This window comes from Vibrio nomapromontoriensis (genome assembly GCF_050337205.1).
GTDB classification, from domain to species: Bacteria; Pseudomonadota; Gammaproteobacteria; order Enterobacterales; family Vibrionaceae; genus Vibrio; species Vibrio nomapromontoriensis.
Map to the genome: position 1 here is coordinate 1 of NZ_JAKJSS010000009.1, position 57,671 is coordinate 57,671.

General features: G+C 44.4%; 51 protein-coding genes (1 of these 51 running past the window's edge). 29 read left to right on the forward strand and 22 right to left on the reverse strand.

Annotated features, from left to right (window positions below; translation table 11 throughout):
- Together L4D05_RS11070 and gltS are read right to left on the reverse strand one after the other, a co-directional pair.
- Positions 1-1,221 (reverse strand): cadherin-like domain-containing protein (locus L4D05_RS11070; RefSeq protein ID WP_428794011.1); only part of this gene is annotated, 1,221 nt, incomplete at its 3' end.
- A 249-nt stretch (positions 1,222-1,470) separates the two neighbouring features.
- Positions 1,471-2,697: a sodium/glutamate symporter gene (gene gltS, locus L4D05_RS11075; RefSeq protein ID WP_428794012.1), complete on the reverse strand. Its 1,227-nt coding sequence runs from the start codon at positions 2,695-2,697 to the stop codon at positions 1,471-1,473.
- Positions 2,698-3,043: 346 nt separating this feature from the next.
- Between gltS and L4D05_RS11080 the strand changes: the two genes are divergently transcribed.
- Positions 3,044-3,820, forward strand: coding sequence for a DUF4344 domain-containing metallopeptidase (locus tag L4D05_RS11080; protein WP_428794013.1), 777 nt, complete (start codon positions 3,044-3,046; stop codon positions 3,818-3,820).
- A 111-nt stretch (positions 3,821-3,931) separates the two neighbouring features.
- Here L4D05_RS11080 and L4D05_RS11085 read toward each other — a convergent pair whose 3' ends face one another.
- From L4D05_RS11085 to L4D05_RS11105, 5 genes are all read right to left on the reverse strand, one after another.
- Positions 3,932-4,807: an NAD(P)-dependent oxidoreductase gene (locus L4D05_RS11085; RefSeq protein WP_428794014.1), complete on the reverse strand. Its 876-nt coding sequence runs from the start codon at positions 4,805-4,807 to the stop codon at positions 3,932-3,934.
- A gap of 408 nt (positions 4,808-5,215) precedes the next feature.
- Complete coding sequence (locus L4D05_RS11090) at positions 5,216-5,932, reverse strand: YebC/PmpR family DNA-binding transcriptional regulator (protein WP_428752841.1); 717 nt, start codon at positions 5,930-5,932, stop codon at positions 5,216-5,218.
- Between the two features lie 84 nt (positions 5,933-6,016).
- The gene (locus L4D05_RS11095) at positions 6,017-6,226 is read right to left on the reverse strand and encodes a DUF3283 family protein (RefSeq protein WP_250617574.1); all 210 of its coding nucleotides are present in this window, start codon (positions 6,224-6,226) and stop codon (positions 6,017-6,019) included.
- 125 nt (positions 6,227-6,351) lie between these two features.
- Positions 6,352-6,552, reverse strand: coding sequence for a PA3496 family putative envelope integrity protein (locus L4D05_RS11100; RefSeq protein WP_428794015.1), 201 nt, complete (start codon positions 6,550-6,552; stop codon positions 6,352-6,354).
- Between the two features lie 472 nt (positions 6,553-7,024).
- The gene (locus L4D05_RS11105; RefSeq protein WP_428794016.1) at positions 7,025-8,995 is read right to left on the reverse strand and encodes a replication initiator protein RctB domain-containing protein; all 1,971 of its coding nucleotides are present in this window, start codon (positions 8,993-8,995) and stop codon (positions 7,025-7,027) included.
- Between the two features lie 1,243 nt (positions 8,996-10,238).
- On the opposite strand from L4D05_RS11105, the gene L4D05_RS11110 reads away from it, so the two are divergent.
- The 4 genes from L4D05_RS11110 to L4D05_RS11125 all read left to right on the forward strand — a co-directional run bounded on the left by L4D05_RS11110 (position 10,239) and on the right by L4D05_RS11125 (position 16,541).
- Positions 10,239-11,456, forward strand: coding sequence for a ParA family protein (locus tag L4D05_RS11110; RefSeq protein ID WP_265675684.1), 1,218 nt, complete (start codon positions 10,239-10,241; stop codon positions 11,454-11,456).
- 6 nt (positions 11,457-11,462) lie between these two features.
- Positions 11,463-12,434, forward strand: a complete 972-nt coding sequence (locus L4D05_RS11115) for a ParB/RepB/Spo0J family partition protein (protein WP_428752844.1) — start codon at positions 11,463-11,465, stop codon at positions 12,432-12,434.
- Positions 12,435-12,504: 70 nt separating this feature from the next.
- Entirely contained in the window at positions 12,505-14,550 is a 2,046-nt protein-coding gene (locus L4D05_RS11120) for a tRNA(Met) cytidine acetyltransferase TmcA domain-containing protein (RefSeq protein WP_428794017.1), read from the forward strand.
- 317 nt (positions 14,551-14,867) lie between these two features.
- Complete coding sequence (locus tag L4D05_RS11125) at positions 14,868-16,541, forward strand: flagellar assembly protein A (protein WP_428794018.1); 1,674 nt, start codon at positions 14,868-14,870, stop codon at positions 16,539-16,541.
- Here L4D05_RS11125 and soxR read toward each other — a convergent pair.
- The gene (soxR, locus tag L4D05_RS11130) at positions 16,538-16,981 is read right to left on the reverse strand and encodes a redox-sensitive transcriptional activator SoxR (protein ID WP_428752849.1); all 444 of its coding nucleotides are present in this window, start codon (positions 16,979-16,981) and stop codon (positions 16,538-16,540) included. The two genes, L4D05_RS11125 and soxR, sit on opposite strands and share 4 nt — an antisense overlap.
- Before the next feature lie 150 nt (positions 16,982-17,131).
- On the reverse strand, positions 17,132-17,512 hold the full coding sequence (locus L4D05_RS11135; protein ID WP_428794019.1) for a hypothetical protein: 381 nt from the start codon (positions 17,510-17,512) through the stop codon (positions 17,132-17,134).
- A 192-nt stretch (positions 17,513-17,704) separates the two neighbouring features.
- Between L4D05_RS11135 and lpdA the strand changes: the two genes are divergently transcribed.
- The 3 genes from lpdA to yegD all read left to right on the forward strand — a co-directional run bounded on the left by lpdA (position 17,705) and on the right by yegD (position 21,781).
- Positions 17,705-19,117 (forward strand): dihydrolipoyl dehydrogenase, encoded by a 1,413-nt coding sequence (gene lpdA, locus L4D05_RS11140; protein WP_428794020.1) that lies wholly within the window; start codon positions 17,705-17,707, stop codon positions 19,115-19,117.
- 237 nt (positions 19,118-19,354) lie between these two features.
- The gene (locus tag L4D05_RS11145; protein ID WP_428752853.1) at positions 19,355-20,098 is read left to right on the forward strand and encodes an acyl-CoA thioesterase; all 744 of its coding nucleotides are present in this window, start codon (positions 19,355-19,357) and stop codon (positions 20,096-20,098) included.
- 330 nt (positions 20,099-20,428) lie between these two features.
- Positions 20,429-21,781 (forward strand): molecular chaperone, encoded by a 1,353-nt coding sequence (yegD, locus tag L4D05_RS11150; protein WP_428794021.1) that lies wholly within the window; start codon positions 20,429-20,431, stop codon positions 21,779-21,781.
- Positions 21,782-22,299: 518 nt separating this feature from the next.
- On the opposite strand, the gene L4D05_RS11155 is transcribed toward yegD, so the two are convergent.
- Together L4D05_RS11155 and L4D05_RS11160 are read right to left on the reverse strand one after the other, a co-directional pair.
- Positions 22,300-23,004: a DUF445 domain-containing protein gene (locus tag L4D05_RS11155; RefSeq protein ID WP_428794022.1), complete on the reverse strand. Its 705-nt coding sequence runs from the start codon at positions 23,002-23,004 to the stop codon at positions 22,300-22,302.
- An 87-nt stretch (positions 23,005-23,091) separates the two neighbouring features.
- Positions 23,092-25,920 (reverse strand): hybrid sensor histidine kinase/response regulator, encoded by a 2,829-nt coding sequence (locus L4D05_RS11160; RefSeq protein WP_428794023.1) that lies wholly within the window; start codon positions 25,918-25,920, stop codon positions 23,092-23,094.
- A gap of 118 nt (positions 25,921-26,038) precedes the next feature.
- Between L4D05_RS11160 and L4D05_RS11165 the strand changes: the two genes are divergently transcribed.
- The gene (locus L4D05_RS11165; protein ID WP_428752985.1) at positions 26,039-26,500 is read left to right on the forward strand and encodes a hypothetical protein; all 462 of its coding nucleotides are present in this window, start codon (positions 26,039-26,041) and stop codon (positions 26,498-26,500) included.
- A 2-nt stretch (positions 26,501-26,502) separates the two neighbouring features.
- Positions 26,503-27,573 (forward strand): sulfate ABC transporter permease, encoded by a 1,071-nt coding sequence (locus L4D05_RS11170; RefSeq protein WP_428794024.1) that lies wholly within the window; start codon positions 26,503-26,505, stop codon positions 27,571-27,573.
- A 113-nt stretch (positions 27,574-27,686) separates the two neighbouring features.
- On the opposite strand, the gene L4D05_RS11175 is transcribed toward L4D05_RS11170, so the two are convergent.
- Complete coding sequence (locus L4D05_RS11175) at positions 27,687-28,607, reverse strand: polyprenyl-phosphate transporter (protein WP_428794025.1); 921 nt, start codon at positions 28,605-28,607, stop codon at positions 27,687-27,689.
- A 383-nt stretch (positions 28,608-28,990) separates the two neighbouring features.
- On the opposite strand from L4D05_RS11175, the gene phnF reads away from it, so the two are divergent.
- From phnF to L4D05_RS11230, 11 genes are read left to right on the forward strand one after another with little or no spacing between them, the layout of a single operon-like run.
- Positions 28,991-29,686, forward strand: a complete 696-nt coding sequence (gene phnF, locus L4D05_RS11180; RefSeq protein WP_428794286.1) for a phosphonate metabolism transcriptional regulator PhnF — start codon at positions 28,991-28,993, stop codon at positions 29,684-29,686.
- Entirely contained in the window at positions 29,687-30,133 is a 447-nt protein-coding gene (phnG, locus tag L4D05_RS11185; RefSeq protein ID WP_428794026.1) for a phosphonate C-P lyase system protein PhnG, read from the forward strand.
- Positions 30,134-30,192: 59 nt separating this feature from the next.
- Positions 30,193-30,807, forward strand: a complete 615-nt coding sequence (phnH, locus tag L4D05_RS11190) for a phosphonate C-P lyase system protein PhnH (RefSeq protein WP_428794027.1) — start codon at positions 30,193-30,195, stop codon at positions 30,805-30,807.
- The gene (locus L4D05_RS11195; protein ID WP_428794028.1) at positions 30,798-31,883 is read left to right on the forward strand and encodes a carbon-phosphorus lyase complex subunit; all 1,086 of its coding nucleotides are present in this window, start codon (positions 30,798-30,800) and stop codon (positions 31,881-31,883) included. The genes phnH and L4D05_RS11195 overlap by 10 nt, the downstream gene beginning before the upstream one ends.
- The gene (locus L4D05_RS11200; RefSeq protein WP_428794029.1) at positions 31,880-32,791 is read left to right on the forward strand and encodes an alpha-D-ribose 1-methylphosphonate 5-phosphate C-P-lyase PhnJ; all 912 of its coding nucleotides are present in this window, start codon (positions 31,880-31,882) and stop codon (positions 32,789-32,791) included. Before L4D05_RS11195 ends, L4D05_RS11200 begins: the two co-directional genes overlap by 4 nt.
- On the forward strand, positions 32,788-33,651 hold the full coding sequence (gene phnK / locus L4D05_RS11205) for a phosphonate C-P lyase system protein PhnK (protein WP_428794030.1): 864 nt from the start codon (positions 32,788-32,790) through the stop codon (positions 33,649-33,651). The genes L4D05_RS11200 and phnK overlap by 4 nt, the downstream gene beginning before the upstream one ends.
- 11 nt (positions 33,652-33,662) lie before the next feature.
- On the forward strand, positions 33,663-34,433 hold the full coding sequence (phnL, locus tag L4D05_RS11210; RefSeq protein WP_428794031.1) for a phosphonate C-P lyase system protein PhnL: 771 nt from the start codon (positions 33,663-33,665) through the stop codon (positions 34,431-34,433).
- Between the two features lie 13 nt (positions 34,434-34,446).
- Positions 34,447-35,580, forward strand: a complete 1,134-nt coding sequence (gene phnM / locus L4D05_RS11215) for an alpha-D-ribose 1-methylphosphonate 5-triphosphate diphosphatase (RefSeq protein WP_428752870.1) — start codon at positions 34,447-34,449, stop codon at positions 35,578-35,580.
- Positions 35,581-35,583: 3 nt separating this feature from the next.
- Positions 35,584-36,258: a ribose 1,5-bisphosphokinase gene (gene phnN, locus L4D05_RS11220; protein WP_428794032.1), complete on the forward strand. Its 675-nt coding sequence runs from the start codon at positions 35,584-35,586 to the stop codon at positions 36,256-36,258.
- Positions 36,255-37,022 (forward strand): phosphonate metabolism protein PhnP, encoded by a 768-nt coding sequence (gene phnP, locus L4D05_RS11225; RefSeq protein ID WP_428794033.1) that lies wholly within the window; start codon positions 36,255-36,257, stop codon positions 37,020-37,022. The genes phnN and phnP overlap by 4 nt, the downstream gene beginning before the upstream one ends.
- Positions 37,019-37,663, forward strand: coding sequence for a DapH/DapD/GlmU-related protein (locus L4D05_RS11230; RefSeq protein ID WP_428794034.1), 645 nt, complete (start codon positions 37,019-37,021; stop codon positions 37,661-37,663). The genes phnP and L4D05_RS11230 overlap by 4 nt, the downstream gene beginning before the upstream one ends.
- 75 nt (positions 37,664-37,738) lie before the next feature.
- On the opposite strand, the gene L4D05_RS11235 is transcribed toward L4D05_RS11230, so the two are convergent.
- The 4 genes from L4D05_RS11235 to L4D05_RS11250 all read right to left on the reverse strand — a co-directional run bounded on the left by L4D05_RS11235 (position 37,739) and on the right by L4D05_RS11250 (position 43,575).
- Positions 37,739-38,032 carry a YMGG-like glycine zipper-containing protein gene (locus L4D05_RS11235; protein WP_428752878.1) on the reverse strand — a complete coding sequence of 98 codons (294 nt, stop codon included), beginning with the start codon at positions 38,030-38,032 and terminating at the stop codon, positions 37,739-37,741.
- A gap of 236 nt (positions 38,033-38,268) precedes the next feature.
- On the reverse strand, positions 38,269-41,424 hold the full coding sequence (locus L4D05_RS11240) for an efflux RND transporter permease subunit (RefSeq protein WP_428794035.1): 3,156 nt from the start codon (positions 41,422-41,424) through the stop codon (positions 38,269-38,271).
- A gap of 4 nt (positions 41,425-41,428) precedes the next feature.
- A complete protein-coding gene (locus L4D05_RS11245) occupies positions 41,429-42,535 on the reverse strand; it encodes an efflux RND transporter periplasmic adaptor subunit (RefSeq protein ID WP_428794036.1) in 1,107 nt (368 codons plus the stop codon).
- Positions 42,536-42,687: 152 nt separating this feature from the next.
- Complete coding sequence (locus L4D05_RS11250) at positions 42,688-43,575, reverse strand: LysR family transcriptional regulator (RefSeq protein ID WP_428752882.1); 888 nt, start codon at positions 43,573-43,575, stop codon at positions 42,688-42,690.
- A gap of 121 nt (positions 43,576-43,696) precedes the next feature.
- Between L4D05_RS11250 and L4D05_RS11255 the strand changes: the two genes are divergently transcribed.
- Positions 43,697-44,926 carry a serine hydrolase domain-containing protein gene (locus L4D05_RS11255; RefSeq protein ID WP_428794037.1) on the forward strand — a complete coding sequence of 410 codons (1,230 nt, stop codon included), beginning with the start codon at positions 43,697-43,699 and terminating at the stop codon, positions 44,924-44,926.
- Positions 44,927-45,084: 158 nt separating this feature from the next.
- On the opposite strand, the gene L4D05_RS11260 is transcribed toward L4D05_RS11255, so the two are convergent.
- Positions 45,085-45,714 (reverse strand): hypothetical protein, encoded by a 630-nt coding sequence (locus tag L4D05_RS11260; RefSeq protein ID WP_428794038.1) that lies wholly within the window; start codon positions 45,712-45,714, stop codon positions 45,085-45,087.
- Between the two features lie 453 nt (positions 45,715-46,167).
- Between L4D05_RS11260 and L4D05_RS11265 the strand changes: the two genes are divergently transcribed.
- Positions 46,168-49,017, forward strand: a complete 2,850-nt coding sequence (locus L4D05_RS11265; RefSeq protein ID WP_428794039.1) for a hypothetical protein — start codon at positions 46,168-46,170, stop codon at positions 49,015-49,017.
- Positions 49,018-49,079: 62 nt separating this feature from the next.
- On the opposite strand, the gene L4D05_RS11270 is transcribed toward L4D05_RS11265, so the two are convergent.
- Complete coding sequence (locus L4D05_RS11270; protein ID WP_428794040.1) at positions 49,080-49,991, reverse strand: LysR family transcriptional regulator; 912 nt, start codon at positions 49,989-49,991, stop codon at positions 49,080-49,082.
- 189 nt (positions 49,992-50,180) lie between these two features.
- On the opposite strand from L4D05_RS11270, the gene L4D05_RS11275 reads away from it, so the two are divergent.
- Positions 50,181-50,843, forward strand: a complete 663-nt coding sequence (locus L4D05_RS11275) for an NAD(P)H-binding protein (RefSeq protein WP_428752889.1) — start codon at positions 50,181-50,183, stop codon at positions 50,841-50,843.
- 71 nt (positions 50,844-50,914) lie between these two features.
- On the opposite strand, the gene L4D05_RS11280 is transcribed toward L4D05_RS11275, so the two are convergent.
- On the reverse strand, positions 50,915-51,541 hold the full coding sequence (locus L4D05_RS11280; protein ID WP_428752890.1) for a LysE family translocator: 627 nt from the start codon (positions 51,539-51,541) through the stop codon (positions 50,915-50,917).
- Between the two features lie 158 nt (positions 51,542-51,699).
- Between L4D05_RS11280 and L4D05_RS11285 the strand changes: the two genes are divergently transcribed.
- The gene (locus tag L4D05_RS11285) at positions 51,700-52,035 is read left to right on the forward strand and encodes a S41 family peptidase (protein WP_428752891.1); all 336 of its coding nucleotides are present in this window, start codon (positions 51,700-51,702) and stop codon (positions 52,033-52,035) included.
- A gap of 187 nt (positions 52,036-52,222) precedes the next feature.
- Here the strand turns inward: L4D05_RS11285 and L4D05_RS11290 are convergent, their stop codons facing one another.
- Genes L4D05_RS11290 through L4D05_RS11300 form a run of 3 tightly spaced genes read right to left on the reverse strand, consistent with a single transcriptional unit; the run spans position 52,223 to position 54,278 of the window.
- On the reverse strand, positions 52,223-53,053 hold the full coding sequence (locus L4D05_RS11290) for a hypothetical protein (protein WP_428794041.1): 831 nt from the start codon (positions 53,051-53,053) through the stop codon (positions 52,223-52,225).
- On the reverse strand, positions 53,053-53,910 hold the full coding sequence (locus L4D05_RS11295; protein WP_428794042.1) for an ABC transporter ATP-binding protein: 858 nt from the start codon (positions 53,908-53,910) through the stop codon (positions 53,053-53,055). The genes L4D05_RS11290 and L4D05_RS11295 overlap by 1 nt, the downstream gene beginning before the upstream one ends.
- The gene (locus tag L4D05_RS11300) at positions 53,907-54,278 is read right to left on the reverse strand and encodes a GntR family transcriptional regulator (RefSeq protein ID WP_428752896.1); all 372 of its coding nucleotides are present in this window, start codon (positions 54,276-54,278) and stop codon (positions 53,907-53,909) included. Before L4D05_RS11300 ends, L4D05_RS11295 begins: the two co-directional genes overlap by 4 nt.
- Before the next feature lie 328 nt (positions 54,279-54,606).
- On the opposite strand from L4D05_RS11300, the gene L4D05_RS11305 reads away from it, so the two are divergent.
- The 4 genes in view from L4D05_RS11305 to L4D05_RS11320 are tightly spaced (each overlapping or abutting the next) and all read left to right on the forward strand, a layout consistent with a single transcriptional unit that may run on beyond the window.
- The gene (locus tag L4D05_RS11305) at positions 54,607-55,485 is read left to right on the forward strand and encodes an N-acetylneuraminate lyase (RefSeq protein WP_428794043.1); all 879 of its coding nucleotides are present in this window, start codon (positions 54,607-54,609) and stop codon (positions 55,483-55,485) included.
- Positions 55,479-56,408, forward strand: a complete 930-nt coding sequence (locus L4D05_RS11310; protein WP_428794044.1) for an ROK family protein — start codon at positions 55,479-55,481, stop codon at positions 56,406-56,408. The genes L4D05_RS11305 and L4D05_RS11310 overlap by 7 nt, the downstream gene beginning before the upstream one ends.
- A complete protein-coding gene (locus tag L4D05_RS11315; RefSeq protein ID WP_428794045.1) occupies positions 56,408-57,628 on the forward strand; it encodes an enolase C-terminal domain-like protein in 1,221 nt (406 codons plus the stop codon). Before L4D05_RS11310 ends, L4D05_RS11315 begins: the two co-directional genes overlap by 1 nt.
- Positions 57,625-57,671, forward strand: partial view of an NAD(P)-dependent oxidoreductase gene (locus tag L4D05_RS11320; RefSeq protein ID WP_428794046.1) — the 5' end (the start) only. The gene runs 874 nt beyond the window's last position; 47 of the gene's 921 nt are visible here — the first part of the coding sequence; its start codon is at positions 57,625-57,627; its stop codon lies beyond the right edge, outside the window. The genes L4D05_RS11315 and L4D05_RS11320 overlap by 4 nt, the downstream gene beginning before the upstream one ends.

Sequence of the window (57,671 nt, forward strand, 5' to 3'; positions counted from 1 at the left end):
TTTATCAGCAGGCACGTCACTTTGTAGGGCGTATGAGGCGATGGTGCCGTCAATGTCGGAGGCTTCAGGCACRCTGCGAGAGATGGATGTATCTTCGTCGGTCATTTCATCCGCAGGCAGCGCCACGGGCTTGTCGTTAATCCCCGTCACTGTAATAGTGATGGTTTGTGGCTCRCTSGCYAAMCCTTCATYATCCAAGGCAATGTAGGTRAASGTGACGTCTTCGGAATCGCCATTGCTSARGCYYTGGAARTCKTCRCCCGGATCGAAAYTGTATGAGCCATCSGMGTTAAACGTCAGGCTGCCTTTATCRGCAGGCACGTCGTCTTGCAGGGCGTAAGAGGCAATGGTGCCATCCACATCAGTGGCGTCAGGCAGAGTGGCAGACAATACCGAGTCTTCATCCGTTTCAACATCATCATCAAAAGCTACTGGCGCATCATTGACTTCATTGATAGTGATTTCAACATCGGCAGACTGGAGCGAATTAGGCGCATCACGACCGTCATCAACGCTATAACCTAGGCTCCCTGCCTCTTCGCCTTCGTTGTAATCTAACGGGGCATCATATTGCAGGTTAGCGAGTTCATTTAACGTTAGCTCATCGCCAACAGACACCTTAGAACCATCCCCTAACGTAACGGTTCCCAAAGCAGGAATGTTAGTAATCCGGATAGTAAGCACATCGTTATTAGCATCGGTTGGTAACGTGATCGCTAGAAGATTATCTTGAGATTCTTCATCAAAGGTTCGAGAGTTGTTGAATACCACAGGAGCAGAATTAGCTAAGAATTGGAGCAGAGTGAGCGATTGTGTATTAGATAAGCCCTGTGCTTCTAGCCCCGACGTATCAAACTGAGTTTGAGCAATAGTTTGCGTGTCATCGCGGATAATATTCCCCGATAAGGTAGGGCTAGAACTGCTCGCTTCACCTGCCGCAGGGGCTTGTTCTTCAGATTGAGTAGGGTCGGCACCCTCCTCAACTTGAGCAATTATCTGTTCGACATCCAGATCAGCAACATCAATTTCTTGTGCTGTGTTGTCTTCAGAAACAAATTGGACACTAAGATCATCACCAATTTCAGCGTTATCTAAGACATCGATAATCACATCCCCGGGACGTGGCGTGGCACCGTCTGGTAACAAAGCTAATTTACCAGCGCTGTCGAGTACTAACGTACCTGACACTTGCACTAACCCAATAAGAGACAATACACTCATGATTCACTCCTTGTATTGCTTCTTTGCTCACAGAAGCAATATCGTATTTCTACCTAGTCAGCTCTAGTTATAATAATTGTTTGAAATAAAAATAAAGCGACGCTAAGCCAAAAAGGGCTTTAACGTTTCCTTTACATTTAAATACCAGACCAAGTGTGTATTGGAAACCTTTCTATTGATTTTTTTAACATTGTCTCAAAAACGAAAAAAGTCTCGCAAATGCGAGACTTTTTAAATAGTGGATTGATATTAGCCGATTAAAGTAATGAACCCTTGAATTATTATGAGGTTAACAATATCAATAAAAAATGCACCTACAATAGGAACCACCATAAAGGCTTGAGGAGAAGGGCCAAATCGATTAACGATGGATCCCATGTTCATTACCGCCGTTGGCGTTGCCCCTAATCCGAAACCACAGTGCCCACCCGCTATCACCGCACCATCGTAATTGCCACCCATGACTTTGAATGTTACGTAGTAGGCGAAAAAGCCAAGAATGACCGATTGTACTCCCAGTATAATCAAGAACGGTATTGCCAAATCGAAAATATTCCAAAGCTGTAAACTCATTAAAGCCATGGCTAAAAATAGTGATAAGGACACAGTACCGAGTATATCAACTGTTTCTGCATCGACCTTATAAGCTTTTGATACTTCGCAAATATTAGTAATAAAAACACCGACAAAGAGTGCGTAAACAAAGTCAGGGATCATCAACCACGACACTTCAAAGCTATTTACCCACGCATGCAAATACTTAGCACCAGTCACACATAACAATAGTATGAATAGCACTTCAACTACTTTCTTTGCCGTAACACGGTCCCGCTCGTACTCATTGTAGGTAACCAACTCCGGGAAGCGTTCATGAGTATCGTTACCACTGCCATATTCAGATTCAAAATTGTTTTTATCAATTAATCGCTGAGCAACCGGACTGCCGATAATACCACCAATGATCAAGCCAAACGTCGCTGATGCCATTGCGATTTCAAGTGTGTTACTGATACCATAAGTTTCGGTAAAGGTTTGAGCCCAAGCAGCCCCCGTCCCGTGCCCCCCAGATAAGGTAATAGAACCTGCTATCAGTCCCATCAAAGGCTCTAGCCCGAGTGCTGTCGCCATTCCAACACCGACACTGTTTTGCACGATAATATAAGCTGACGCCACCGCTAAAAATAAGAATACCTTCGCCCCCCCTTTTAGCAGCTGCTTATAATTAGCAGCAAGACCCACCGTACTAAAGAACATCAACATAAATGTCTTCTGCAATGGCAAAGAAAACTCTAAGTTAGTCCCGTTAAAATGCAAAACTGTGATGATAAAGGCCACAATTAAGCCACCAACTATGGGTTCTGGAATGTTGTATTTTTTTAGTGTCGGGAACTTACTATTGATAATATGCCCAAGAAAAAGAACACTAATTGCGATCAAAAAGGATTCCAACGTTCCAACAGAGATAGTGTTGCTCATATAACCTCTCTATATGTTTATCGCTCATCTTCCTTAATGAGGTTAGATTAAATTGTATGCGTGTAGTAAGAATTTAGGATAGATAACGACAATAACAACGTCACCCAACAACCTTGTTCGGTTTATCCTACTCTCTTTAATGGGAATGTAACTTGAACTCAAGGTATTGATGCACAAAGCAGCTTTGAGCAAATACGCATCAGCTTATACCGAAAATGGCGTCTATACTGAGCGAGACAATATAGTCAAAAAAGATAACTACACAGCGCGAATGTTAAGGTGGCGGATTATAGCACATGACATACCTGACACCTAATCGCCCTATATATAAGGATAATAGTTGACCATGAAACCCCTTATACTAGCCGGATTGCTGTCCGCTAATTATGCCATTAGCAGCAATGCAGCCATTAACTTTGAATTTGAAACTGCGACGACGAGCGATGACATCCATGCTCAAAAGGTCCTTAAAGAAAGTGAGTTAAATACGCTTGTTTCTGAACTATCCGACAACTATTTTCGTTTCGAGCAACCACTGACCATCATATATGGCAGTGATGACGGACCATTGTATGACCCTCAAAAACACTCGGTGCTCATCCCCTACCAGTTTTACACCGATTCACTCAACTATTTCATCAAGCATGATTATGAAAAAAAATTTGGCAAGCCCCCTGAGCAAGGTGCCATCGATACTATGCTACACACATTACTTCACGAGGCTGGTCATGCTTATGTCGCTGACCAACGTATTCCAATCCTTGGCAAGGAAGAGGATGCCGTCGACAATTTTGCGGCTGTTCTGATGATTAATTACGTTGAGGGCGGCAGTGATGCTGTTGTCAGCGCCGCTGACATGTTCTCATTTGAGTCAGAAGAGCGTCCCGAATATTACGAGGTATCTGAATATATCGGTGAACACAGCTTTGATTTGCAGCGTTACTTTAGTGCACTATGCCTTGTTTATGGAAGTGACCCAGAGCGTTACTCGTCACTACTTGATGAAATAGAGGAGGATTACCGCGACGAAAGAAAAGATGTTTGCCTACAAACATTCACACAAGTTGATGAAAATTGGCGACACGTGTTGAATATAGAGAATTCTGAAAGCGATAATGAATAGCTACTCAATATTGAAAAGATGCTAGACCTCTTGCGTAGCATCTTTTCAAGTAAGCTCTATGTCTACTATTGTCTGTTACGATCGATAGCGTTGAGATTTACATTGTAAAGTCTAGCTTTCAGCATCACTTCGGACAGCCTTGAGCAGCACAGAGGTATCTGAACGTCCTTCTCCTTGAGCCGATAGTGTTTGGTAACGCTCTATCGATTGTTGAGTCAATGGTAGCGTTATCCCCTGACGCTGAGCTTCATCAAGGCAAAAGCCCAAGTCTTTTATCATCCAGTCTATCGCGAAGCCAAAATCAAACTTATCTTCTGCCATTGTGTTTGCGCGATTTTCCATCTGCCAGGATCCCGCGGCACCATTTTTAAGACAGTCGACTAAGGCAGGTATGTCAAGACCACTCTTTTGAGCCAACAGTAGCCCTTCCGATAAACCAGTTAATACCCCAGCGATACAAACTTGATTAACCATTTTTGCCCGCTGCCCCTGCCCTACGCTTCCCATCAGAACCGACGAGCGACCATACGCATTAAACACAGGTTGAAGCTTGGAAAAAACCGCCTCGCTGCCGCCACACATGATGGTCAAAACGCCATTTTCAGCGCCGGCTTGCCCTCCGGAGACTGGCGCATCAATAAACTCTATACCGTGTTCGTTAGCCGCTAACCCTAACTCTTCAGCCAATAGTGCTGACGTCGTGGTGTGATCAATGAGAATGGCACCACGCTTCATATTAGCAAGTGCGCCATTCGCTGCTGTGGTCATTTGACGAACATCGTCGTCATTGCCCACGCATACCGCAACGACATCGGCATCCTTAACACAGTCCGCTACCGTTTCTGCATAACAGCCATCGTATTCCTCTGCCCAACGCTGCGCCTTTTCAATCGTACGGTTGTAGACTGTGACTTCAAAACCGGATTTGACTAAGTGCCCCGCCATTGGGTATCCCATCACGCCAAGACCAATAAAACTCACCTTCATTGCTATCTCCTTTATTTTTATCGAATCCACTACCGTAGTAAGCTAATGAGACGTCTTTCCATAAGCTCAGCGTGAATTACTTTTCATTAGTAGGTCTTTGTACACGAAAAATCGCCAACAATCACTACAAGCCCTCTCATAGCGCACATGAAGAAAGCTTGATCGCGCCAATGTCACAATTAAATTGGAATTATGTCATACCAATTGGGAAGAATGATCAAGGCGAGATGATCCAAGACCTTCACAGCCATGATCATCGTTCCATAGCCGTACAAGAGTCCATTATAAAAAAGTAGGATAAACAGAAAGATAGGCATAAAAAAGCCCGCTAGTGCGGGCTATTACAAATATATGCTTAGATAGCGTCATAGTATAAGCGAGTAACGCTTATACTGTTTACCTAAGTTATTACGCTTCAGCGTTATGATAAACCTGTTGAACGTCATCACAATCATCAAGCATATCTAGGAACTTCTGGAATTTTTCATCATCTTCCGCCGGTACCGCAGTGTGCGTTTGTGGAACGAAAGTGATCTCTTCTACATCAAGCACCAGCTCAGGGTACTCTGCAGTAAGCGCTGTTTTGGCTTTAAAAAACTCAGTGTTAGGCGCAAAGACAGTGATAACGCCATCTTCTAACTCGATGTCAGCGACATCAACGTCAGCCATCATTAGCGCTTCAAGTACTGCTTCTTCGTCTTCACCTTTAAACTGGAATACAGCTTGGTGTTCAAACATATGAGCTACAGCACCAGGGCCGCCAATTTTAGCACCGGTTTTAACAAAACACTGGCGAACATCTTGGAAAGTACGATTACCGTTATCTGTTAAACAGTCAACAATAACGCTTACACCACCAGGTCCAAATCCTTCATAGCGTGCTGCATGGTAATCTTCACCGCCGCCGCCATTCGCTTTATCTAATGCTTTTTCAATAACGTGCGCTGGAACTTGGTCTTTTTTCGCTTTTGCAATCAGGTGCTTAAGCGCTAAGTTCATGTCTGGGTCGCTACCGCCATTTTTAGCACTAACGTAAATTTCTTTACCGTATTTGGAATAAACTTTAATTTTTGCGCCTGCAGTTTTTGCCATTGAGGCTTTGCGCACTTCAAAACTTCTTCCCATCGGGATGTTCTCTCTTATTCAATTTAATGCGAGGATTTTATCAAATCACGGAGGCAAATCAATTGTGATGGGTCATGTAAACAATCACAACACACCCATCATCTTCTTGTATTTGGCCACACATTGCTCAAACCACGCTTTTTCAGCTTCATCACGGATATTTTCAAGCTGAGTTCTGATGGCATCAGGACCCACTTTTGCCTCTTTAAGCTGCCAAACGACATAAGAGGCCTGCTTATCCAGCTCAACTTTGTTTTTCTCTGCTGGAGGCAGTAACGATAAGTTGTAAGACATAGCAATTCGTTGATTAGTTCAAGTGATCGCAGAATATAGCACCGATGAAGCCTAGAACTCAAATCAAGTCGCTAAAAATACGAAAGGGTGGCATATGCCACCCTCTTAATTTGACGCTCTCGCGATCAATGAATCAAACCGAGTTCTCTCGCTTCTTCAAGAGTCAATCCACTCTCTTTGATTTCTCTCAACGCTTCAATGCGTCTTCTCGCCTCTGCTGATTTTGCTTGCTTCGCTGGGCGCTGTTCTTCCATGTACTCTTCAGAGTGATCCCATTTTGTCGTGATAGACGTCATATCTTCATGGTCGATAGAATTAATGGACATTGTTTCCTCCAGATAAACCATGTCTAGGACACCTAATCTGTAGCAAAGGATAATTTTGTTGTTAAGGGAAATAAGTTCAGAGTGTGACTCAATCAATACTTCTGAAGAGAAGTTAAAAAATGTCAGAAATTAGCTTTGAAATTGATAACATTGCCACGTACATTCTGAGGATTACACTGTCAAAAACTGACGTGATCCAGATCCCTATTTTTCATATCTAGCAAGGCCATTTCTTTTCCCTACCTTTGTACTCACATGGAGCTTCAAACAGGCAAAAAAAAAGCGAGTTCAAAAGAACTCGCCAAAAATATATCAGAATGAATGTAACAATATGAGCCAATCTACATGTTTAGATAGAGAGGACAAAAGGTTGTCTATTCGGAATAAATAATAACCATCTTATCGTTTAACATTGTCAATGCTTTGTCAGCGTTATGTCTGTATCTCAACAATTTTTCCCGTCAACAGACACCTAGATTGAGACTTCATCCAAAACCCGAAAAACCGCTTCATCAACTTGGCCTTGGTAGACACTTTTACATACTTTTTTTCGCACTGCCAACGCCGAAATTAGACGTTCTATCGACAGATGCTTGTTCTCCTGCCGAGAGTTATATAACTCTACCACTTGGCTCAAGGTTTCATACGGAATCACGTTATTGTCGACACGCAGCCAATCAAGCTTCTCCATGAGCTCATAGCACTCTTGTTTGATTGAAGCCAGTGAATGTCCAGTCATTGCAGACAACGCCGTTATACTGCGTTCTAGAGCCTCTGGTGAGGTATATTTAGATAATACGATGGTAATCTCATCAGCATTGATCTCGACAAGATGCTTACGTTGCTTAACTCGTCGACCTAAATTCCCTTTCGGCGATGGTGCTTTACGTTGAATAGGTTCAAACTCACCATCAATAATGGATGAAAGCTCATCAAGCTGCTTGCGGCTCACTAATTCATGTCGCAAAGGGTTAGGCAACGTTGGTGCCATATTACGTTTCCCAGCGTTTGTCGTACGAGCTCGAGAGTAACGCAATACCTCTTCCACGTCGCAGCGAATATCGACCTGAAAATCTGGCAATTTAGCTAAAGGATCCAAACAGGTTAATGTCAGGTGATAACCCCATAGATTCACGTCAAACTCGTTATCAGATTGAGGATCTTCTCCTAATCGTCTTAATTCTCGAAGAAGATCCATAGAAAAACGTCGCCACTCAATGTTGCGAGCTAACTTTTGATTCAACTCGGAAAGCAATAACGAATCCGTATGACGACGTGCCATACGACTTCGGAAATACGAATAAAGTTGGAACACCAAGGTATGTTGTTTCAAGATTTCCGGTGGAAATAGGAAAAAGTAATCTCGAGTCAGTAGTTCTTCATAAAATGACGGTTCCCAAACCAAAATGTACAAGTTCGGTTTGATTTTAATTTCGCCGTCAGCCCCTTCACGAGGCGCTTCTTCAGAAGCGGTAATTGTTCTGGCAATAAAGCGGAAGCGATCACTTTTAAACCCTTCAGGCATGTTTTCGCTTAGCCAACGTCCCGTTAGCTCGTGAAGTTGGAAATCAGTAAATTCGATGCGATCGATACTGTCACGAATAGAATCACGAGCAGGGCCGCTGTCTTTTTTGCCTCTCAATGACAAGATGTCAGTAATATAGAGTGGTGTCTTGTTTGGAACATGCTTGGCATCAAGCTGATATTCTTCATGATGATGATCATGGTATTGAACGGTAAGCGTAAATAACGCAAACAGTGTCATCAGATCATCGACGGTCATAATATTTTTAGAAGATCGTGTTTCAATTACCGCTCGAGTGCCAGAGATCGATACCATCGATTTTTGGTAGCTTTTCCTCGTTCTCGGTGGAGCTAGCGCTTGATCAATGATACCGGCCCAATTTGTCGGCGATACAATGAATTGATCGGCCTCATCACGCATTGCTGGTGGCGTGTATAACCCATGTTCATTTAACAAACGTTTATTAACTTGAGTCTGAGCCAGCGCTTTAGATTTCTTTTGCTTTTCTGATTGCTTAACGGATTCTGTGATTAGGCTAGTGGCGCCTAATACTGAGACGAGTTGGTTTGGGTTGATAAACCGATGTAACATTGTTTTCCCCGCTAAACCTTCTTCGAATTTAACCGGGAGTTGAGAAAACAAACCAATATTAACGGCCGCGCGAAGTCGCTGTTGTATGGCGGCTCGTGTGAGTTTGCCGTCGGTCGCGATAATAAGTTCGGTTGTTGATACGTAACCATCTTTTGAACTGAATCCACGTAAAGAAATGAGATTAAGCAGCTCAAGGATACTTTTTGTTACTCCCTTGAAGTGCTGGTATTGCTCAATCCAATCTACGGATGCTTCAGTAATTTCGAAGAGGTGTCCCCCTTTATGATCTCTTGGGAGCTTGATCAGTACTTTATTATTATCACTCATGATTAGATCTATATCACACTATCCGTAATTCCGATATTGTTCCAAAGAATAAAGAAAAACAGATCATAAATAAAGGATTATTTTTATCGATCTGTTTTTATGATCTATCTGTTAATACTGATCTAATATGATTAAGTGATCTAATGATCTGGGCTAAAATCATCCCGTAAGGTGTTGATTTTATGATGTTATTTTTAAAGTCGCTCGGACGCATGATCATGCTTCCCCCGAAACTATGATCATTAAATATAGAAAGCATGATCAATAGGAAAAGAAACGATGATCATGTACGGAGCGAAAAGATGATCAACTCTTATGAGGAACAATGATCAAGTAACAAAATTAACTTACCCACAGGTTATTCATTTTCATATCTAAAAATTTTCGATTTATCCTACTGATTCATTGGTTTACTAATGGAAGCATGATCAAGATGAGGGATAACAGCCATTTTTTGTATGGTTTTTCATCAATAGTATCCTCTGCGTGATTTTCGAGTACTCAATTTAGCCGTGTTCGCGATATTATGAGGCATCAGCTCATTTTGGGAACCATGATCAAGTGATACAGAATGCTTCTTTTGTATTTCAATATTGTTAATAATAGACGCTGATTGCTTATATCCCTTATTCCACCTAGCATCTACCGTAGTTTGTTATAAAAATATCATGCTTCCGTGTCTTTGAACACTTGATCATTCTTCCTTGTTTTCGATCTTATTCTACGTTCAGTTAAATTAGCTGAATCGGTGGCTTGTCCCTTGATCATGCTTCAGAACAATTCGTTTTGTTGTGTCCAAATAAACTATCTACCTTGATCATGTTTCCATTCTGTTGTTGCCGCCTCTTCATTCATTGTTCTGTAGCCCCAAGCAAGACTGACTTGATTTGGTTTTTTTCTATAGGATTGAACGTATTTTTAGAAAATGGGGTATTGTAGAGTTAATTCTGTCGCTTCTAACTCAAAATGTCATCCGCCGTAATTTAGCGCTCAATCATAATCGTTCCGGACATATTCTTGTTTACATTGTAAATAAGTGACGCTGTAACACTTTAAAAGTTTACATATTCCATCAGCTAGTTGGTGACTATTTTTGTTCAATTAATCGTCATTAATCACAAATTGACAATACATTGTCAAAATAAGTGCAATTATACTCATTAAATGTATGGACAGCTTTTTTGTGAGAATGTACGATAATGCTGTACGTTATTTGATTAGGTTACTTGACTGGAACTTAGGTATGAAAAGAGAACAAACTATAGATAATCTTTGTCGCCTCGCAGAGCTCACTCAGCAGGTGCAAGCCGATCGTATTGAAATAGTATTAGAAGAACGAAGTGAAGAACATTTTCCTCCTATGTCTAAGGCTATGATGGAGACGCGCTCAGGCTTAACGCGTCGCAAACTTGATGATGCGATTAGTAAGTTAGAAGCTGACGGCCATCAATTTACTAAGAATAATGCCAATCATTATTCAATCTCGCTGCAAGAAGCCCATATGTTGATGGACGCTGCAGCGGTACCTAAATTCCATCAGCGGAAAAATAATCAAGATAATAAACCTTGGATTATTAACGTACAGAACCAAAAAGGTGGGACAGGGAAGTCGATGAGTGCGGTTCATTTGGCTGCGTGTCTAGCACTGAACTTAGAAAAGCGTTATCGCATTTGCTTGATAGATTTAGATCCACAAGGTTCATTACGACTGTTCTTGAATCCTCAAATTAGCTCTTCAGATCATGATAATATTTACTCAGCAGTGGATGTTATGTTGGAAAATGTCCCTGAAGGGACGGAAATCGATTTAGAGTTCCTGCGTCGTAATGTTTTGCTACCGACGCAATATCCTAATCTGAAAACTATTTCAGCGTTTCCTGAAGATGCGATGTTTAACGCAGAAGCATGGCAAAATCTGTCACAAAATCAGTCTCTTGATATCGTTAAGCTGCTAAAAGAGCAACTAACAGATAAGATTGCTGAAGACTTTGACATCATTATGATAGATACAGGTCCTCACGTTGACCCATTAGTTTGGAATGCAATGTACGCTTCTAATGCGTTACTTATTCCATGTGCGGCAAAACGTCTAGACTGGGCGTCGACAGTTAACTTTTTCCAACACCTTCCAACAGTATATGAGATGTTCCCTGACGATTGGAAAGGGCTTGAATTTGTCCGTCTGATGCCAACTATTTTTGAAGACGATAATAAGAAACAAGTATCGGTTTTAACTGAAATGAACTACTTGCTTGGCGATCAGGTTATGATGGCGACGATTCCACGCAGCCGAGCATTTGAAACGTGTGCCGATACTTACAGTACGGTTTTTGATCTCACTGCCGGTGATTTTGAAGGCGGTAAAAAAACATTGGCTACCGCGCAAGATGCGGTGCAGAAAAGTGCACTAGAATTAGAAAGAGTGTTACATAGCAACTGGGCATCATTGAACCAAGGGTAATAGAAGATGGCAATTAAAACTTCTGATCTGAATGCAAAACTATTTGGAAAAGCCAATAAACGACGCGCTTCTACGCCTCAAGAGGCGCAAAGCGCTGCGAAAGAACAAGCACAAGTTATCGAACTCGCAGTTGCTGGTGAAGATCTTGTGTCATTTGAATTAATTCGTATCCCAGCCGATCAAATTGAAAAAACAACCTTTGTTTTCCAAGAAAACGCTCGTGAACAATCATTTCTAAATGAGCACGCGTTGTCGGATGTACTGGCGACATTACGTGACAAAGGGCAGCAATATCCGGCAGTTGGACGTCGACAAGAGGATGGTAGTATTGAAGTCCTCGACGGTAGCCGTCGTCGAATGTCTTGTATTATCGCTAATCAGGAATTCTTGATTTATGTCGCTAACAATATTAATGCTGATCATGCTAAGTTCTTATCGGATGTAGCGAATGCCCATAAACCGCTGTCGCTATACGAGAAGGGCAAAGAAATGTTAGCTAAGCTCGACAGTGGCGAAGCAGAAGACCAAAAAGCATTGGCAAAAATGTTTCAATGTAGTGAGGCGTTAGTCAGTGGTGCGCTTAAGGCCGCCGATTTACCTCTAGAGTTGCTTCAAGCTTACCCTAATGTTAGTGATTTAGGGCGACCAACCATTGTTAAGCTGCATAAGCAGTTTAATGAGCTTGGCGATGATAACCAGTTTAAACTGATTGCTCGTTGTGGCGAAACGGATGGTTTTATCTGGCAGCAAAGCAGCGCTCATGGTGTTGCCCGAATCACTAAAGAAGTGTCAGAAACCCTAGAGACTTGGATGCACGAGCTTGTGCCACCAAAGCGCACCAAAGTGACCAAGACAGAGTTAGTTAAAGGGCGAGCGAGTTATACCCGCAAAGGACCTAACCTAGCGCTTAATTTGAAGAAGGTTGATGACCAAACAATGGACGAGATATTGGCGTTCATTAAATCCAAAATTCAATAACAGATACCCCGCAGAAGCGGGGTATTTTTTTATGCTAATATAGACGTAGCCTTTTTTACTGTACAACGCTATGTCACATATAACCTCTAAGCAATATCAATCCATCAAGCCTATCCTTTATGCCGCAAAAAAACATTTTACTCGTGGCGTATTCCTACTCGAGGGAAACTCGGACTGGGTTCAATCCTTTATTTCTGAATTTATGGTCGATGCCGAGAACTTGCCGGTTTGCCAATTAGGTGGCGACGCTTTCTTTGGTACTCACTATTATTCCTCCAAACAAGGCCGCCAGCTTCTAGGTGTCGAAAGTCGCTCCATTGTCGTCTCATTGGATGATGGGTTCGATGCAAACAGCTTTAACGCCGCCGTTGGCAGCTTAGTGGGTGGTGGGTGTTTAATTTTAGTTTGTCGTACTATCTCAGGGCTCGACCCTTGGCTTCAGTCCTATCTTTCATGTCTTCCTATCTTGCCTGAAGGGCAGGAGAGTGTTTGTAATACTAACCAGTGGCTAAGCAACACGCAGGCGTTAAGTATTACCGAAGGTGAAGTGTGTTATGAGCAGCAATGCCATGCCATAACGCTTATAGAAAAAGTGTTAAGAGGACATAGAAAAAGACCATTGGTTCTAACGGCTAACCGTGGTCGCGGGAAAAGCAGCGCGTTGGGATTGGCGGCCAAACGACTTTTGGAAAAAGCACCGCTGACAATTATCGTTGTCGCACCAAGCAAACAAGCAGTTGTACCTATTTTTGAACATGCTGGCGTATCGCACTGGCATCAAGGTTCTTCACTTATGTTTGTTGCGCCAGATGAATTACTAGAAAAGCGACCGAAGTGTGATTTACTTTTTGTTGATGAAGCCGCAGCAATACCTGTGTCTATGCTCAAATCGATTATTGGAAACTATCATCGTGTCGTACTGACGACCACGATTCATGGCTATGAAGGTTGTGGAAGAGGTTTTAGCCTTAAATTTGTGCCTTGGCTTTTGGATGCTAGACCTGGAACTCAGGTTTACCAAATGGATCAACCGATACGATGGGCAATGAACGACCCTTTAGAGGCGTGGTGTGCGTCCACATTTATGCTTGACTGTGAGCTAGCCGACGTAGATTCAGCGTTACTCGACAAGCAGCTCGAACATTCGAGCTTATCGATGACTACGTTTACGAGTAAAGGCCAATTAAGGCAAAGCCCTTTATTACCACAGGCATTTGCATTATTGGTTAACGCTCATTATCAAACGTCGCCTAACGATCTCATGTTACTTCTTCAGGACGATAATGTTGAGCTGCATATCATCACGATTGATCAGCGCGTTGTCGCGAGTATGCTTGTTCATTACGAAGGCGCACTATCAATTGAAACCGTAGATTCGATCATGCTTGGGCTGTCACGCCCCAAAGGACATTTGATACCGTGTGATTTGAGTAACCATTTAGGGCTTTCCGAACCTGGGACACAACGATGTGCACGCATCATGCGAATCGCTGTTCACCCAATGCTTCACTCTAAAGGTATTGGTCGAGAACTGTTATCTCGTTACGCAAATAATATCCCCAGACCTGTAGATTATCTTGCAACATCGTTTGGGCTAACACTTCCTTTATTGGATTTCTGGCTAGACAGTGATTATTTGCCCGTGAGACTTGGCGCCTCCAAAGACCAATCTAGCGGCACATACAGCATTGGGTTGGTGCGCCCAATGCTTCCTGTTTCTGATGTGTGGGTAAAGCAGGCTCGTGATACTTTTAGAATGATGATGCCATCTCAACTGGTGGGCGCGAATCGAGAACTTGAACCGAAGTTAGCATGGGCGCTGTTTAGTGAAAGTTGTCAGTCACATTCAGAGGCGTCTGTACCAAAGTTGCTAGACTTTTACGCAAGAGGGGGGAACGCTCTTGAAACTTGTCGCTGGGCTTTACCAGAATTTTTGCGTACCTTGGCTAGTCGTCACATTCAGGTGGATAGCTTGCTGTTAATTGGTGTCGGGCTATTACACTGGACATGGAAAGAGTGTTGTTTGCATCTTAACTACGCGGGTAGAAAGCAAGCCGAAGCCGAGTTAAGGAAAGATATTCAGCACTATATTCAATGTTTACAGTGTAAATCCTAGATTCTGATTATCGCTACAATTTACACTGTAAAACAGAACTATGATGTTTACAGTGTAAATTGGTCTGCGTCATCCAGTTTTACACTGTAAATTATAACCGTCCTTAGAATTCCAGTTCAATGTATTGATTATAGACCTTGATTTAACTAAACGACGGCTTGTAAAAATCAACTGACACAACGTGACCGCAGATCGAGTTTTAGGAAGTTTTTATAGTCTCAAGATTGAGACTGAACTAAGATAAAACTATATTCGTTGAAGCGCGATCACACTTTGTTTGAAAAGCGTAGGCGGTTAATAAGGAAGTTATACCTGTCATGTGGAAAAGTGTTCTCCAATTGTCTAGTAACAAACAAGAGGTCGTGGCTGTATTGCCGCAAGAATACGAACAGGGGCTGAGTTTGGAAAAGCTTCTACTTGAAAATGCGTTGTCCGAACTCGACGTAAAGTCGCTCTATATTGATGAAGCATCAGTTAATCAATTTATTGCCTTTGCACAACAAGCAAAACGAGAGGCTTTTCATGGCGTCAAACTTGCCTATATAAAAGATGCTTCGGTATCTGTCACGTTAAGTGAGCAAGATATGTTGGCGAGTATGACAGTAGAAGGCGCCTATGGTGGTGAACCGCTGACCGGAGCGGAAGTCATAAAAACGCTTGCTGATGCAAAAGTGCTAAAGGGAATTAATAAACTAGCGCTAAAGAAAGTCTTATTGCTTAGCCGCCAATTAGAGGCCGGTAAAACCTACGTTCAACCCGTCGCTGTTGGCAAGCGACCTGTTGAAGGTAAAGACAGTCAGTTCACCCCACTTATTCTCGATCCTAAATCTCGTGTATTGAAGCCTCAACGCCTAGGCGAATCTGATAAGGTTGATATGCGCGATCTTGGTGAAATGGTGACAGTGGGAGAGGGGGAAAAGCTGATGAGGCGTATTCCTGCCATATCTGGACAAAATGGCTATACCGTAACGGGTAGTATCATTCCTCCTAGAACAGTCAAAGATACCTTGCTGAAGGTGGGTAAAGGTACTGCTATTTCAAAAGAAGATCCCAACATACTCATCTCTACTATTTCCGGGATGCCGATTCTCAAGGCGAATGGCGTTGATGTTGATGAAGCACTTTGTCTATCAAAGGTAGATATTTCCACTGGTCATATTCGCTTTGAAGGTAGTGTGGTTATCTCAGGCAATGTTGAGGCGCAAATGGAAATTGTGGCCTCGGGCTCGATTACTGTTGGTGGTTTTGTTGAATCAGCAAAGCTTGAAGCAAAAGGTGATGTTATTGTTTCAAAAGGTATCATTGGCCACAACGTCGATGATGGTGATGATAAAACGTGTGTCATCCAATCAGGAGGCGACATTGTGGCTAATTATGCACAGTTTTCTGAGTTGACCGCAAAAGGTGATATAAAATTGGCTGTTCATAGTCTCAATAATGACTTACGTTGCGTTGGTGATTTGTTGGTGCAAGGCAACAATAAAAAGCAGGGCACGTTGAGTGGCGGGCAGGCACTAGTGGGTGGGAAGGTGGTTTGCAATCACCTCGGTGTTGAAGGTGACACGGCAACATATATTGAAGCCTTCTCTAATCACAAGGTGTATGTTGAAAAAATTGAATCGTTACAAGATGAATATACCGCGCTACAAGAAGCTAAGATGGCGGCGATTCGTCGAGAAATCGAATTAAAGAAAATCCCAAAATCCACGCGCACAGAAGAGCAGAATCAAGAGCTTGCCGATTTAAATAGCACCAATACTGATGCGATTGATAGTCTAAACGCTAAAAAGGCGGCGCTCGAAGAAGAGTTGTTTGCAAAGTTAGAAATTAATACCGCAGAGTCGTTAGTGCAAACTCATACTCGTGTCACCGTTGCCATCGGCGGCGAAAAGGTGACAACGAAAAATACTCACGGACCGGCCATTTTTCATCTAAAAAACAATGTCATGCATTTTGTACCAAAGCTGAAAGAAGAGGATTTAGCGGTCTAGTTTGAGGTTTTAGATTTCGTCCAAAGGACGGGGCCTGCACCCTGACTCGCGAGCTCGTCTTCAGGGTTACGTAACTTACATTTAGTCAACGACAAGCAGCCACACCCGATGCACTCTCCCAATTCATCTCTCAATCTAGACATTAATGAAATTTTTGCATCTAAGCTTTGTTGCCACTCCATCGCCATATTCTGCCACTCATTTTGGGTGGGAGCGCGATGGATGGGAAGCGAACTCATTGCCTGTTTTATTTCTTCCAATGTCATTCCCAGCTGTTGACCGGTTTTAATGACGGCAATACGCCTTAATACTGATCCATCATAACGGCGTTGGTTCCCTGCATTTCTGTGGCAGGCTATTAGCCCTTTTTGTTCATAAAAATGAATCGCAGAAACGGCAATATCTGCACGCTTCGCGACTTGACCTACCGATAATTCCATTATCGCTTCCTTTCCATAGTTGTGACTGTCAATAACTAGTATACGTGGTGAGAGTGGACGAAAGAAACGGATCAGATGAATTGACGTCTATTTTTGTGTATGCAGACAGCTGTTATGTGGATAGGGGCCTGCAGCGTGAAGGGTGCGCCATTATTTGGGCTTCACCGGCTCGGCTGGCAACGGCGTTGGATGTGGAGTATTGGATTCTTTACCCGGTGTAACTGTGGTGTTTGAAAGGGAACGTATAAAGCGGCTCATATACAGTTCTTTAACGATGCTTTCGCACTGCTCATTGGAGAGTTGCCTACGCCATACTTCAGAGTCGACAGAGACGGCGGTTTGGTTCGTCGCTCGATAACCGTTAGCGACTTCGCAAAGCTCGATTGTGTCCATGTTATTAGGGTAGGTATTAACAGATGAAGATCGCAGACCAAGCTGATTCATTTGATGTGAAGAGCATGCCGTTAATGATAATGCCGCAATTGACGAGACAGCCAAGGAAACAAAGGAGGTTTTAAAGCGTGTAGGCACAACGGAACTCGTCTAATTAATACAAAGTGGCGAAGATATTATCAGGTGAATAGTCGAAATAAAATATTGAACCAATCTGAAGTCACTATACGGGAAAAATTGACACTACTCAGACATTTAGAGTGTTTATACTGCTGAAAGTAGACACAAATTAGTTCGTGGTCATTACAACGTATTGGTAGGAGAAAGTTGATGTCAGAATCTATTCATGTGGATGTGGCGGTTTTGGGGGGAGGCCCTGGTGGTTATACCGCGGCTTTTCGAGCGGCGGACTTAGGGCTTTCGGTGTGCCTCATTGAGAGTAGCGAAACCTTAGGGGGAGTTTGCGTTAATGAAGGATGCATTCCCTCTAAAACGCTTCTTCATGCCACGTCCATGTTGACAGAGGCGCAGCATGCCCAGTCCATGGGGGTGTCATTTGGAGAGATACAGGTAGATATTGACGCAATGCGAGCACACAAGGCCGCAACCGTTGAAGCGTTGACGAGCGGGATAGCAAAATTAGCAAAAGCGAGAGGAATACAAAGAGTTAAAGGGATTGGTGTGTTTAAAACTAAACACTCAATGCAAGTGACGGGAGAAAGCGACACGAGTGTAGTGACCTACGACCATGCCATTATTGCCACAGGTTCTAAACCTGTTGAAATACCCGGTATGCCAAAGCATCAACGAATATGGGACTCGACAGATGCCCTTGATTTAACATCGATACCAAAACGTTTATTGATTATTGGTGGCGGAATTATTGGTTTGGAAATGGCGCAAGTCTATGCGTCCCTAGGTTCTAAAATCACCATCGTGGAAGCCGAGGAGCAAATAATACCTGCAGCAGACAAAGATGTGATTCAGCCATTGCAGAAAAATATTAAAAAACGTTATGACATACTCACGCGCACCAAAGTCGTTGATATGGTCGTTGAGGATGACGGTGTCGTTGTCACTATGGAGGGGAAAAAGGCTCTAGAACCTCAGATGTTTGATGCAGTGCTGGTAGCGGTTGGGCGACGTCCTAACACTATGGCAATTAATCTAGATGTGCTGGAGATCTCCTTGCATGAAGACCAGCGAATTCCAGTCGATGACACAATGCAAACGTTACAACCAGGGATCTATGCGATCGGCGATATTGTGGCGGGCCCAATGTTAGCGCATAAAGCCACACATGAAGGCAAAGTTGCCGCTGAAGCTATCGCTGGAATCAAAATGGCAGCCAAGCCAGCGTTAATTCCTTCGGTCGCTTACACGTCCCCTGAAGTGGCGTGGGTTGGTTTGACAGAAAAAGAAGCGAAAGAGCAAGAGGTAGAATACGATATTGGTAAAGTACCTTGGTTAGTGAGCGGTCGAGCACAAAGCGTAGGTGCCGCTAACGGCATGACGAAAGCGCTGTTTGATAAGAAGACTGGCGCATTGCTTGGTGCGAGCATTTGTGGAGAGAATGCAGGTGAGTTAATCCATGAAGCAGTAATCGCAATGACGTTAGGTGGTCGAGCGAAGGATATCGCTCATGCGGTCCATGCGCATCCAACCTTATCGGAAACGTTCGCATTTGCCGCAGAACTTGTTGAAGGCACGATGACAGACATGTTGCCACCCCGTAAGCGTTAGTAGATCGGCTATTTATGATTGGCGCTGTGCCTTCATTTCGTATTGACTCTATCTAATATCAATTATAGATGATTGAACGTAAATTTTGACGCAGCTGCCATATCAGCAAGATAGTATTTGAACTACCTAATCAGACCAGTTACTGTCACAAATAACAAAGCATTAACATTTGGTGGCAGTATGCATTTTGACGAATTATTAAAACACGCGGCTCAGTGTTCCTTAAATGATGGATCAATGACGATCCCCACTTCTTGGGGGCAGGGAAGAACCGTATTTGGTGGCGCTTCAGCCGCGATCTTATACGCCGCCATGCGATCAAAGTTAAAAATAGATCGCGCCCTTCGGTCGCTCAACACCAATTTCGTTGGTCCTTTGTTAGTTGATGTACCATTTCACTTTCAATTCGAAGTACTACGCGAGGGAAAAAATGTCTCGCAGATTTGCGCAAGGCTGATTCAAAATGACCAAGTGGTGGTCTTTCAACAGGCATGTTTTGGCGTTGATCGTGACTCTCTGATTACAGTTAAGAATTCAGACAACCATATAATGCCGGAACCCAGTGAATTATCGCTCTTTCCCGATGTTGCAAAAGGTGCTCCTAACTATACCGCACATATAGATTTAGCATTGGCTCGGGGTCATCTACCATTTACGGCAAGTAAGGACTCACATTCCTATGGATGGATGCGCTTTAAGCATGCACCGCAAGAAATAACCGATGCCCATTTGATCTGCTTGGTTGATGCGTGGCCGCCAGGTGTGTTGCAGATGATGGCGCAGCCTGCTCCAGCCAGCACCATGATGTGGAACCTCGAATTTATTCATCCTCATCAATCCGTTGGCGTTGAAGATTGGTTTGCTTATCAGTCCCATACTCGCCAAGCTGCGCAGGGGTATGCTCATGCAGAGGCTAATGTGTGGAATCATGTTGGGCAACTCGTTGCTATCAGTCGACAAAGCATAGCGGTATTTGACTGATTACTTATCTGTCGTTCAATCGTGTAAATTTATAATACGAGCGGCTAATCATGAGTTTACACTGTAAACATGCGATGACTCAGCCCTTCATCTATGACAACGGCATTGAGTGTTGAGCTATCCGTATGAGGCGACTCACTATCGGGTATGCTCCTAACGTTTATAAAAACAGTCCACATAAAGAAATATTAATCTCGCCCTATTGTGTTGAAGTTCACATAGAGGTTGGTATCCTTGCTCGCTGATTTTTACCTTCAAAATCTCCCCTTGCATTACGTTAAAAGCCACGCGTGTAGTGTTTCCCATTTTATAATTTAGAGGTATATATTTATGGCTATCGGTTTTGACTATGGAACGGCAAACTGCTCCGTTGCCCATATTATCAATGGTTCAGTACAGCAAATACCTTTAGTTGGAGATGACTGTTATATCTCATCGACCCTCTGTGCCCCTACAGCCGAAACGGTATCAGAGTATTTGTTTCGTTGCTTAAATATACGCCCTGCAAATGAGGTTGGAGATGCTGTGCTGCGTCGTGCTATTCAAATGAATCGAGACGAAGGAATCGAAGTTATCCCTTCAGATGTTTTATTTGGGCAGCAAGCACTGGATCTTTATTTAGAGGATCCCAAAGATGTCTATTACATTAAATCGCCGAAGTCTTTCTTAGGAACCATTGGATTGCGCGATATGCAGCTGTCATTTTTTGAAGACTTGGTTTGCGCAATGATGGCTAATGTAAAGCATCGTGCAGAAGCAAGCCTTCAGCAAGACCTCACACAAACGGTTATTGGTCGCCCAGTGAACTTCTTGGGGCGTGGTGGAGATGCATCCAATGACCAAGCCGAAGCGATATTATTGCGCGCGGCTAATCGAGCTGGCTTTAAGGATGTTGCGTTTCAGCTTGAGCCGGTAGCGGCTGGATTGGATTATGAGTCGACACTGTCTGAAGACAAGAATGTTTTAGTGGTTGATATCGGCGGTGGAACAACGGATTGCTCATTTATTAAAATGGGGCCGAGTTGGGCAGGGAAATTAGATAGAACGGGTTCTCTTATCGCTCATACAGGCCAGCGAGTCGGTGGTAATGACTTAGATATCTATATCGCCTTTCGCCGCTTGATGAGTGCTTTTGGTATGGGGACGAAGCGCCATTCAGGGCTTGATATACCCGTTACTCAGTTCTGGAACCCAATCGCTATTAACGATGTTCAAGCGCAAAGAAAGTTCTATGCCCAGGAAAACATGAAAGAACTAAAAATGCTGTTGAAAGAAGCAAAAGAGTCAGACAAAGTGGCTCGCCTGGTGAAGCTGCATCAAGATACTCTTGGATATGCAGTCATTAGAGAAGCAGAAAAGGCTAAGATTGCACTTGGAGAAGCAGATCAGTATCGCGCTTTCATTCAGCTCATTTCTGAACAGGTAGATATTGATATTACTCGAGATGAGATGGAGAGTGCGATTGATAACCCGAAGCAAAAAATAAAGGCGTTGGTGGAAGAAGCGGTGAAACAGGCGGGAATACAGCCTGACGTTGTGTTTATGACTGGTGGTTCCGCGCGATCCTCGGTATTGCGTCAGGCTGTAAACGAGGTTTTGCCGAATACCCCCTTAGTTGCTGGAAACTATTTTGGTTCAGTAACGGCTGGTCTAGCGCGATGGGCTGATATTTGTTTTAAATAAAGAAGTCGGTCTGCGAATCTTCTTGTATATTTTCCGACACTTACTGTCACTCTCCAGTAATAATAGCCGGATAGAACGAGATTATTATAGTGTCTGGGAAATGGGCAAAATGTAGGAAAGTAATAATTATCGTAAGAATAACTGTCGGAGTTTTCTGATATTAAAATGGAGAGGAATACCTCTTTAGTATTAATTGAATCGGCGTGCTAGGGGAGAAAGTTACTGGCTGTCAATTCGACGTAATTATATGATTTTTCGGTAGTTAGAGGAATGTGACACAGTTCGAATAGTTTAATATATAACCGGAATAAATGTGCTGATACTCTTGCGATAGGTCACGTTATGCGCATAGAATGAAAGCGACTCTCTTAAGCCGAGGGTCACCTAGCCAACTGACGTTGTTAGTGAATGACTATTGTTCACAGTATTATGAGCCAATCACGATTTGTTGTGATTGGCTTTTTTTATTGCCGACTATATAGAATACGCAAATATCGTTAGTGAATTAGCGGTTCTAGTTACATCACTAGAGACGAAATAATACCGATAACGCCACCAAATATTCCTCCCCAAACTACCAACCAGCCTAGATGTTGCTTAATTAGGTTTTGTACGATCTCTTTGACGATTTGTGGGGTTAGCTCATTGAGTCTCTGTTCAATGATGGAATCAATATTGTCTTTCACTTCGTCCATCATTGAAGGTGATTCAAATTGTTCAACAAGTGCTTGTTTGACTGAGTCACTTTGAGCGATATCTGCCATTGCTGCTTTCATTTTTTCGACAAACGGCGCTTTTAACGGTTGTAGAGCCTCCGTACCGCCAAACATAGCCAACATACCTCCGAATTGTGACTGCTCAATGACGTCAACAAGAGAATCGAACGTTGGGTTGAAATCCACTTTTTCGATAACGGGTTCTAAATCAAGAGAGAGCCCCGTTCCCACTTCCTGTTTAAGAAATTTATCAATGTTACTGTCTGTAAAGAACTGGTCCATCATGAGGTTTTTGATCGCGACTTTAAAATCTTCAAAGCGTGCCGGGATAACACCAGAACCATAAATACCCGGTATTTTTTCAAATAGCATATGAATCGCTAACCAGTTGGTTACTGCGCCAGAAAAAGCAAACAGGCCAGCATAGAGAAGAATTGAGTTGTCGAGTTGGTAGCCTGCACCAAGTAACCCCAATGCGACGAGGTTGGTAATCATACTTTTATTCATAATTTTCGCTTAAGTAGACGATTAGGATAGTTGGCAGGGATTTTAAGAAAAAATGACGACGATAAACAGTAACTTCTTGCCGTTAGGTTAAGATTCGAGTGAGCCTTGCGATGCAAGACTGGCGGATTGACGAATATTTTTAATCTTTTCAAGCAATACTGATTTATTAAATGGTTTGGAAACATAGTCATCCATGCCACTTTCGCTGCAGCGACGTATGTCTTCATCGAGCACACTTGCAGTCAGGGCGATGATGGGCGTTCTAGGTATATTGTATTGGCGTTCATAGGCTCTAAATTCAGCAGAAGCGGTAAAGCCATCTTTAATCGGCATCATACAATCCATCAATACGGTGTGATACTGGTTAGTTTGATCGCAAAGGTAGTCTAAAGCCTCTTGACCATTATTCGCTACATCGACCTCATACCCAGATTTCTTCAACAATAATGAGGCGACTTTTTGATTCACTTGGTTATCTTCAACTAGCAAAATAGGCAGTGATACTGAGGTCTCTTCAGTTTGAAAAAGTGGCAGGTGAACGGGCTCCTTGGGTAAGGAAGCGACAGGATCAACTTGAAATGCATTGTGGGATTGATTTGTACTCGTTTCTTGCTGTTTCAGTCTTAAAGCATCATGTTGAGTGTGAGCATTTACTAGGGTATCTATTAGTCGTGTACCTAGTAATGGGAAAGTAATAAGACCAGATAGCAGTGCTTCGTATTCTGATTTTGGTGCCGATTGACGCTGCACAAGAATTAACGGGCTATCAGGATAGGTGATCGCCATTTGCTGGAGATCGTCAATGGCATCTCTATCACTCGATAGACAGTAGATAATGGTCGCCCCATCAAGATCTTGAGGCGGCATGTGTTCAATCGACGTGAACTGAAGCGTAACTGGTAAGGAAAAGTGTGCCATCTCTAGAGTCAATTGCTCCAGCAGATTTTGCTGATTGCTAATAATACAAAACTGTTGGACAAGTAGCTTGTTTTGAGCCGGAGGTACTTGTTGTACAACGGCTGAATCAATCTCAAAATGAAACGTACTGCCTTGATTTTTTTCTGACTCTATCTCTATTTTACCACCCATGAGTTCGACAAGCTGAGACGAAATCGCGAGTCCTAAACCCGTACCGCCAAATTGCCGAGTGACGGTACTATCTTCTTGGGTAAAAGGCTTAAAAATGGCGTCTTGCTTGTCTTTGTCAATTCCGATACCGGAATCACTCACCGCTATCATTAATCGGCACGTTTCATTTTCAATAGGTGTAACGTTAATGGTCATTTTTACAAAACCAGTCTGCGTAAATTTGACAGCATTTGACATAAGATTCATGAAAATTTGGCGCAGTCGATGATCATCAATTAACAGCATGTGAGGGAAGTTAGCTGAAAATTCTATATGAAGATCAAGATCTTTCTCATTGGCTTTAGCAAGTACGATTGCAAGCGTGTCATAAGCGATCTCGCGGAGGTTTGAACGGTGCAAGGAGATCAGCAAATTTCCAGATTCAATTTTTGAGATATCCAGAATGTCATTAATCAGAATAAGCAGCGTTTGAGAAGAGGTTTCAATGGTATTGAGGTAGTCTCGCTGAATTGGATTGAGATTAGAATCAGACAAGATACCAGACATGCCAATTATACCGTTAAGTGGGGTTCGAATCTCATGGGACATATTGGCGAGAAAAGAGCTTTTTGCTACGTTTGCTCGCTCGGCTTCTTCTTTGGCCGCAATCATCCGCTGTTCATTTTCTTGGCGTTCTCTAATGAGAGTATTCATCTTGTGACCAAAATGGCTAAACTCATCGTGACCGGTGGTAGAGGCGGTGATATGAGGGCTACTAGAGCTCTCGAGCTGCTCAAATGTGTCGAGTGTGCTGTTCAAAAAGAAAATGATGCGCCGAGTAATATTGATGCTGAGGATGAACAGCGTAACAATCAGTATCAAAGTGATTGCTAAGCCAATCCAAAGTCGCTGTTTTAGGTTACTTAGACGTTTAACCATTTCGTTAGATAATTGCTCATTAATCTGATTGGTGACTTGGTTAATCAATACTAGTCTTTGGTCAAGAGTCCGTGCCCCCAGCCCTTTGTCGTTTTCTGATAGGGTGTCAAATTCAGAGTTCATAACACGATCTCTAAAATTAATACTATCGATAAAAGAGTTATCGGCGAACGTTTTTAACAGCAAATTGATTTGTAGTGGGTCAGCATTGATGGAAATGAAGCGGTCTATGAGATATTGCTGCCTCTCAAACAGTGTATTTAAGGTATGACGTTGCTCGTGTCGGTCGTAAAAGTTGACATCATGGTCGCCGTGTAAATCGAAATGAATAAGCCAATTCTCTTCCGTCGCCCACATTTTTATCCAATTGAGCAGGAACAGGGCATTTAAATGTGACTCCAGCGCACTTGAACTAGTATCGACCGAGATGCCTTCGATCTTACTGGTTATGCCCTTTAGTTGTTCGATATTCCAAGCACTCCACTCCTGCAATTCTTCAGAACTTGCAACTAAAGCCAGCGCATTGGATGAGGCTAAAATCTCATCCAATGCATTAGTTATATTGGTTGGGGTAGAGGTGGCGTAAATTTTATCGATTTCATGGCGCATAGTTTGAATGCTGGTCGTGAATTCTTGAACTTTTTTGTCATTGTTTTCATCAACAGAAAGGTGGTGATGAGATTCTGAAAATCGATTATGTAATGAGTTGAGCCTTAAATAATGTACGTCATGTAGCACGGTAGAAAGTGCCCCAAGAAACGCGACCTTATCGCTAAGTCGCGCCATTTGTTGCAGTTGAACATTAGTTTTTGATGTCTCCCAAACGGAAATACAAACGATGACAAAAAGGGGTAAGACAGCGAGTAAAATGATACGAGCTTTGATCGACATCTTATTTAACAAATCCATTTCACCGATCCTTGATAATAACCTTGAACACATAAACTAATGAACTAATCTATGAGTAGTCTAGGATAGGAATCCGTGAGAGTGTAATGAAATGGAACAAACCGACAACATTGTGAAAATGGTTAAACAGTGTTTAATCAGCTGTTTAGCAGTAGTGGGCTTGGCTGTACTAATTGGCTTATCTTCGGACAGCCGTGCATTTGCTGCTAATGAATATGCGGTGTTTACACTAAATACAAATTTTGAAGAATTATCTCGCAGTAAAGCGAGAATGGTTTACCGCGGTAAGGCTAAATCTCTGCAGGGAAAACGTATAGAAATCTCGGATTGGCCAGAGAACTCTTCTGAGCGTTCTGAATTTTATGAATACCTATTAGGTAAAGATATCGCACAAATGAATGCTTATTGGGCAAGCTTGTCTTTTTCTGGCAAAGCAAGACCGCCAAAGGAAATTGGAGACGCTTCGGTTACTGCACTTATTCATTGGTTGAAAGAGAAGCCGAATAGAATTGGGTATGCGCCATTAGATGCCTTACCTCAAGATGCTAAAATTCTATACGTTGTCAGCGGGGAGAAATAACCATGAATAACAAATTGCTCGTCTTAGCCATTTCTGCCATGAGTGCACCTTCTCTTGCTGCTATCGACCTTTCAGATAACTTTTCTATTAGCGGATTTGGCTCAACCTCTTGGGCGAAATCTGACAATGCAACACCGTTAATGGTGAATCGAAATATCAATGATGAAAATTGCTATGACTGCGACACGACGTTTGGTGTACAGCTAGATTATTATCGCGAAGCATTTAAAGCCTCTGTGCAAGTGGTTAAGCGTCCGCAAGACCACTGGAGTGAGCCACAGTTAGAGTGGGCATACCTAGGGTATTCAGTGGGAGATTTCGAATTTCGTGGTGGGCGGTTGCGTTTACCCTTGTTCTTAGCATCCGAATACTATTACGTAGGCCACGCCTATACAACGGCTAGGCCTCCAGAAGAGGTATACAACAGTATTCTTGGTATCACCGCTTATAACGGTGCTAGCGTTATTTGGAATGTTGATATATCGGATGAAATGCAATTATCGCTCTCGCCATTCGTTGGTTTTAAAGACAACAATGATGTGGATTTGAATCAAGCGATGTCGATGGAGTTTGAAACTAAGAATATGTGGGGGGCGAATGCCGTTCTAACGGGAGAGAATTATCGGATTAACTTTGCTTATCTTGATTCTACTTTTGATCAAACGGTCACGCTCTCAGGTTTCACTTTACCAACTCAGAAAGATGAGAGCATAAAATTATACTCTCTCGGCGGGGAGTATGACTTTGGTAGTTTGAAACTGACGGCTGAAGGGCAGCAAAATGACTTTGGCTCATCATGGTACAGCAGTGCCGCGTATCGGATTCAGAAATTTACCCCTTATGTTGTCTATGGGCAAACTCATCGTAAAAGTTCAGACACCAACCCGTTTGAAGGCAAGAGTGGTGATAGCTGGACATTAGGGTTGCGTTACGATGTGCTGTATAACGTGTCAGTGAATGCAGAGTGGCAGAAATTTGAGAGTTTTGGCAGCCAAAGTGGTCCATTTGTCTCTTCTCCCGGAAAGGATACCGACGCAAATCTCTACACTGTAATGGTTAACTTTGTGTTCTAGCCCTTGATGTTGTCTCAGTAAATCATCGAGTGCTGAACGTTTAAACGAGCAAGCAAAAAAAAGCCCCGACATGAATATTGTCGGGGCTTTGGTGTATTTAGAGCCTAGCTCGATTATTTCTCACCATGCTCAGCTATTTTTTCCAGCCCTAAGACTAAGGCAATACCAACAAACATCATGACAACGGCAATAGCCAGTTGAGAGGGGTGGCCAGAGACAGACTCAAAGTTAAATGGCGATAGATTCTCTTGGATAAGTGGAACCTGTTCACCGGAAGAATTGGTTCTCCAAGAAATGGTTTCTTTCCACGGCCAAAGCTTTGGTAGCGTACCCAACATTAAGCCAGTTAGGAAAACCAAGGCGAAATCACGGAAGCGTTTGAGTAACCAAGAAAGGACGTGAGAGAAGCTTAGTAGGCCAATCAAACACCCGGTTGCGAAGATTGCCATTACGTCAATCTGTAGCCCTTTAACTGCCGCAAGTACGGGTGTGTACATGCCAAGCAGCAATAGAATAAAGCTGCCAGAGATGCCAGGTAGGATCATGGCACAGATAGCAATCGCACCCGCAAAGAAGATATTGATGTTAGTCGGATCCATTTGAGATGGTTGCAACACCGTAATGCAATACGCAAAGGCGACACCAAGCAGTAAACAAACGAAACGTGAGAATGTTCTTTGTTCAACTTGCTTGAGCATGTGGTAAACCGAAACCAGAATTAAACCAAAAAAGAATGACCAAACTGGAATTGGGTGGGTTTCTAATGCCCAAGAGATGAACTTTGCAAGTGTAAGAATCGACGTGAGAATCCCGCCAAATAACGCGATCAAAAAGAAACCATTGATGTGATTGAACGCTGCTTTAAATCCGTCGCGTCGCCAGATGCCAAATAGGCTTGGGTTCACACGTCGAATGCTTTCTAGCAGCATGTCATAAATACCGGTAATAAAGGCCACAGTACCGCCCGAAACGCCAGGGACAACATCAGCTGCGCCCATAGCCATTCCTTTAAGAAAGGTCGTCAAATAATTCATATTATCTTTAAGGTTAGAAAAGTTGTCGCAAAGTATATATGGATGTGAGCGTGTATGCACCTAGAGAGTGATCTCATCTTACTGAGCGAAATAACATCAAACTATTGTGAACTTTCATACTAGATAAGCTGTAGTAAACCGACTAACCAATACAAAATTAATTAAAAATATCAGATGGTTAAGCTTGTCTATACAAGTTGTTGCCGCCCTTCTTTTGTTACGAATCAGACATATAAACGACACGTAATGTTCATGTTTTGCCGTCAGAGTATACCTAACCCGATAGGGAGGATGTGGTTGCTTAGTGCATTCATATGACATTCGTTTAGGCCACGTAGGGGCCTATGTACTGAAACTTATCTAGATAAGTAACAAGGAAAATGATGCCCGTTTATTTGGATATTGCCTCGGTGCTAGAGCAGGAAGTGAGAGCGTCCTTTCAGCCCGGTGATTACCTTCCAGCCGAATCGCAGTTAGCGCAAAGGTTTGCCGTTAATCGCCACACCTTACGCCGTGCGGTTGATGAATTAGTGAATATCGGCATGGTTCAGCGTCATCAAGGAAAGGGCAGTATGGTTGTTCGCCAGCCAAGTCAGTATCACATTCATTCTTCCGCCTACTTCACCAAGAATTTCATTGAACAAGGCGCACAGCCTCGTTGCGAAGTCCTATCTTCTCGAGTGATGTCAGCCCCATTAACGGTTGCTACCAACCTCAATATTGAAGAAGGGCAGCGCATTATCCATATACGCACATTACGTAAAACCGCGGATATGCCACGAACCATCATTGATCATTACTTATCAAATGCAGATTGGTGGCCGATTTTGAAGAATTTCAAAAGTGGATCGCTCCATCAGTTTATCAAACGCGGTTTTGCGGTCGAATTAGAGCGCAAAGAAACCAATGTAGGTGCAAGAGCACCAACCAATGAAGATTGCCGCTTACTGCAGATACCAGCAAGCACGCCAATCTTAAAAATTAAAACGAAAAACGTCATAAAAGGTACGAGCATTATTGCGGAGTTTTCAAGCTCCAATTGCCGTGCCGACGCCACAGAAATAGTAATGGAGCATTAAATGACTGCGGTGACCGAAAGATCAAAGTGGATGTCAGTATTAGCACAAAGTCGATTTGATGACTTACAGCATCATTGGAAAGCATTACAGCTGGAGGCTGAATATCAGATTGTTCGTCAGCCTGAGATTGGATTGACACAGATTCGAGCCAGGATGGGGGGGACGGGACGTCAGTTCAATATGGGGGACGCCACAATAACCAGAGCGGTGGTAAAGCTTGCCAGTGGTGAACTGGGCTACAGCTATATCCGTGGTCGAAACAAAGCGCACGCTGAAGTGGCCGCAGTGCTTGATGGGCTTTTACAAACTCAGCCATCACAAGCTCTATTGCTCAGTAAAGTGATTGAGCCATTAGCTGCTATTAAGCAAGAGCAGGAGCAGTTAAGGGCGGCTGAAGTGGCTGCAACGAAGGTGGACTTTTTTACCTTGGTTCGTGGCGAAGATTAACACTTTTCAAAGACCATCATTACGCATTGGTGAATTCATCAACCCAACAGGTAACACTCATGACAACAATTACACCAGCGTTTCAAGACGCTGTTCATGACAGCCTATACTGTTTTAGGCTGCTACTCAAAGCCATGTCCGAGCCCGGGAAACGCGTCACGTTAGATAAGAGCCATGGCTTTGGTGATATGCAGGCCGCAACGGCACAAATTCTCTTGAGCTTAGCGGACAATGCGACTTCTGTATGGCTATCTCCAGCACTTCAGAGCGATGAAGCGGTACTCGATAATGTGCGTTTTCATAGCGGTGCGCCAGTTGTAGCTGCGCAAAATGAAGCGGACTTTGCAGTAATAGCAGAAAGGGATCTTATATCGTGCAGCAGTCAGTGGTTAGCGTTTAATCAGGGCAATGAGGAGTACCCTGATCAGGCAACGACTGTGATTGTGGAACTTGATTCATTAACCTCTGGTCAGCGTATTTCTTTATCGGGTCCGGGTATCGAGACGCGATGTGACGCTTATATTGGTGACGTGCCAAGCGAGTTTCTGACTTTCCTGATGTCACGCCAAGAGTTGACAGACTTTCCACTCGGTATCGATTTGATTCTAGTCCACCAGCAAGATGTGCTGTGTTTGCCACGCACGACTAACGTTGAGGTGTCTTCATGTATGTAGCAGTAAAGGGCGGCGAGAAAGCGATTCAACGCGCCCACCAACTTCAGGCTAAAAAGCGTCGTGGCTGTTTGGAGCTTCCTGAGTTAAGTGTGGCTCAGGTGAGTGAGCAACTATCAGGCTCGGTAGACCGCGTGATGACCGAGGGCGGTATTTACGATCGCGAACTTGCTGCCTTAGCTATAAAGCAGGCCAATGGTGATTTGGTTGAAGCCATCTTCTTGCTCCGAGCGTATCGTACAACATTGCCACGTCTCGCGGTATCAGAGCCCGTTAATACTAGTGATATGCGAATCGAACGCCGTATTTCAGCCACTTATAAAGACTTACCTGGTGGTCAAATTTTAGGCCCAACCTATGACTACACGCATCGACTATTGGATTTTAGTTTGCTTGCGGAGGGAGAGGCGCCTCGGTTGGACACTGAACCGTGCGCGGACAGTGAACCTTGCCCGCAGGTGTTAGGGATCCTAGAGCATCTCGACATGATGAAAGTTGAACGTGATAACGAACAAGTGCCAGAAGACATTACGATGGCACCAGTCAATTACCCCTGTGATCGTTCTGCGCGACTGCAAAACTTAGTGCGAGGCGATGAAGGGTTCTTACTAGCGCTTAGTTATTCAACGCAACGTGGTTATGGTCGTAATCACCCATTTGCCGGTGAAATCCGTACAGGGATGACCGTGCTATCACTTAACCCAGAAGAGCTGGGGTTTACGGTTGATATTGGTGAGATTGAATTAACAGAATGTCAGATGATCAATGGTTTTGTTGGTAGCAAAACAGATAAAGCGAAGCTCACTCGGGGCTATGGGCTGACATTTGGCGCGACCGAACGCAAAGCGATGTCGATGGCGCTGGTGGACCGCTCACTTCAAGCGCCGGAATATGATGAAGAAGTGGCAAGTCCAGCACAAGATGAAGAATTTGTTTTGTCTCATTCCGACAACGTAGAGGCTGCGGGTTTTGTCTCTCATCTTAAATTGCCCCATTACGTCGACTTCCAAGCGGAACTAGAGCTGCTTCGTAAGATGCACAAAGAACATGATGCTTTAATGCAGGAGAATCAGTCATGAGCGAAATACAGACAATGTCATCTGCAACGGTTGGTCATGCTCAAGGGGTGACAGGCTATAACTATGGCTATCTTGATGAGCAGACGAAGCGAATGATTCGCCGTGCGCTACTAAAAGCCGTTGCGGTGCCAGGTTACCAAGTGCCGTTTGGTGGTCGAGAAATGCCAATGCCTTATGGTTGGGGCACGGGGGGCGTACAAATCACCGCTGCGATCATTGGTGAGGTTGACACATTGAAAGTGATTGACCAAGGCGCCGATGACACCACGAATGCGGTTTCAATTCGAGAATTTTTTAAATCGGTTGCGGATGCGAAGACCACGGAAAGCACCCGTGAAGCATCCATCATCCAAACTAGACACCGTATTCCAGAAGTGGCCTTGCAAGCTGATCAAATTTTAGTTTATCAAGTGCCGATCCCTGAACCGCTGCGATTTATTGAGCCCCGAGAAACGGAAACACGGAAAATGCATGCCCTACAAGAGTATGGCGTGATGCACGTAAAGCTGTATGAAGACATTGCACGTTTTGGTCATATTGCTACCGCGTATGCGTATCCCGTTCGAGTGAATGATCGCTACATTATGGACCCGTCGCCCATTCCAAAGTTTGATAACCCCAAAATGGACAACATGCCTGCGCTACAACTATTTGGTGCAGGACGTGAAAAGCGTATTTATGCCATTCCGCCTTTTACTAAGGTGCGAAGCCTCGATTTTGAAGATCACCCGTTCGAGGTTCAAAAGTGGGATGACCCTTGCGCCATTTGTGGTTCAACGCACACATTCCTTGATGAAGTGGTATTGGATGACAAAGGCAATCACATGTTTGTTTGTTCCGATACGGATTATTGCCGCGACCAAGTGGCTAAGAATGACAAGATACAACTACAAGAAGGTGTGGCATGAAGAACGCATTGAACAACCAGTCAGAGTGTACGTTGACCGATGAAAATGTGGCCCATAAATACACTGCCGACGCCGAAGCACCGCTGTTGTCGGTTCGACATTTAACTAAATTGTACGCACCCGGCAAAGGCTTTAGTGATGTCTCATTTGATATCTACCCAGGAGAAGTACTTGGCATTGTCGGTGAATCTGGGTCCGGTAAGAGTACGTTATTGAAATCATTATCTGGGCGTCAAACGCCGGATAGTGGCTCGGTTTTGTATGTAAGAGGCAAAGGTGAAGATCAGGTGACCCAACTTGAAGACCTATACGCCATGGCAGAAAGCCAGCGACGTCATTTACTTCGCACGGAGTGGGGAGTTGTTCATCAGCATCCAATGGATGGACTACGCGCACGTGTTTCGGCAGGAGGAAATATTGGCGAGCGTTTAATGGCGGTGGGAGAGCGGCACTATGGCAATATTCGTCAAGCATCGAGCAAATGGTTAACGGATGTTGAGATCCCGCTTGATCGTATCGATGACATGCCAACCACTTTTTCGGGAGGGATGCAGCAAAGATTGCAGATTGCTCGCAACCTTGTTACGCACCCTAAGCTGATCTTTATGGATGAACCTACTGGAGGGTTGGATGTTTCTGTCCAAGCGAAGTTATTAGATCTACTTCGTCGACTAGTCACTGAGCTTGATCTAGCGGTTGTGATCGTCACACATGATCTGGCGGTGGCGAGGTTACTTGCTCATCGTCTGATGGTGATGCGCCGCAGTGAAGTGGTGGAAAGCGGGCTCACTGATCAAGTGCTGGATGATCCTCAGCATCCCTACACTCAACTTCTTGTTTCATCTGTGTTGCAAAACTAAGGAACCTCATAATGAATGTTAAATTAGCCCATGTTCGATTACAGGTATCGAATGTCAGCAAAACTTTTGTTTTACATAATCAAGAGAGTGCTGAGCTACCGGTTCTTTCTAATGCCTGTTTCTCGGTCTCCGATGGAGAGTGTGTAGTACTAAATGGTCGCTCTGGTTCAGGAAAATCGACATTACTGCGTGCCTTGTACGGTAATTATTTGGTCGATAGTGGTGATATTGAAGTTGAGCATCAGGGGCGCTGGCTTAATCTAGCGACGGCGACACCAAGAGAAATCCTTAATGTCCGTAAACAGACTATCGGCTGGGTGAGTCAGTTCCTTCGTGTGATTCCACGCATCAGTGCTTTAGAGGTGGTGATGCAGCCAATGATTGAAATGGGGGGTTGTCGTGAACAAGCACAGGCTAAAGCTCAATCCTTGTTAACGCGATTAAACGTCCCCGCACATCTTTGGAACCTTGCGCCAGCAACGTTCTCTGGCGGTGAGCAACAACGCGTCAATATTGCCCGTGGCTTCATTGTTGATTATCCCATTTTGCTATTGGATGAACCGACGGCCTCACTGGATGCGACAAACAGTGCAGTGGTGGTAAATCTTATCAAAGAAGCCAAGGCTCGCGGGGCGGCTGTGGTGGGAATATTCCACGATGAGCAGACTCGAGATGAAGTTGCTGATCGCCTTTATGATGTTAAAAAAGGGGCGCCTCAGCCGACATCAGAGACCGCTTTGTCATCTATGTCACCGTCATCATCCATTTCCGCGTGCGCGTAACGGAGAACAACGCATGATTATCACCAATGTAAATCTAGTATTAGAAAATGAAGTAGTGCAGGGCTCTCTAGAAATGAGAGATGGCAAAATTGCCAGTATGTCGGATTCTCCTAGCCAAATTTCTGGTGCTTACGATGGAGAAGGCGGTTATTTGATGCCCGGCTTCATTGAGCTCCATACCGATAATTTAGAAAAATACTTCACCCCTCGGCCCAAGGTCGACTGGCCACCATTTTCTGCGATGAGTGCACATGATACGCAATTGATTGGCTCTGGTATCACTACTGTATTGGATGCGGTGGCGCTTGGTGACTTTCGAGAGGAGAAGCGCCAAGCAAACCTCGATTTATTCATTAATACGGTCATTGAAAGCCAAAAGCGTGGATTGACTCGAGCTGAGCACCGTTTGCATCTTCGCTGTGAAGTCCCTCATGAGACAACGGTTGAGATGTTTGAGCGCTTTATTGATTTGCCAGAGGTTCAATTGGTGTCATTAATGGACCATGCTCCTGGGCAGCGACAATTTGTCAATGTTGAGAAATACCGCACTTACTATCAAGGTAAATACAACATGAGTGATAGTGAGATGGCCGCGTTTGAAAAAATGCAGGTTGATCTGTCACAACGCTGGTCGAAACAAAATCGTGATGAGATTTGCCGTCAGTGCCGTGAGCACAACACGCCGATGGCGAGTCATGATGATGCAACGACTGAGCACGTGCTTGAGTCAAAAGCACTCGGTATGGCTATCGCGGAATTCCCTACGTCAGTTGAAGCGGCAAGAAAGTCTCATGAACTTGGTCTTAAGGTGTTAATGGGGGCGCCGAATGTCGTTCGTGGTGGCTCGCACTCGGGCAATGTGGCGGCGCATGAACTCGCTGCCCAAGGTGTACTCGACATTCTCTCTTCGGACTATTATCCAATGAGTCTCCTCGAAGCGATTTACACGCTTGCAGCGGATGAACGTAACACGTTGACATTGCCACAAGCGGTACAGTTGGCGACGAAGAATCCTGCCCAAGCCCTTAACTTGAATGATAGAGGCATCATTGATGAAGGTAAACGTGCTGACTTGGTCTTAGCGCGTCAAGTTGATGGCCATCCGTTGGTGGCGCGAGTGTGGCGTCAGGGGAAGAAGGTCTTTTAATTCATGCCATATCAGAATATGTCAGAGAAAGAAGAGGTGAGTGTTTGCTTACCTCCTTCATCTTTTAATGCAAAGGTGTATTACGTTATTGGTCCATCTGGTTCAGGCAAAGATACCTTGATAGAGGCGATTCGTGCGCAATTTTGTCGAGAGATTGTTATCGCTCATCGTTATATTACGCGACCTGCTGATGCGGGAGGAGAAAACCATGTTTCCCTTAGTCGTGAGGAGTTTGCAAGCCGGCAAGCCAAAGGCTTATTTGCACTGCATTGGCAAGCTCATGGTCTATGTTATGGCGTTGGAGTGGAAATCAAGACCTGGCTCGCGCAAGGGCTTTCTGTTGTGGTCAATGGTTCTCGGGCTCAGTTAGAACAAGCGAAAAGGGTGTTCTCTGGCCAGTTAATTCCGGTTGTTATTGAGGTTGAAGCGTCTATTTTGAGGCAGCGTCTTACGGCAAGGGGTAGAGAAAATTCTGTTCAAATTGAGCAGCGTTTACAGCGTGCTAAAGCGTATAGCGTTGCGGATATAGAAGGATATATGGGAATAGAAGAAAGTTGGGTGATTGATAATAGCGGGTCAGTGTGTGCCAGTGTGGCGCAGTTTCAGGCCAAACGTCAACAATTGGAGGTCGGTTCAGAGTTGGAGGTGGACGCAGTATTGGCCACGTCAGCGCAATGAAGTTAACGATGTTGGGGACGGGCAATAGCGCTATGATGCCAGTGTATGGCTGTTCGTGTGAAGCGTGCCTATTAGCAAGTTCAAACCGCCAATTAAAGCGGGAAAAAACGTCGGCCTATATTGAGCATAACGGACACATTCTACTTTTAGACGCGAACGCCCCTGATTTGTTAATTCGCTTTCCTGCAGGGAAGATCAGCGCCATATTGGTGACACACTACCATATGGATCATGTGCACAGTTTGTTTGATCTGCGGTGGGGGATGGGCGAGCCCATTCCTGTTATCTCACCAGATGATCCGAATGGTTGCGATGATCTTTACAAGCATTCAGGGTTGTTGGATTTTTCCCAACGCGCAACGCCGTTTCAAGCGTTTACGTGGCAAGGCATTACGGTTACCCCCCTACCTCTGACGCATTCAAAATTATGCTTAGGCTATGCGTTTGAATTGAATGGACAATGCTTGGCGTACTTGACCGATACCAATGGATTACCTGTCGAGACTAAGGCATGGCTCTTGGCTCGGCATGTACAGTGGATTATTACTGACTGTAATTACCCGCCGATAGAATGCGAAGAAACGCGCCTTGTTCAAAATCATAACGACATACATCAAGTCGTGCAGATAGTAGAGGAGTGCCAGCCAGACAATTTAGGCTTGGTTCACGTAAGTCACGATACTATCAACTGGCTTAATCATCACCAGCACACGCTGCCCCATACCATTCAACTACTAAGCGACGGTCAGGAGATAACATTATGAGTCAACCACAATCAACGGCACTATCCGCAGCGCCGAGCGTCTCACCATGCGTAAAATACCATCAAACTGAGCTAGGCTACTGGACTGAAGTGGCGGAACGCTGCGTGCTCAATAACGTGGTGTTGGGCGACTACAGTTATATTCAAAACGACTGCAACCTGATGTTTACCGAGGTAGGAAAGTTCACGTCGATAGCGGCTAACGTGCGAGTAAACCCGAGCAATCACCCATGGTGGCGTCCGACACTACACCACTTCACGTATCGACCTGGTAAGTATGGTTTGGGAGAGAACCCAGCCACACTGGATGATGAAGTCTTTGCATGGCGTGAAGAGGATAAAGTCACCATTGGCCATGATGTGTGGATTGGTCATGGTGCCATTGTCCTACCGGGTGTCACGGTGGGAAATGGTGCCATTATTGGCGCGGGTAGTGTAGTCACCAAGGATGTTCCTGCCTACTCGATAGTGGTTGGAAATCCGGCACGAGTGCTACGAGATCGTTTTGATGACCCTAGTTACGCTTCACGTTTGGAAGCGTTGGCTTGGTGGAATTGGAGTGAAGAAAAAATCGCCTTAGCATTACCTATTTTTCAGAAAGGTTGTGGTGAGTTTTTGGCTCACTTTGAAAATAGTCTGTAAGGCGAGAGATGAAGTAGCGCTAAAACTTAAGGTTTACAATGATGCAACCGGAGCACGCTCGTCGCTGCGGTTGATCTAGTCCCATACGGCATCGGCGATGATGTCATCTTCTATGTCTTCTCGGATTGAGTCTGCGACGATTTCATCTGCGATATAGTTGTCACAGTCAACCTCGTCATAAGCGCCTGATATGACACCTGCAGTTGCCCCTATTGCCGCGCCAGTTGTGGCATTGCCTGCGACCGCGCCTACGACTCCACCAACCACTGCGCCTTCAACGGCATCAGTGATTTCATTGCCGCCATCACATGGATGGTAGGCACTCGCGCCAGTCGCAATTAAAGTCATGAGTAAGATGGATTTTTTCATTCTATTTACCTATATAAAATCGTGATAGAGGGTGAGTAAAAGAGCCTTCCTTTGGCGTATGCTCACTCTACCTAGCTTCTGATGCAGCGCGAAACTACAAACTATCGAAGAGATGAATAGGTGATAGAAGACTTCTCAACAGCATGATATTCGAGACAAAAAAACCAAGCGTTGCGTAGCGCAAAGCTTGGTGAATGAGTCATTTGGTATGGGGAACAATGATGTCTCTGCAGGGGTTATGGCATTTTATCAGGCCCACACGGGACGCGAGTTGATGGCAACTTAGGTTTAAATCGCCCATGTTCGCGTAGTCTTTGTAAGGCGATAAAGAACACCGGAACAAGGACGCAGCCAATCACGGTTGCAGCTAGCATACCTCCAAAACTGGCGATGCCTAGCGCATTACGGCTGGCCGATCCTGCGCCACTGGCAATAACCAAAGGGAGGACGCCCAAAATGAATGAAAAAGCCGTCATCATGACTGCGCGTATCCGCAGAGCAATGGCTTGTTTAGCCGACTCCATAATGGATAATTGGTTGTCTTCGCGAAGTGTTTTAGCAAACTCCACAATTAATATGGCATTGCGACTGGCCATGCCGATGAGTAGAACCAAACCGACTTGTGTATAAAGGTTTATGGTGCCACCTGTAGCGAATACAAACCCCAGCGCGCCAATGAGCCCTGTTGGAACACAAAGAATGATCGCCATTGGGATCAACCAGCTTTCGTATTGGGCGACAAGAAATAAGTAGGTAAACAATAACGCAAGGGCGAAAAGATAGGGTGCAGCATCCCCGGCCGCCAACTCTTGATAAGTCATCCCTGTCCATTCGTAAGCGTACCCTGAAGGGAGACTCGTTGCGGCAATTTTCTCCATCTCATCGATGGCTTCCCCTGAACTATAACCGTGAGCAGGAATCGCCAATATTTGCGCAGTGTTATAGAGATTGTATCGCGCGGTATTATCTGAACCTACTAGCGGTTTGTAGCGAGCAAATGTTGAAAGTGCGACCATATTCCCACTGTCTGATTGAACGTAGAGTCGACTTAAGTCGTTTTCACTGTTGCGAAACTCTTGCTCTGCGAGAAGGTTTACTTGATAGTTTTTGCCGTATTTGGTGAAGTCGTTGACATAAAGGTTACCCATCATTGCCGAGAGGGTTAGATTGACCTCTTGTAGGTCGACACCAAGGGCAAGTGCTTTTGCTCTATCAATATCAAGATACAGCTGCGGAACATTAGCACTGTATGTGGTGAATGCCATCGCTATTTTTTTAGATTGATTTAGAGCATGTAAATAGCCATTCAGTGCTGGCGCCATTTCTTCTATTGGACGACCGTTGAGATCTTCGACTTGTAGGGTGAGTCCACCCGCGTTGCCCAGCCCCGGAATAGCGGGCATAGAAAATGCCATACCAGAAATATCTTGGTTACCATCAATAAGGTTCTGTGCTTGGGCCACTAAGGCAAATTCACTTTGTTCTGGTTCGCTGCGCTCGCTCCAGTTATCAAGCACAACGATCATCATCCCTGAATTTGGTGAAGCGGCCCCTTTGAGTAATGAGTAACCCTTAGCGGCGATGACATGTTTTACTCCACTGAGCGAGGAAATATCCGTAACCAGTTGATCGACAATAATGTCGGTTCTGTCGAGTGCTGCCGCTTCTGGGAGATTGACGTCAATGATGAAGGAGCCTTGGTCTTCTGCGGGAATAAAATCACTCGGCGTAAAGGCGGCAAACGTGGCGATCCCCCCGAGAATGGCAATAAAGAAACACGCAGAAAGAAGAAGGCGGCGACCAAGGAAGCTTACCGACCCGACATATCCTCGAGTAATTTTCGCGACTAGGGTGTTAAAGGCCGCTAATATACCGCGTTGTTTTTTTTCTTCGTGTTTGAGCATGACGGCACACAATGCTGGCGTAAGCGTTAATGCCACTATGGTGGAAATAATGGTCGAGACTGAAATGGTCACGCCAAATTGCTGATACATTTGTCCCACCATACCGGGGGCAATAGACACAGGGCCAAACACGGCAAGTAACACTAATGCGGAAGCAATAAGTGGCGCGGTGACTTCTTTCATGGCTTTGGATGTGGCAGTTTTTGCATCAAGATGCTCCTCTTCCATGAGCCGTTCGACGTTTTCAATCACAACAATGGCGGCATCGACGACTACGCCGATCGCAAGGATTAAACCAAACATTGAAATCGTATTAATATCAATGCCCATAGCGGCCATCACGACAAAGGTGCCAATTAACGACACTGGGATAGCGATGGCTGGAATAATAGTGGCTCGCCAACTTTGTAAGAACAAAAAGGTTACGGCGACCACAAGCAACACGGCAATATAGAGTGTTTCGAATACTTCATCCATCGACACTTTGATGAATGTCGTGGAATCATAGGACACATCGTAAGCCATGCCTTGAGGGAAGCGCTCACTTAGAACCGTCATAATCTGGCGAACATCTTCAGCAACTTGTACGGCGTTCGCACCAGGCGCTTGATAGATGGCAAGAATTGGACTTTCATTTCCCGCATATGTCGCGATGGCAGAATATTGCTCGGCGCCAAGTTCTACTCGGGCGACATCTTTTAGATACACAAAGCTGCCATCGTTATTGGACGCTAAAATAATGTTGTCAAATTCAGTCGTATCAAGAAGGCGACCTTTGGTTTGAATGGTGTATTGAAACACTTGGTTTCCTGCCGTCGGTCTCTCTCCCAGTTTTCCAGCCGCTACCGTGGTGTTTTGCGCTGCAATAGCGTCGGCAATGTGTGAAGCTGTGATGGCACGCGCCGCCATTTTTTCTGGATTAAGCCAGACACGCATCGAGTAGTTTTGTTCTCCGATAACTTGTACTTTACCCACACCTTCAACGCGTAATAGTGCATCTTTGATGTTGAGTGAGGCGTAGTTAGAAAGATACAGATTATCGAACTTACCGTCAGGCGAGTACGGGTTGACGGTCATTAGGATGGAGTTGGCTACTTTTTCTACGGTAACACCTTGCTGTTTTACCTCATCGGGCAATTTAGCCATGGCTTTGTTGACTCGGTTTTGCACTAAGACTTGAGCTTTGTCAGGGTCGGTGCCAATTTCGAATGTGACATAAGCCAGGTAGGTATTATCGTTGTTCGATTTGGACTCAAGATAAATCATCCCTTCAACGCCGTTGATTTCTTGTTCAACGACACTGGCGACGGTATCTCGGATGGTATTGTGATCCGCTCCGGGATAGACGGCGTAAACCTCGATAGAAGGGGGAACAATATTTGGAAACTGGGAGACCGGCATTTTCATTAGGGTCAATAAACCAGCGATGGTCATGACGATCGATAGAACGATCGCAAAGTTCGGACGGTTGATAAAAAATTCAGCCATGATGCTATCCTCTCTGGTTCACATCGACTTCCATACCTAACTTTATGCTTTGTAGTCCCTCTACAATGACACGCTCACCTCCAGACAACCCCGATTCGACAAGCCAGTTATCATTGACTCGATCACTCACCTGTATGTACTTAGCCTCGACAATATTACGATTGTTCACGACCAAGACGAAACGGCCCTGTTGGTCTTCTTGAACCGCTAATTGCGGGATTAAGATGGCAGAACTGGGTTGGCTCTCAATACTTGTTACAGTAACGAACTGGCCTGGAATAAGCAGATTATCTGGGTTCGGAAATTTGACTCTAAAGCGGATTGAACCGTTAAGGCTGTCCATGTGATTATCAATGAAATTGGATTCGCCTTGGTGGCCATATTGTGCACCATTGGCGAGTTGCAAGGTAAAGTTTGGTGCTGAAAGCTCCCTACCTTTGATCAACTGCTCTTGTAGGTTGTTGACGTGTTGTTTCTCATCCAACTGGATATTCACGTACACGGAATCGAAGCTAACGATTTGGGTGAGGGCTTGGCTGCCTGGTCCCACTAAAGCGCCGGGGCTAAATCGACTCGCGCCAATGATGCCGTCAAATGGTGCGGTGATTTTGGTATACGATAATTCGAGTTCTGCACGTGATAGTGCGGCTTTTGCCGCGTCAATTTGAGCAAGCGAAGAGGTGCGTTCAGCGGTGAGCTGATCTAATTCTAAAGAGGAGAGGGCTTGCTTTTTGACGAGGGTGATGGCTTTTTTGTGCTTCTGGTCGATGATATTAAAATCAGCGGTTGTTTCTTTTAATGCGGCTTCTAGGCGTAATATCTCAATTTCAAACAACGCGGGATCGATCTCAAATAGCAATTCTCCCTTACTGACTTGCTCTCCTTCGATAAAGTGACGTGACTTTAAGTAGCCCGAGACTCGTGGAACAATGTCGACTTTATGGATCGCGGCAGTTTTTCCTATAAACCGCGCTTGGTGGTAGTAGGGTTGAGCCGCGATCGTAACGACATCAACCGATACAGTCGTGTTTGCGGTGTTTTCTATTTGGGGTTGGCAAGCTGCTAATACTAAGGGAAGTAAGCAAAGCGTCAGCGTTTTGGATTGGCGCATAAGGACCTCTGATGTAATGAGAGAGTGCCTTATAATATTTCTGATCTTTTAATAGTTCGAATTAGTTATTATTCGATTTGTCAATACGTCATTGTTGGTATTCGGGCTTAATTATCAATTTTTATGGGCAACGATAAGCTAACTTACACTGATTAACTTGCAGATTCGGTTTGAAAAACGTGCTTAATGTGTTCAATAACGAACGAATGTACTTCGGTTATTGGTTGATTTTTCGGCCAAATAACATCGTACTGTACCTGCAATTGGGTTTGTACAAATTCTGGTCGGATAGAAATGATATCACAGATTGGCTGCTGATTTAATCGATGCAAAAAACCCCAGCCTAGGCCAGCACGAACGAGAGAAAGAAAGTTGTGGTACCCGTTGCTTTCCAGTAATGACGAGGACATTTTTGTGCCTTGACGCAATATAGTAAGGCTGCGACTAGAGGGACCAATTAACTGGGTGTGCGCCATTAGATCGTCGTTGCTGATGGTACGCTGCTTCGCTAAAGGGTGCGATTGACCACAAACAATGTCAATCATGCAGTTACCAATTGCTCGAAATTCGTAAAACTGACTATTGCCTTCCAGGGTTGGTGCAATAGCTAAATCGATGCGTTGTTCTCGCACTCGTTGAAGAATATCTTCTGGGGGCAGAGATAGTATGGTTAGCGTGATGTGTGGCCAGTTTTTTTGTAACGCTTTTAACAAAGGTAGAAATGGTTGAAGATCCAATTCTTCATCAATAGCTATCATCATTGTTGCAGGGATACCTATTGAGAGTTGCTGGGCATTACGCTGGAAGCGCTCAATACTCTCAACGGCCACTTTTGCTCCATCGTATAGGTTTCGGCCCGCTTCAGTAAGTTGCGGGTATTTTCCTTCTCGGTCAAATAGCATCACGCCTAAATCATCTTCAAGCTTGGCGACATTACCGCTGACCGTCGTCAGATGCTTGCCCAGTACACGCGCGGCGGCACTGAAGGACCCACAATCGGCAGAGGCAATAAAAGATTTGAGTAAATCCGGTTTAATCATGATGCGACTCGCTATTTCTACCCTATGATTAACTCATAGGAAGCCTAGTAACTACTAATGAAAATAATATAGATAATAGACGGACTTTCAACCAGTACCTTGCAACATGAAGGAGTACATTATGAAAAAATCCATGAAAACGATCGCTGTGGTTGCCTCATTAGCCACCTCGATTGGACTTGCCTTTGCCGACAATGCTTTTGCTAATAATGACCATGCGAGCGCTTCCCCATCGAATCAGGTTCCAGTGACCATTGATACTTGGCAGCAACAGCGTCATGTTGGCCAAGCAGTGATGCCTACGTTTTACCCAAATATGATTGCGGTTAATGCGCAGGATGTGTTTAAAGTGGATCATCAAAAACGTGACTACCATTTACATGAGATTCCTTCTGTTGCTCGCTTATTGAATCACCCTGCTACAGGCAGTATTGTTGTGATGACGGCTAACGGCGACGTGTTACTAGAGCAATATCGTAATGGCCATGATCGTTCGACGACGTTTTCAGACCAATCCGCAACTAAGTCAATAGGTTACATACTGCTCAATAAAGCGATTGCTGACGGCAAAATTAAGCTCACAGACAAAGTAGAGAAATACATTCCTTCAATCGGCTCAGGGTTTAGAGGCCGAACCGTGGGGGATGTGGCGGCGATGAATGTGAATCATTCTGTTGCTGAGCTGGCAGCGTATAAGGGTGACCCCAAAGCGCTCGCGAACTTTGACAAAGATGAGCGTGTGATCGGTATGCAGCGTAACGATGAGCGCTTGGAATTGCGTGATTGGATTGAGTCGATAGAGAAGATGGGGCAAAGCAATGAGTGGCAAGGCGACATGGCAAACTATGCCACCATTAATACCAGTGTACTTGGCTGGTTGGTCGAGTCGGCTACGGGCGTAGGGCTTGATCAGCAAATTCGTGACTTGTTTCACGAGGTTGGGGGAGAAAATACCGTCTTTATGGGTACCGATTTTGCTGGAACGCCTGTGATTGGCGCGTCGATGATGTCTTCAACCATTGATTTTGCGCGTTATGGGCGCTTACTGATTAGTGACAAGCAGCAAGCTATTCAGGATATGAAAGTGGCAAACAAAGAGGGTGAGCCAGTACCCGCAGAGTTGACGCACATCGAAAGTCGCTATTATAAATCGGCGATTATGAATGAGTATGGCCTTGGGCATAGTGGTTGGGCGGGTCAATTGATTTGGGCGGATCCTGAGTCAGGCATTATCGTGGCGATTAACAGCATGATTCAGTCTGAGTTACCTGCGCCGTACGATCACTTTAACAAAGAATATGAAGCGGTATTTGACGTGGTGAAATACATGAGGGCTCAGGCTCAACAGTGAACTGATTATAGTAGTGGATTGGCGATAGTAGCGGATTGGCGATAGTAGTGGATTAACTATAGTCGTGGACAGGCTATATTGAAGGTGTGAAATTCAGCGCCGCAGAAAAAGTGCTCAACATCAGATAATGTTGAGCACTTTTTTATGAAAAGAATGGGCTATTTCTTTAACGCATCCAAGACATCTTGCTCGGCAAAGATGGTTTCAAATCGGGTTTGATACGCTTGTTGGACATTGTTAATGATGGAGTCTCCTCCATTGTCTGGGATATTATCCTCTACGTTATAAACTCGAGTCAGCAGTGATTTTCCTTTCGAATCTAAGATGGTCATCGTGACATCAATATACACGCCATCGCTAAAGGCGTGGGTGTCGTACTTCCAGTTGCGCATTTCAAACAAAATAGACTTATTACCAGCACTGACTAAAGCACTTTTTACTTCAGTTGTGTCCATAAGCGGTGTCGTAATGACTTGTGTGACTTCGACCCCCGCTTTCTCAAAACCGGCGGATAATCTATCTGAGAGATAATCGGTTAACGGTTGCTTGGTGTAGGTTTCGTAGGAATAAGGAATCCCAAAACCAGAGCGTATTATGCCTTCAAATGCGACGGTTTTATCGTTATCTAAGACGTAAGGACGCTGATCATGGAATGCCAGACTGATGTCACTGTACTGTGTATCGGCATTAATATCCGGTGCGGTTTGTTGTGCATTTTTGGAAGAAACGCAACCTGATAGAGAAACTAGCCCTAGCGTGATTAAACATGTTTTTATTATTAATTTCATGGTATTACCCTTAAATAGACAAGGTAATATTTTAGTAATTATAAGTGCTGAAAGTGTATCCCATAAGTCTTATAAATGGATGACTTGCGAGGGACCAAGCAAAAAAGGCATGGATTAATTCAATATTTCAATGGGTTATCGTTCCAGCATTGCCGAGTCTATTTAAAGAAGGCAAAAAAAGTACATTTTCCTATAAAAGTCGCAACATGGCGATAATGGTGAATGGCTGCATTGTCGAATTTTTCGCCATGGTGCCTTGTGGGAGTTTTCTTACCTTCCTTATTGGCAAGTATTCACGACACGTGTTGTGGAGTTAAGCTCACAACCTCTTATGTTTTGCTTAGAAGTGCGTCGCATTCTCTACGACTTTGGTCATTGCTCAATAAATGGTCAGTTAACGTGATGGCAGTCATTAATATCGTGAATCATCAACATTTCAGAATAGGGAATATTATGAAGAATGGAATGCGGCTTTCAGCACTGCTAATGATGCTAGCAAGTGGGTATGCGGTGTCGGCTGATATAGAGTGGATAGGGGGAGAGACTCAAGTCAACAATGGCGATGTGGTCAGTTATCAAGGCGAGTGCTATCAAGCGCAAAACAGCCCTGGACCTTGGGAAACCCCTTCTAAACAATCTACCTGGTTTTGGAGCTCAGTGGCCTGTTCATCACCCATTACTCCTCCAATCTGCCCTGACGGCACAGAGCTTATTAATAACGAGTGTGTAGCGCCACCTGAGCCACCGAACTGCACCGAGAACCAACAGCTCGTTGATGGTGTGTGTGTGGATCTTCCTCCTACAACAGACACGAACGCTCAACCTTGGATTGAAGGGAAGACACCGGTTGTTGATGGCGATATCGTGCTTTATCTCGATAGCTGCTATGAGGCAAAAAACAGTCCGGGAATTTGGGAGACACCTTCCAACAGTTCTTGGTTTTGGCAAACGGTCGAGTGCCCAACAACGTCGCCTGAAGAGCCGATTACCTGCCCTGATGGTTCAGTAGTTAACAGTGTAAATGAGTGCCCTGTCTCGCCTCCGGTTGTGGAGTGCCCCGATGGATCTACGGTTGATAGTGCTGAGTTGTGTCCAGATGTCACTGCGAACTTCTACGTAAGTCCAACGGGTAACGACAGCAATAACGGTTCTTTCACCGCCCCTTTTTTAAGTCTTAAAAAGGCGTTAACTCAGGCATCAGCTGGGCAAACCATCGAGATGCTTGCGGGTCGTTATCAACAAGATCAAGTTGTCGATAAAATTAATGCCACGGCAAGTCAGCCTATTACTATTAGAGGCAATGGCGCAATATTTGACGGTAGTGTTGAGATCAAACAACCTTGGTCGATTCATAGTGGGCAGATTTATAAGACTCAATTGACTCAAGATATTTGGCAACTGTTTATTGACGATCAGGTTGTGATGCCAGCACGGTGGCCGAATGCTCAGATTAATGATGGCTCTTTGTGGAACATGAAAGCAACGTGGCGTCATCAAGCGCCGCAAAGTCAACTTGGTGTGATGATTGATGAACGTCCATACGAAAGTATTTCAGTTAAAACTGCAGGTAACGAATACGTTCATTTACCCGCAGGAGTAAATGAGCAGTCACTTGCAGACTCAGGGATTGATGCAACAGGCGCGATTGCCATACTTAACATTGGATCTTGGTTAAACTGGGCGCAAGTGGTGTCGGAGCATACACCGGGTAGCAACAAATTTACCTATAGTAGCGATTTTTCTGGCTCTGGTACGGCGATGAAAAATGCGGCCAGTATTTTAAGTAACGCGTCATTTTGGCAAAACAAAAGTGTGAAATATGAAGAGGGTCATTACTATTTAGAAGGCAAGTTAGCGCTGCTCGATAGCCCCAATGAATGGTTTTTTGATCGTAACAGTAAAACCCTATATTTGTGGGCGCCTGATAATCAGGATCCAAATCAACTGGTTATTCGAGGGAAAACCCAAACCTATGGATTAACCGTTCGTAACTCTAGTTATATTGTGGTTAAGGATATGGACTTCTTCGCCACCGCTTTTACCGTGATCAACTCACACAACATTACCTTTGACGATGTTGACGCAACGCATTATGCCTATTCGCAGCGAATGCTGGGTAATTTGACACGTCCAGACACCATCAAATTTATCAATAACAATTCAGCGATTACTCGCACCCACAATCGTATTGTGAATAGCTACTTTGCTTACACAGACGGCCCTGCAATGGAAATGATCAAAGAGCAAGGCGATGTGATTGATAATAACCTAATCCACGATATTGATTATTCAAACTTAGGAACGGGTGGGGAAGGTTCAATCAACATGGCTCAGCAGAGTCGGGATATTACCTTTAGCAATAATACCTTCCATACCGCAGGCAACTCTGAAGGTGTCAGGGTTGGAGCTGAGTCGAAGGTGACGGGGAATCATGTCTACAATACCAGCTTATTACAACATGATGGTGCGGCGATTAACGTGGGTATTGATGAGCAAGCAGGGACTGAAATTGCCTATAACTGGGTTCATAGTACGCCAAAAGCCGGAATTCGTTTTGATGGCGTAGAAGGTGCTGCGAAAACAGGGCGGGATGGTGTTGTGCACCACAATGTTATTTGGGATACCAATTTCTCAATTATTAAAGGTGACTATCAAGGTACTTACAATAACTTAGCGTTTAATAACCAAGCGGTTGACCTGATTATCTTTAATAAAGAAAGTGCCGGTGGCATCAACCACAATTCGGAAACGATGAATAATTTAGTGGGGAGCTTAGTGGGGAGAAAGTCCGGTACAGCAGAGCAGCTTACAGTCCCTGGCATCACGGGTTCGAACTTAACCGCGACGTCGGGTGATGTTTTAGCTCATCTTGAAGGCGCGTTGTGGGGAGACTTTAGGCCTATTCAAAGCAGCCCTATCGTTGACACAGGCTCAAGTAATACTCGCTTTACGACACTAGAGTATATCGGTAACGCCCCGGATATTGGCGCTTATGAGCGAAATGACCCGCTTTATTGGCTACCTGGACATCAAGGGTTGAAGCCGAGTAATCCCGTGCCATTTAATGGCTCTGAAGGTGTGTCATTAAATCCCTATTTACGATTCAATGTGCAAGCTTTAAGCTCGGATGTCAGGGTACTTTTTGGCGCGACACCCACGTCCTTAACGACGGTATCAGCAATTGATGCAGAATATAGAATGAATGGTTTAATTGGGAATACGACATACTACTGGCGTGTAGATACTGGACAAGGCGAACAAACTATTGAGGGTCCTATTTGGTCATTTACGACCAAACCATAGAGTGATGAGAGTACCATCGGAGAAAAGAGCCACTGTGCTTTCTTCTCCGATGCCCAGTGCCTTTAGTCGACATTGTCTAAAATGAAATCAATGCATGTTCTAATTTTTGGGATTTGGTACTTAGCACTTTGGTAAACGATAAAGATGTCTAAATTGCTGGTTTGCCCATTGGATATTGGATGGCATGTCGGCACTTCGACCAGTGAACCATCCCTTAAATAGGGACGAACCCACCATTCTGGAAACAGCGCAATACCCTCACCCGCTAAGGTGGCATGCATTAGGGCTTCACCATTGTTACAGCTAAAAGCTGGCACTAGCGTTAATTGAGTCCATTTCTCATTTTGGTATGCCCACCAAGGTAATATTTCTTTATTGCGTTGGTACTGAAGTGTGGGGATTGTCTGAAGGTCGTCGACCGATAATTCATTTTTCCCGTAGGACAGCATTAATTTTGTTGCTAGCTTCGGAGTGGCGACGAGCTTAAATGCTGAACTCGACAAAGGTTTGGCAACAATGCGATCTTGAGTTAGTTGGCCGGCTCGAATCGCAATATCAACCGGATCAGTCGTAAAGTTGACTACCTTGTCGGAGAAATCAATGTCTAATGTGATGTTGGGATATTGTTGCCTAAATTTATGTAACGTAGGCAGGAGAACGCGTTCGCCAAAGCTTGTCGAGACACTTATCCTAAGCTTTCCAACCATGGCTTCTTTTCGTTGTGATATTAGCTCATCGGCATCGTCCAATTGTTTCATACCGGGCACTATTTGTTGGTAATAAAGGGTGCCTAATTCAGTGGCTTTTACTTGGCGAGTTGTTCTTTGAATGAGCTCTATCCCTAGCTCATTTTCTAGATCTTTAATTCGACGAGAAATAGATGAAGGTGGGACATCAACTTCGGCGGCGACTTTACTAAAGCTTCTTAATTCAACAACCCGTTTGAAGTAACGCAACGCTCTTAATTTATCCATAATCGACCTAATTAATGCTCTATTTTCCAATTAAACTACCTGTTTATTGTCAAAATGACAAAACTGATTTCTATAAAGACCTCTGTTTCAATCGTGGAAGTGTCGTTACTATTTTAACAAATAGAGCGGAACGTACGGTGAATACGCCCTACTGACGCTAGGTAGAGTATTTCTAGAGAGAGGTGATATATGACTAAGAAAAATTTGCTTGTTTTAGGCGGTTCGGGTGGCGTTGGGCAGTGGTTGGTAAAGTTGGCGGTGGAACAGGGGTATAACGTCACCATGCTGATTCGTGCTTCTAGTCGTTACGTGGCTCCGCAAGGGGTTGAGGTTATTGTGGGAGACGTGCTTGATACGAATGTGCTAACACAGGCGTTGAAAGGCCAAGACGCAGTGGTCTCTGCGCTTGGAATTATGCGCGTTAAACCGAATAACCCATGGTCTGCGTTGGCGTCCCCGCCAGATCTCATGACACAGGTTGCGCAGAACTTGGTGAGCGCGATGAAGGCGCAGAGCGTTGAACGAGTGGTGGCTATCAGTGCGGCAGGTGTGGCGGAGAGTGAATCTCAAATGAGTGTTGCGCTGAAGCTGCTGATTCGCAGTAGTAATGTTCGGAAAACGTTTGCTGACTTTTCTCACATGGAAGATACCTTTGCGCAAAGTGGGCTCGATACGCTTTCAATTCGGCCAGTAGGATTAGTCGATAAAAATAGTCAACGCGCGGTTGGGATCGTCGATAAATTCAACCTTGGCGATCAAATTTCAAAAAGGGATGTGGCGCATTGGATGTTACAAGCCTTAGATCGTCCGAATAAGTTTGCAGTGAGGACGGAAATGATTGGTTGGACATAATGTGGCGGAAAATAGAGGCTTGGAGATAGAGTGTGGAAATACGCGACCGCCCTATGGCGATAACACCAAGGCTATTGGCTAAAAAACAACACACAACCAAAGTAAATCATCACCACACCGGCGATTCGGTTTACCCAAAAGCCTGCGGAGGAATGTTGCGTACTGCCCTTCATTTTCAAGATAACCAGCGCGACAAAATAAAACCAAGTTAATAGCACAAGACCGTGAATCGCCACTAATAGATAGGCATCGACATATTGGAAGTTATCAAAGTCGACAAACTGAGGAAAGGCTGCCAAATAAAACAGTATACCTTTGGGGTTTGAAAATTGAGTGAGAAAGCCCTCGAGAACGGATTTATATGCTTTGGGAGCGGCGTAGTGTTTCAAGCCGGGTACACTCGCTGACGCCTTCGCACTAAAGGAGCCGACGAGCATTTTTATCCCTATGTATAAAAAGTAGCCTGAACCAATGTATTTTAATATGTTGAAAAAATAAGGAGATCCTAGCAATAGCGCTGAAATGCCAAATATCCCTAAACTGGCCTGAATAAACATGGCTAGAATAAAGCCAACAATATTATAGAGTGCGGACCTTTTTCCAAACAGAGAGGTGGATCTTAGAATCAGTACCCCGTTGGGGCCTGGAGACATCACCAACAGTATAATAATTAAACTAAAAGAGAGTAGGTCAGCCATAGTCAACTCTTGATGAAATAGAAGTTCAAGTGTAGCAATCTTTTACTAGTAGAGTGTTGTTTAGGATTAAGTCTGTGATCAATATAGCGGTTGAGCTGGCGCATGGCATCATGCTATGTGTGGGTTTCCGGAATGACTAGCAGGATCCGCAGTGCAAAGTGAGTAGTGGGACTGTCTCGGCAGCGGAAGACTTTTTAGTGTACGCTCAGGCGCTAGATACGATGACGACGATTGGTGAATACACTTATGGTAGTACAGGACAGCCGTTATTTCGCAACTTACCCGGTGGCGGTTGTTTTAGAGTGTGCACAAAGCGAGATACTTATGCTGATGGACGAGATTTTGTCGGCACAGGGATTAAACCTGATATTCTCGTTTCGCCGACGTACCAGCATCTGATTGATGGTGTGGACTACGTTCTTGAAACAGCAGTCGAATTGATGACACGTAATTTACAAAATGAGGATTCACCATTAAATAGCACGGATTGCTAGGCTTAATGTGTAGCGGCGTGGGAATAATCTTGGATTAAGAGAGCGTCTTCCTACAGACGACTAAACTCTCTAAGCATATAGTTAATTTGAGGGATGTATTTCTCCCCCATGAAATAACCAGCATCCCTGCTATCCCCCCGTTGACACGGATTGTTGACGGGGGGATGTTCTGCTTTTACTCCACTATCTAACTCACGGTTCGGCTGAATCTAAGGCTCGTCATCCAAGCCAACACACCAATGACCATATAAATCGCGATGTGAGACCACCCTGCTTCTGGTATGGCACTCAGTGGATTAGCGGCAAGAATAGCGTGCAGCGGTAAATAGAATATGTCGGAAAAGAACTGGTCGACACCGTAATAACCAAATAGTGCGATTGGCATCCAGCGTAGCGCATAAATGGCAATTAATAACACTACGAGCGGGGAATTCACTTTCTGAGAAATAGCCATTGCTGTCAGTGCGAAGGGGAATAGAAGAACGCCTGCTATTACCATTCTTAAACAAAATGAAAACCAGTTGAACACAACGTCCACGAGAGATGCATGACGATAGAGCAGCGCCAGCTGGTGGTCAGTTGAGGCATTGAGCATCCATAGCATCAGATCGGCAAAAAAGACCAATATAGAACACACCAAAGGAATCACCAATAAACCAAATCCAAGTTTAACGAGGTGGGTTTTTACATCGCCAATGGGCATACTGCGCCAAAACATCAGGCTGCCTTCAACACGTTCTTTACGAAGTGTTCTTGGGAAATATTGGGTGCCAAGTAAAATGGACAGCAGCCCTACACCGCCAGCGATTAGCATATTGACGTCGTCACCCATTTCTCTGTGAATATCACTGACATCGCCGCTGAAGTTCATCTGGAAAAATAGATTGTGCTGCAAGGTCGAGCTGCTCATCAGAGAGATAAAAAGAAGCAGTCCGCAGGCAAACATGAATAAAGGAATACGCGTAACCAGTGGGTTTTCCTGCCACTCTTTACGTAACATAGCAATAGTAGAACGCATTATGCTTTCTCCTTCTGTAACGCTAAAAACAGATCTGCTAACTTCACGCCATACACATCCCCAAGCTCTTTTGCCTGTGAGGCATATTGAGACGAAAGCAGCCACTTAGTCGTGCCTAGCCCTTTTTGAGAAGAGAGCGGGTTCATGGTTGCAATGTGGTCTTTATGTTCATCGCTAGCATCAAGAATAAAGTAATCGTCGCTAATACTATCCATTGAGGTTTGCAGTACTGGGCGACCATGCTTAAGAATCAGCACGTCCGTGAGTAGATGCTCGATCTCCGCTACCTCATGACTGGCAATGATTAGCGCTCGCTTACCATCGTGAAACCACTCTAATAGGTGGCGGTAGAATGTGTCTCGGTAGACGAGATCCAGCCCAAGGGTAGGTTCATCTAAAATTAATATTTGCGTATTGGTGGCGATGACAATTGCTAGGTGTAATTGCACCTTCATCCCTTTCGAGAGGGTTTTGATGCGTGCTCGGAGTTTAATATCGGTTTGGTTAAGGACTTGGTCTGCTTTGCTGCGGTTAAAGCTCGGGTGAACGCCTTCTGTATAGCTGAGAAGCTGGGCGACAGTCATCCAGCCGGGCAGCACATTGACATCTGAGATATAAGACAAGCTGTGCATGATTTGATCGCGTTGCGTGACGGGCTCAAAGCCATTGATGCGAATACTGCCTTGGTATTGGTGCGCGCCGAGCAACGCATTAATCAAAGTGGACTTTCCTGCACCATTATGTCCGAGCAGACCAAGGACTTGGCCTGCATGTAATTCAAAGCTAATGTCATGTAAGGCTTCACCATTTCTATGATATTGCTTAGATACGTGCTTGACGCTAACAAGTGCGTTCATTGGTCACCTTCAAGATGTGGTTTTAGTTGCTGGATAAACTCTGACAGTGACATATCCAGATGTTGTAACGTGGCGGCGATTTGCGGGATTTGTTGTTGAAGAAAGCGCGCTTTTTCGTCGGCCAACAATTTTAGTTTTGCTCCGTGAGTCACAAACATGCCCTGACCACGCTTCTTTTCAACGAGTCCATCGTCAACGAGTAATTGATAGCCTTTCATGACGGTAAGGTGATTGATTTTCATATCCGCAGAGACGCTTCGTACCGAAGGCAAGGCTTGACCCTCTTGCCAAATTCCTTGCAGGATTTGCTGAGTGATTCGATCAGCCAACTGCCGAAATATCGGCTGGCGATCATGCCAATGCGTCATATAGGTTTCCTTGGCTGTTTTGGTGTTATATATAGGTATATCACCAATGGTCGCTAGATGGGAAGAAATTATTCTAAGATGATAGCTTAGTGTGTTGTCTCAATTTGTTAGTCATTGAAATTAATAGATTAAAGATATATTTGGTCATGACGTTTTTGAAACCAGTTTGCGTTGGTTTGTATGTGAACATGAGTTCCTATAAATATTGGTTCGGTCACATAACAGGCAGTTTGAACAAAATGTGAGCCATAATGTGATAGCTATCACGCACTATACTGGTATAACAGGTATAGTCATTGCAGCCCAATACAACATTCAAGGAACACAGATGGATTTTTCAGGTTTCTATGCAGCAACGCTGACACCATTTAATAAAGACGAAAGTATCAATTATGAAGATGTCCAAAACTTGGTGAAATTCAATTGCGACTCTGGACTCAAAGGCCTCTACGTAGGAGGTTCTACGGCGGAAGCTTTTCTATGTAGTACTGAAGAAAGAATTGAACTACTTAAAGCCACGGCAGAAGTCGCCTCAACTTCACAAGCAACGCTTATCGCTCACGTTGGCGACATCTCGACAAGAAAGAGTGAATTGTTAGCAAGAGCTGCCGCAGATCTTCCATACGATGCAATATCTGCGGTGACACCTTTCTACTACCCGGTTGGGTTTGACCAATTAAAGCAGCATTATTCAGACATCATACAAGCGGCTGGGAAACCGATGATTGTTTACAATTTTCCTGCTTTTTCTGGCTCAAGCTTGAGTGGTGCACAGATCAGTGAACTTCTTAACCTTGATGGTGTTGTTGCGTTAAAACAAACATCTGCTGATCTTTATCAAATGGAACAACTCACCCGACGGAATCCGGACAAAACTGTTTTCAATGGCTTCGATGAAATTCTAGCTTCTGGCCTTGTTGCGGGGGCAACGGGTGGTATTGGCTCTACTTATAATATTCAAGCACAACGGATCTTAAACATTAATGCCGCTATACAGGCCGGAGATGTTGCTTTAGCCAAAAAACTGCAACGAGAAGCCAATAAGGTGATTGATACGTTAGTCGATGCAGGTGTGATTCCGGGATTAAAGTATGTGCTTAAATTAAAAGGGGTTTTGTCATCAGAAGTGTGTCGTCGCCCATTTAACGCAGTGTCTGATGACAGCAAATCTCAGTTGGCGCAATTGGTAGAGTCTGGCTTATGTTAATTGGTCTTGATATTGGTGGAACTAAGATTGAAGGGGTTATTGTCACGCCTAACAATCCAGACGTTGTCTTTCGATTGCGTGTATCAACCCCAAAATCTAACTACGTTGATTTTTTAGACGCAGTCAAAGGCGTCATCAATGACTTGATTGAAAAGAACGAACAGTTAGATATAGCGGCGATTCAATCGATTGGGATTGGTTGTTGCGGTTCTATTAATAAGACCAGTGGAACAATGCAAGGCGCTAATATCTTGTATTTGAATGGTGAGGATTTCCTTGGTGATGTTCAGTCCGTGTATAGACTGCCCGTTGCATTAACCAACGACGCAAACTGTTTAGCGATTTCGGAGTTCAATACAGGAGCAGCGAAGAGCGCCCAAAGCTCTTGCCTTGCGGTGATTTTAGGGACGGGGTGTGGCAGTGGCGTAATCATTAATGGCGATATTGTTGATGGTCTGCATGGTCTCGGGGGAGAAATAGGCCACAATCCGTTACCTAGCTTCGATACAAGTGTTGATGGCCCTAATGTGACCTGTTATTGCGGCTCTGAAAACTGCATTGAATCCTTTCTTTCTGGCACAGGCTTTGAGCGTACATGGGCGGTAAAACATAAACCATTGCCAGCGGCAGTCATATTTGAAGCGTATATCGATGGTGATAAAAACGCTGTGGCGCATGTTGACCATTACACGGATTGCTTGGCACGAGTGCTGGGTTCTATCATCAATGTCATTGACCCAGAAGTCATCGTACTTGGGGGCGGTGTATCAAACCAAGAGATTATCTACCCTCTCGTTCAAGGTAAGTTAAGCCGCTATACCTTCAGTAAACATGTATCAACACCTATCGTTAAGGCCTTGCATGGTGACTCTAGTGGTGTGCTCGGCGCTGCTTATTTACCGCTAATGAAGGGGCTAGTTTGATGGTAACCATTAAGAGCGTTAGACCCGTCATTCTAACGGGTAAGTATGGTTTTACTGGCTGTGCTGAAAATCAGATCCACCTGCCCGAAGGTTTACGTTGTTGCTCCATGGTAGAAATTACGCTTAGTAATGGCTTGAAGGGGATAGGCGAAGGTTACTTAGGAGTATTCGCACCGGATGTATTTAGTGCCATTGTTCGGCTCATCGCTCCAACTATAGTTGGCTGTGATTTGTCATCAGGCTACCTAGCAACGGTAAAAAAAGCCAAAAACATAACCGCATATTGGTCACTGCAAGGCGCTGCTCAGCATGTCATTTCAGCGATTGAAATTGCATTGGTTGATGTATTTTCTAAGTACAAAGAAGTGCCTGCAATAGCGCTTTTTGGAGGCGCGAAAAAAAGCGCTATTGCCATGTATGGTTCTGGTGGTGATTCACTCCATCCGGTTTATATGGCGCAAGAACTAAAACAATTGGCTGAGCGTGGAATCAAAACAATTAAGATTCGATCTAGGGTGCATCAAGTTGAGAAAGCGGTTTGGACAATCAAAGCCGCTAAGCAATACGGGATAGGTGTAGCGGTTGATATGACGCAAAACCTTGCTGTAGATGGACAAACACCTGAAGAGGTCGTGTCATTTTGTGAAAAGGTATATGAACAAACAGGTGAAAGGTTGGTGTTTGTTGAAGAGTGTTTAGGTCTTGATAAGTTAACAGAGCTTCCACGGTTGTCGCTGTCACCAGATATCCAGATTGCTGGTGGTGAAATCGTTACAACTAAGCAAGAGCTTTTCGAACGCATAGACAGCCACTATTACAACATCGTTCAGCCAGATGCCTCCGTGATTGGTGGGATAAAAGAAACCATCGATGTATGCCAATATGCGCAAGGTTCGCATACCAAAGCCGTCGTACATTCATGGGGAGGGCCGGTCGCGATGATGGCCAATTATATTGCTGCCTTTGCCTCTGATTGCGAACTTATTGAATATCCAATGCCAAATTTTGAACTTCGCCATGCACTTTTTGACTTCGAATCCTATATACAAGATGGAAAACTCACGCTTCCTGAAAAAGTAGGAATAGGTATCGAATTAAATGAAGAAGTCGAAAAAGAGTTTGCCTACCAAGAGAGTGCGGTTTATCACTGTATCCCACTTGCTAGTGGTCTTGAGGCGTTAGAGGAAAGTCACTCAAACTGGAAAGAGGGGGAGTCATGAAGCTCTATATTCACCCTGTTTTAAATAATGATGAGAAGGCCTA

What these genes read in the sequence shown, in the direction of transcription:
- L4D05_RS11275 (WP_428752889.1), top strand. Translation starts at nt 50,181, where the DNA reads ATGACTAAGAAAAATTTGCTTGTTTTAGGCGGTTCGGGTGGCGTTGGG.
- L4D05_RS11230 (WP_428794034.1), top strand. Translation starts at nt 37,019, where the DNA reads ATGAGTCAACCACAATCAACGGCACTATCCGCAGCGCCGAGCGTCTCA.
- L4D05_RS11105 (WP_428794016.1), bottom strand. Translation starts at nt 8,995, where the DNA reads ATGAGTGATAATAATAAAGTACTGATCAAGCTCCCAAGAGATCATAAA.
- phnH (WP_428794027.1), top strand. Translation starts at nt 30,193, where the DNA reads ATGACAACAATTACACCAGCGTTTCAAGACGCTGTTCATGACAGCCTA.
- L4D05_RS11155 (WP_428794022.1), bottom strand. Translation starts at nt 23,004, where the DNA reads ATGAATAAAAGTATGATTACCAACCTCGTCGCATTGGGGTTACTTGGT.
- L4D05_RS11290 (WP_428794041.1), bottom strand. Translation starts at nt 53,053, where the DNA reads ATGCGTTCTACTATTGCTATGTTACGTAAAGAGTGGCAGGAAAACCCA.
- L4D05_RS11305 (WP_428794043.1), top strand. Translation starts at nt 54,607, where the DNA reads ATGGATTTTTCAGGTTTCTATGCAGCAACGCTGACACCATTTAATAAA.
- L4D05_RS11090 (WP_428752841.1), bottom strand. Translation starts at nt 5,932, where the DNA reads ATGGGAAGAAGTTTTGAAGTGCGCAAAGCCTCAATGGCAAAAACTGCA.
- phnN (WP_428794032.1), top strand. Translation starts at nt 35,584, where the DNA reads ATGCCATATCAGAATATGTCAGAGAAAGAAGAGGTGAGTGTTTGCTTA.
- L4D05_RS11195 (WP_428794028.1), top strand. Translation starts at nt 30,798, where the DNA reads ATGTATGTAGCAGTAAAGGGCGGCGAGAAAGCGATTCAACGCGCCCAC.
- L4D05_RS11085 (WP_428794014.1), bottom strand. Translation starts at nt 4,807, where the DNA reads ATGAAGGTGAGTTTTATTGGTCTTGGCGTGATGGGATACCCAATGGCG.
- phnL (WP_428794031.1), top strand. Translation starts at nt 33,663, where the DNA reads ATGAATGTTAAATTAGCCCATGTTCGATTACAGGTATCGAATGTCAGC.
- L4D05_RS11250 (WP_428752882.1), bottom strand. Translation starts at nt 43,575, where the DNA reads ATGATTAAACCGGATTTACTCAAATCTTTTATTGCCTCTGCCGATTGT.
- L4D05_RS11160 (WP_428794023.1), bottom strand. Translation starts at nt 25,920, where the DNA reads ATGGATTTGTTAAATAAGATGTCGATCAAAGCTCGTATCATTTTACTC.
- L4D05_RS11235 (WP_428752878.1), bottom strand. Translation starts at nt 38,032, where the DNA reads ATGAAAAAATCCATCTTACTCATGACTTTAATTGCGACTGGCGCGAGT.
- L4D05_RS11165 (WP_428752985.1), top strand. Translation starts at nt 26,039, where the DNA reads ATGGTTAAACAGTGTTTAATCAGCTGTTTAGCAGTAGTGGGCTTGGCT.
- L4D05_RS11280 (WP_428752890.1), bottom strand. Translation starts at nt 51,541, where the DNA reads ATGGCTGACCTACTCTCTTTTAGTTTAATTATTATACTGTTGGTGATG.
- L4D05_RS11310 (WP_428794044.1), top strand. Translation starts at nt 55,479, where the DNA reads ATGTTAATTGGTCTTGATATTGGTGGAACTAAGATTGAAGGGGTTATT.
- L4D05_RS11265 (WP_428794039.1), top strand. Translation starts at nt 46,168, where the DNA reads ATGAAGAATGGAATGCGGCTTTCAGCACTGCTAATGATGCTAGCAAGT.
- L4D05_RS11170 (WP_428794024.1), top strand. Translation starts at nt 26,503, where the DNA reads ATGAATAACAAATTGCTCGTCTTAGCCATTTCTGCCATGAGTGCACCT.
- soxR (WP_428752849.1), bottom strand. Translation starts at nt 16,981, where the DNA reads ATGGAATTATCGGTAGGTCAAGTCGCGAAGCGTGCAGATATTGCCGTT.
- L4D05_RS11100 (WP_428794015.1), bottom strand. Translation starts at nt 6,552, where the DNA reads ATGTCCATTAATTCTATCGACCATGAAGATATGACGTCTATCACGACA.
- L4D05_RS11200 (WP_428794029.1), top strand. Translation starts at nt 31,880, where the DNA reads ATGAGCGAAATACAGACAATGTCATCTGCAACGGTTGGTCATGCTCAA.
- phnM (WP_428752870.1), top strand. Translation starts at nt 34,447, where the DNA reads ATGATTATCACCAATGTAAATCTAGTATTAGAAAATGAAGTAGTGCAG.
- phnK (WP_428794030.1), top strand. Translation starts at nt 32,788, where the DNA reads ATGAAGAACGCATTGAACAACCAGTCAGAGTGTACGTTGACCGATGAA.
- L4D05_RS11115 (WP_428752844.1), top strand. Translation starts at nt 11,463, where the DNA reads ATGGCAATTAAAACTTCTGATCTGAATGCAAAACTATTTGGAAAAGCC.
- L4D05_RS11240 (WP_428794035.1), bottom strand. Translation starts at nt 41,424, where the DNA reads ATGGCTGAATTTTTTATCAACCGTCCGAACTTTGCGATCGTTCTATCG.
- L4D05_RS11095 (WP_250617574.1), bottom strand. Translation starts at nt 6,226, where the DNA reads ATGTCTTACAACTTATCGTTACTGCCTCCAGCAGAGAAAAACAAAGTT.
- L4D05_RS11300 (WP_428752896.1), bottom strand. Translation starts at nt 54,278, where the DNA reads ATGACGCATTGGCATGATCGCCAGCCGATATTTCGGCAGTTGGCTGAT.
- L4D05_RS11255 (WP_428794037.1), top strand. Translation starts at nt 43,697, where the DNA reads ATGAAAAAATCCATGAAAACGATCGCTGTGGTTGCCTCATTAGCCACC.
- L4D05_RS11260 (WP_428794038.1), bottom strand. Translation starts at nt 45,714, where the DNA reads ATGAAATTAATAATAAAAACATGTTTAATCACGCTAGGGCTAGTTTCT.
- L4D05_RS11080 (WP_428794013.1), top strand. Translation starts at nt 3,044, where the DNA reads ATGAAACCCCTTATACTAGCCGGATTGCTGTCCGCTAATTATGCCATT.
- L4D05_RS11245 (WP_428794036.1), bottom strand. Translation starts at nt 42,535, where the DNA reads ATGCGCCAATCCAAAACGCTGACGCTTTGCTTACTTCCCTTAGTATTA.
- phnF (WP_428794286.1), top strand. Translation starts at nt 28,991, where the DNA reads ATGCCCGTTTATTTGGATATTGCCTCGGTGCTAGAGCAGGAAGTGAGA.
- L4D05_RS11110 (WP_265675684.1), top strand. Translation starts at nt 10,239, where the DNA reads ATGAAAAGAGAACAAACTATAGATAATCTTTGTCGCCTCGCAGAGCTC.
- L4D05_RS11315 (WP_428794045.1), top strand. Translation starts at nt 56,408, where the DNA reads ATGGTAACCATTAAGAGCGTTAGACCCGTCATTCTAACGGGTAAGTAT.
- L4D05_RS11120 (WP_428794017.1), top strand. Translation starts at nt 12,505, where the DNA reads ATGTCACATATAACCTCTAAGCAATATCAATCCATCAAGCCTATCCTT.
- L4D05_RS11175 (WP_428794025.1), bottom strand. Translation starts at nt 28,607, where the DNA reads ATGAATTATTTGACGACCTTTCTTAAAGGAATGGCTATGGGCGCAGCT.
- L4D05_RS11125 (WP_428794018.1), top strand. Translation starts at nt 14,868, where the DNA reads ATGTGGAAAAGTGTTCTCCAATTGTCTAGTAACAAACAAGAGGTCGTG.
- phnG (WP_428794026.1), top strand. Translation starts at nt 29,687, where the DNA reads ATGACTGCGGTGACCGAAAGATCAAAGTGGATGTCAGTATTAGCACAA.
- L4D05_RS11145 (WP_428752853.1), top strand. Translation starts at nt 19,355, where the DNA reads ATGACGATCCCCACTTCTTGGGGGCAGGGAAGAACCGTATTTGGTGGC.
- L4D05_RS11270 (WP_428794040.1), bottom strand. Translation starts at nt 49,991, where the DNA reads ATGGATAAATTAAGAGCGTTGCGTTACTTCAAACGGGTTGTTGAATTA.
- yegD (WP_428794021.1), top strand. Translation starts at nt 20,429, where the DNA reads ATGGCTATCGGTTTTGACTATGGAACGGCAAACTGCTCCGTTGCCCAT.
- lpdA (WP_428794020.1), top strand. Translation starts at nt 17,705, where the DNA reads ATGTCAGAATCTATTCATGTGGATGTGGCGGTTTTGGGGGGAGGCCCT.
- phnP (WP_428794033.1), top strand. Translation starts at nt 36,255, where the DNA reads ATGAAGTTAACGATGTTGGGGACGGGCAATAGCGCTATGATGCCAGTG.
- L4D05_RS11295 (WP_428794042.1), bottom strand. Translation starts at nt 53,910, where the DNA reads ATGAACGCACTTGTTAGCGTCAAGCACGTATCTAAGCAATATCATAGA.
- gltS (WP_428794012.1), bottom strand. Translation starts at nt 2,697, where the DNA reads ATGAGCAACACTATCTCTGTTGGAACGTTGGAATCCTTTTTGATCGCA.